This is a genomic window from Solibacillus sp. FSL W8-0474, from assembly GCF_038004065.1.
Taxonomy (GTDB): Bacteria; Bacillota; Bacilli; order Bacillales_A; family Planococcaceae; genus Solibacillus; species Solibacillus faecavium.
This window is the reverse complement of record NZ_JBBOQJ010000001.1, coordinates 3,626,754-3,684,424: the sequence shown is the minus strand read 5'-3', so window position 1 is coordinate 3,684,424 and position 57,671 is coordinate 3,626,754. Positions and strand designations below refer to the sequence as shown.

Sequence of the window (57,671 nt, the reverse complement as noted above, 5' to 3'; positions counted from 1 at the left end):
GATGTTTCGTCAATGGAGCTTATTTCACTTATAAAGCAGTTAAATAAAGGTAGCTCTTTTACTGGGAAATCGCTGCGAAAACAGGCGGATTTTTCGGTGGCCGCTGCATTTAATCCGAATGTCCGTGTATTGGACCGTGCTGTAGCTCGTTTAGAGAAGAAAATCGAGCATGGTGCAGATTACTTTATTTCACAACCGGTATATACGAAAGAAAAGATTATCGAAATCTATGAGGCAACGAAGCATTTGGAAACACCGATTTATATCGGGATTATGCCACTTACATCTTCACGCAGCGCGGAATTTTTACATCATGAAGTACCGGGCATTAAATTGTCCGATGAAGTACTTGCGCGCATGGCTGCTTGCGGGGATGACAAGGAAGCATCGACAGCAGAAGGAATCGCTATTGCCAAAGAGCTGCTCGATACGGCATGCAAATACTTTAACGGTATTTATTTAATTACACCGTTTTTACGCTATGATATGACGCTGGAATTAATGGAGCATGTAAAACAATATGATGTGGAAAGTAAAGGAGTTCAGTCGAATGTATAATCACCCAATTCATGAGCAATTACAAAAAAGAATTTTAATCATCGATGGTGCAATGGGGACGATGCTTCAGGCAGAAAACCTAACATATGAGGATTTTGGCGGAGAAGACTTAGACGGTTGTAATGAAAACCTGGTACTTACAAGACCTAATGTATTGGGCAAAATTCACCGTGAATATTTAGCTGCTGGCGCTGATATTATTTGTACAAATACGTTTGGCGGAACACCACTTGTTCTTGATGAATATGACTTAGGGGACAAGGCGGTTGAGATCAATAAGCGAGCGGTTGAAATTGCACTGGAAGCGGCAAAAGAGTTTTCGACACCAGAATGGCCGCGCTTTGTCGCAGGTGCAATCGGCCCTACGACAAAAACATTGTCGGTAACAGGTGGTATTACTTTTGAAGAGCTAGAAGAAAACTTTTATATCCAGGCAAAAGCGCTAATCGAAGCTGGGGCGGATCTGCTCTTAATGGAAACTTCCCAAGATATGCTCAATGTTAAAGCAGGAACGATTGCAATTCACCGTGCCTTTGAAGAACTTGGTAAAGAGTTGCCTGTCATGATTTCAGGGACGATTGAGCCAATGGGAACAACGCTTGCTGGGCAATCAATCGAAGCATTTTATATTTCAATTGAGCACATTAAACCGTTGTCTGTCGGATTGAACTGTGCGACAGGTCCGGAATTTATGACCGATCATCTCCGTTCATTGGCGGAGCTTTCGAATGGCTATATTAGCTGTTATCCGAATGCAGGTTTACCGGACGAAGAAGGCTGCTACCATGAAACGCCGGATTCATTATCGAAAAAATTACAAGGCTTCGCAGAAAAAGGCTGGCTGAACATTGTCGGCGGCTGCTGTGGTACAACGCCAGCACATATCGCGGCGATCCGTGAAGCTGTAGATGGCTATAAACCGCATGAGCCGAAAGATGTAACACACGGACATGTCGTATCGGGTATCGAGCCTTTGCAATATGATGAATCTATGCGTCCGTTATTTATCGGAGAGCGTACGAATGTAATCGGCTCTCGTAAATTCAAAAACCTGATTGTTGACGGCAAATTTGAAGAAGCAGCGGAAATTGCGCGTGCACAAGTGAAAAACGGGGCGCATGTCATCGATATTTGTTTAGCAAACCCTGACCGTGATGAAGTAGAAGATATGAAAAACTTCATGCAGGAAGTTGTGAAAAAAGTTAAAGTGCCGCTTGTAATTGACTCTACAGATGAAAATGTAATGGAAGTCGCACTGAAGTTTTCGCAAGGGAAGGCCATTATTAACTCGATTAACTTGGAAGATGGAGAAGAGCGTTTCGATGCTGTTATGCCACTCGTGAAAAAATATGGGGCTTCACTTGTTGTCGGTACGATTGATGAAACTGGAATGGCTATTACACGTGAGCAAAAGCTTGAAGTAGCGAAGCGTTCTTATAAGTTGTTAACAGAAAAATGGGGCATGTCAGCAGAAGACATAATCTTTGACCCGTTAATGTTCCCGGTAGGTACAGGTGACGAGCAATATATCGGTGCCGCTGAGGAAACAATCGAAGGGATTCGCCTCATTAAAGAACATTTACCTGGCTGCTTAACAGTGCTCGGTGTAAGTAATGTTTCGTTCGGTTTACCACCAGTTGGACGTGAAGTATTAAATGCAGTGTACTTATATCACTGTACACAAGCAGGCTTGGACTATGCGATTGTAAATACTGAAAAACTGGAGCGCTATGCGTCGATTCCTGAAGAGGAGATCAAGCTGGCGAATGATTTAATATTCAATACAAATGATAAAACACTCGCTGTATTTACTGACTTTTACCGCGATAAAAAGAAAGATGCAGTTGTGAAAGAATTACCGGCGACAGTGGAAGAACGTCTTGCGTATTACATATTAGAAGGTACGAAAGAAGGGTTAATTGAAGATTTAAATGCAGCACTGGAAAAATTTGATGCACCACTGGATATCATTAATGGGCCATTAATGGCGGGAATGGCGGAAGTTGGTCGCCTATTTAATGAAAACCAGTTAATTGTAGCCGAAGTACTGCAAAGCGCAGGTGTCATGAAAGCGGCGGTAGCTCATTTAGAGCAATTTATGGAAAAAGGCGATACGAGTTCTACTAAAGGAACGATGGTTTTAGCAACCGTTAAAGGTGATGTCCATGATATCGGAAAAAACTTAGTCGATATTATATTAAGTAATAACGGCTTCCGTGTTGTGGATTTAGGGATTAAAGTAACCCCAGCCCAACTTATTGAAGCTGTTCGTAAAGAAAAGCCCGATTTTATCGGTTTATCAGGATTACTCGTGAAATCAGCTCAGCAAATGGTCATTACAGCACAGGACTTTAAAGAAGCAGGAATTGATGTGCCAATTTTAGTAGGTGGTGCAGCATTATCGCGGCGCTTTACGGAAACAAAAATTGCCGCTCAATATGATGGACCGGTCATTTATTCAAAAGATGCGATGCAAGGGTTGGAACAGGCAAACCGATTAATGAATGTAAACGAGCGTGAAGCACTGTTGGAAGAGTTACGTGAATCTCGGGAAAAACGTATAGAATCAGATGCAAAACGCGCGGCACGACCTGTGGCTGTTGCCGTTAAGCCTGTTCGCACAGTGAAGGAAGCTGACGTATGGAAGCCGAAAGATTTAGTGCCGCATATTAAACCGGACTACTCGATCGCCCATTTACACCCATATGTAAATATGCGTACTTTAATCGGACATCATTTAGGGTTAAAGGGCAATTTAGAACAAATGCTAGCTGACCAGGATGATCGTGCTGTTTTATTAAATGATTTAGTAAATCAATATTTGAAAAGTGATGTATTAAGTGCATCAGGCATGTATCAATTTTTCCCTGCTCAATCAGATGGTGATGATGTAGTCGTATATAGTCCTGAAGATGCGAAAACAGAAATTCAACGTTTTACATTCCCGCGCCAGCAAGTAGAGCCATTCTTATGCTTGTCGGATTACCTGAAGTCGGTCGATAGCGGAGAGATGGATTACATCGCATTAATGGTTGTGACAGCAGGTAAAGGTGTCAGCCAAAAGGCAAATGAGTTAAAAGAAGCAGGAAAATTTTTGGAGAGCCATGCATTGCAGGCAACTGCACTCGAGCTAGCTGAAGGCTTTGCGGAGCGTATTCACCAGGAAATACGTGACCAATGGGGATTCCCGGATGCGACAGATTTTACAATGCGTGACCGGTTTGCTGCCAAATACCAAGGGCAACGTTTCAGCTTTGGTTACCCAGCATGTCCAAATTTAGAAGATCAGGAAAAGCTATTTGACCTATTAAAGCCAGAAAAAATTGGTGTACAATTAACAGAGGGCTTTATGATGGAACCTGAAGCAAGTGTATCGGCGATTGTATTTGCACATCCGGATGCACGCTACTTCAACGTATAATATGATTCAAGAGCCGTTTTACCGAAGTTAGGGTGAAGCGGCTTTTGCTACCTGGAGGATGAAATAGATGATTAGACAAGCGACAAAAGAAGATGTACCTGAGATTTTGGCAATTTTTAATGACAATATTTTAAATTCAACCGCCATTTATATGTATAAAGAGCAAACATTAGAAGACCGATTACGCTGGTTTGAACAAAAACAGATTTCCGGTGAGCCGTTACTTGTGTTTGATAGTAATGGGGAAGTTGCGGGTTATGCCACCTACGGAAGTTTCCGTGCCTATCCTGCCTATCAATATACGGTAGAGCATTCTGTATATGTGCATAAAAACCATTATAAAAAAGGAATTGCGAGCAAGCTCATGCATTCGCTAATAGAAGAGGCAAAGGCGAATGACGTAAAAACAATGGTTGGATGTATCGATAAAGAAAATACTGCAAGTATAAAAATTCATGAGAAGTTAGGATTTACGTACAGTGGCACAATTCGCAATGCTGGATATAAATTTGGACAATGGTTGGATTTAGTATTTTATCAGCTTGATTTAGAAGGGCCTAAAAACCCCCAGGAACGTTAACTATAATTTGGTTTGTCACCTGGTCATATGACAACTGTCATAAAAAAGTTGTGATATTTAAGCGTTTCGTCATGTGTGTCTTTTTTGTACGATGTAATTAATTATTTTTACAGGAAAGAGGGATTAACACATGGCAAACATACATGCAGAGAAAACAAAGCAACTACGAAAAGATGTAGCGCCGTTCGCAAAATCAGAAACAAGACTTAGTATTCAACAACTAATCAATACGCTAGGACCACTTTTATTGATTTGGGGAGCAGGCTATGTATTGTTGCAATATTCACCTTGGTTCACAGCGCTTTGTAGTATTCTTGCTTCAGGATTTGTAATTCGTGCATTTATTATTTTCCATGATTGTACACACGGTTCATTTTTCCAGAATAAAAAAGCGAATGCAATTATCGGGAATATCACTGGGCTTTTAACATCATTCCCATATGAAAAATGGAAACGTGAGCATACGATTCATCACGCAACAAGTTCGAACTTGGATAAGCGTGGCATTGGCGATATCGATATGCTTACAGTGGACGAATACCTCGAAAAATCAAAGTTAGGTCGTTTAGGCTACCGTTTATACCGTAATCCAATTGTTATGTTTGGTCTAGGGCCACTATTTATGGTACTCGTATTAAATCGTGTAAACCGCAAAGATGCAAAACGAAAAGAGCGTTTAAATACGTATTTTACAAACATTGTATTATTGGTAATTTGTACAACCCTTATTTTAATCTTTGGTTGGACGACGTTTTTATTAGTACACGGATTAACACTATTTATCGCAGGTGCTTTAGGGATTTGGTTATTCTATATCCAACATACTTACGAAGATTCGTACTTTGAAGTAGATTCTGAGTGGGATTATGTTAAAGCGGCTGTAGAAGGAAGTTCATATTATAAATTACCGAAAATCCTACAATGGGTTACTGGTAATATCGGGTTCCACCATGTGCACCATTTATCACCGCGTGTACCAAACTACAAGCTTGAAGATGCACATGAGTCGATTAAACCGCTTCAGCAGGCGACAACGATTACATTAAAGACAAGTCTAGAATCAATTCGCTACAAGTTATATGATCCGGACAACTACCGTTTTGTTACATTTAAAGAAGCAGCAGAACGCGAAACAAAGCGTGATAAAACACGTAATAAAACACTTACTAACTAACTTCATTAAAAAACAGGTATCTCAACCATGGATTGAGATACCTGTTTTATTATAGAATAAAGAAAAAGAGAATAGAGGTTATTATGCAAACTTGGTATAGTATCATCCCGAAAAGTCCGATGTTAAGTATTTATATATGGATAATCTTTTGTATTATGCCATTCTTCTTTATTATCCAATCCTTCACGTTGTGGCAAATTATATTAGGAATCAATTTAATATTGGCCTATTTTCTGTGCCATTACTTTTCTTTCACGGCTAAGCCTGGACTCAAGTATATGTGGATCAGTTTCCAAATGGTGCTCAATATCGTAATGACTCTTGTTTTTGGTTATGTGTATCTATCCTTATTTACTGCATTTTTTATTGGTAATATAAAGCAGGCAGTTGGATTTTATATTATGTACGGTTTACATATCGGTTTTACCGTTCTATCGATAGTTGGAGGATATTTTATTTTCCTTGAGTTATTTATATCGCAAACCCCGTTCATAATTATTAATGTACTTGGGGTTGTACTATTGCCATTTACATTATATTCGAGAACGCGACGTGAAAATTTAGAAGGTGAACTGGAAACAGCGCGAGAACGCATTTCAGAATTAACGGTATTTGAAGAGCGTCAGCGTATTGCGCGTGATTTACATGACACACTAGGTCAAAAGCTTTCAATGATTGGTCTGAAGAGTGACTTAGCTGCAAGGTTAGTGGAAAAAAATCCAGAGCAGGCGATTTTGGAAATAAAGGATATTCGTCAAGCGGCAAGACTAGCCTTAAAAGAAGTGCGAGAGCTAGTCGCGGATATGCGGGCTGTTCGTATTGAGGAAGAGTTATACAGAGTCGAACAAATATTAAAAGCCGCACAAATTAAACTTCGATTAAATGGTGATAAAAGCGAAATTCATATGCCTACTTTGGCGGAAAATGTTATTAGCATGTGTTTAAAAGAGGCTGTAACAAATATTGTAAAGCATAGTAAGGCGACAATTTGCCGAATTAGTTTTTACCAAAGTGATGATGAGTTTAAAATGACGATTCAAGATAATGGTATTGGTTTTAAACGTTCCCATGAATTAGAAGGCGGTAATGGTTTAAAGGGGATGCAGGAGCGTATAGAATTTATAAATGGCTCACTTGAAATAGAAAACGGTGATGGGACAACGGTTGTTTTAAAAATACCGTTAGCTATTACGCATCAAAAGGGGGAGAACAAGAGATGATTCGAATTGTTATTGCGGAAGATCAGGGAATGCTACTTGGAGCAATGAAATCACTGCTTAGTATGGAAGATGATATGGAAGTGGTTGGTCTTGCGAAAAACGGTGAAGAAGCAATTGAGATGGTAACGGAATTAAAGCCGGATATTTGTATTATGGATATTGAAATGCCGATCAAAACAGGGTTGGATGCTGCTGAAGCTTTACGAGGAAGCGATTGTAAAATAATCATTTTAACGACTTTTGCACGTCCCGGTTATTTTGAAAGGGCACGAAAGGCAGGCGTACGCGGGTATTTGCTGAAGGATAGTCCGATTGAGGACCTTGTCAATTCCATTCGAATTATTATGGACGGTCGCCGAATTTATGCACCGGAGCTTGTGGACTTTGTATATGAAGATGATAGTGAAAACCCATTAACTGAACGTGAAAGCCAAGTGCTTGAACTCGTTGCAGAAGGAAAGACGACGAAGGAAATTGCAGCTGAGCTTTACTTGTCTGCTGGTACAGTACGTAACTATATTTCTACAATCCTTGATAAGCTGGGAGTCGGGAATCGAATTGAAGCGATAGCCCGATTTAAAGAAAAGGGCTGGAATAAATAAAATGCTCCGCTTACTTTTAACAGGTAGGCGAAGCATTTTTTGCTCTTAGCATTAATCTTTTTTTGTTAAGCGCCCAAGGACGAATGCACCAGCTGCTACAGCTAATAAGGTATTCGTCTTTTTATTGAATACTTGCTTTGTAACGAGTGAAATATTTTGCGGGCGCTCAGCAAGGCGACGCATAAAATACCCGTACCAATCTTCACCATAGGGTACGTATACACAAACTTGATAGCCTTCGCGTGAAAGCTCCAGCTGTAAGTCCTTTCGGAAGCCGTAAAGCATCTGGAATTCGAATTTTTCTTTCGGAATATCATATTGCTCAACGAAATACTTCACGTGTTTTATAATATTGTGATCATGTGTTGCAATGGAAGTGAAATGACCATGAGCTAAATGGTATTCAATTAGCTCAATAAAGTTAATATCGATATCTAATTTGTCTTGGTAGGCAACTTCTTCTGGCTCTTTATAAGCTCCCTTCACGATACGCAGGCGGAAGTCTTTAAATTGCTCGACATCTTCCTTTGCTCGGTGGAAGTAAGCTTGGATAACAGTCCCCACGTTATCGAAAGACTTTGAAAGTTCCTCCAACATATCGAATGATGGTTGCAGACGATCATAATCTTCCATATCAAAATTGACGAAAATACCATACTCATGGGCGCGCTCAACAATCTCATATAAGTTGTCGTAGCAAAAATCGATGTCGATATCCAACCCTAACTTTGAAGGTTTCAATGAAATATGCGCATCCAGTTCTTCAACTTGAATGGCTTCAATCATAGCTAGAATATCTTCTTTTGCTTTTGTTGCTTCAGATTCATCGATAACGTACTCACCTAAATTATCAACGGTACATGAAATTCCTTGTTCGTTCAATTTACGAATACTGTCGATTACTTCTTCAATAGTTGTCCCAGCGACAACACTTTGTGCCCCTAACTTTAAACCATATTGTTGAGCGGCGTTTGAAAGTGTTTGGTTTTCGGATAATGAAATGAAAAAATCACGTAATGCTGCCATAATAACATCTCCCTAAAATTCGTTATTTTCTTAAAATTATACCATAGCGCTATTTGCGGAAAGTATGAAGCTTGAATTATTTTACATGCATTTTGATTCCGCAGAACGCTCATTATAACGGCTTCAACCGTGATGAATGTAAGTATTAATTTCCTAGTGATACCTTTTAATGTTTTCCCCTTTTTTAAGCGCATTTAACGTAGCTGCCAAAATAATTAACGAAATCACCAAAACTAATAAAAGATGCTAAGGGTTAATGCCATTAGTAAACAAAGCAAAATAACAAGGAGCTGTCTGAAAAACTTTTCAGAACAGCTCCTTGTTCAGTTTAAGTATCTATATGGTTCGAAAGTGTGTGGGGGAAGGGGGCACACCTTTTTGCTTTTAACTCTTTGGAGAGCTTAAAGAAGATTTCGGAAACCCTTTAGAGCCACTATCCTGTACATTGGTAGGAGTTGATACTTTACCTAAGTTTGTTAAACGTGCGGCAAAGCTATCATTTGATTTTGTAACACCTTTGAATGTATCTTGCATTTCATATGCATAGGCAGCGTGTTCTGCAATGTCTAAGCCCTGTACTTCCTCTTCGTGAGTTACACGTAATGGGACGAAAGCTTTAATGACAAGAGTGGCAACAGCGACTGTGCTAGCAGTCCAAGCAATAATTGCAACAACGCCTAATGCCTGCACGCCAAGTAGTGTTGCGCCACCACCATACAAAAGACCACCGCCAGTAATATCGAACAAACCAACAGCTAATGTTCCCCAAATACCGGCAACACCATGTACTGCTACTGCTCCTACTGGATCATCAACTTTCAATTTATGTTCAATGAAGCGGACAGCTTCCACTAAAATGAAACCGCCGATTGCACCAGCGATAATAGCGCCGACGATGCTTAAGTTTGCAGCACCTGCTGTAATACTAACTAAACCTGCTAAAGCTCCGTTTAATGTTAAAGAACCATCGATAAAGCCGTAACGCAAACGAGTGTAAAATGCTGTAGCAATAACACCAGCTGATGCAGCTAAAAATGTATTTGCAATAACACCTGGAACTAATGCTGGGTCGGCAGCTAAAGTTGAAGCACCATTGAAGCCGTACCAACCTAACCATAAAATGAATACACCTAATGCGCCAAGTGGAATAGAATGACCTGGAATAACATTCACGACGCCTTTTGCATATTTCCCTACACGTGGACCAACCATTGCTGCAACGACTAATGCACCAACTGCACCAGTTAAGTGAACGACTGTGGACCCTGCGAAATCAGTGAAGCCTAATGCTGTTAACCAACCATCACCTTGCCAAATCCAATGCCCAACAACAGGATAAATGATTGCTGTCATAACTACTACTAATGCCATATAGGCAACAATGTTGGTACGTTCAGCAACAGCACCGGAAATAATAGTGGCACATGTCGCAGCAAACATAGCTTGGAATACGAAGAAGGCAATGTCATCAACACCGCTTAATGCAAAACCTGTAGTACCGATAAGTCCGTTGGCTGAGTCACCGAACATTATGGCGTAGCCAACTGCGAAATAGACGATACCGCCGATTGAAATTGTTAAAATATTCTTCATTAATATATTGACCGCATTTTTAGAACGAGTAAAGCCTGCTTCAACCATTGCAAACCCAGCATGCATGAAGAAAACGAAAAATGCACCAAGCATTACCCATACTAAGTTAATCGATAATTCTAAAGCTTCGTTTGTCATAAAAATATCCTCCTTTAGTTAACGGTTAATTAATCAATTGCAATGGAACCGAGTTCTTTCGTGCGAATACGAATCGCCTGCTCTACCGGATAGATGAAAATTTTACCGTCACCAACTTCTCCTGTAGAAGCTTCGCGTAATAAAACATCGATAATCGCTTGAACTTTTGCGTTGTCTACAACCATTTCGAGCTTTAGCTTTTGAGAGAACTCCATTGAAAAGGAATTGCCGCGAAACAATCCGATTTTTCCTTCTTGTCGACCTGCACCGGCAATTTCGGAAATGCTCAGCCCATCAATACCTTCTAAAGCTAAACCTTCTCGCACTCTTGCGAAAACTTCAGGACGAATAATTGCTTCGATCTTTTTCATTTCTCCCCAACTCCTTGTGTTATGTTATCTAACATGATAAATCGATTTTCATAATAAATCAATACCTTATGTTAGGAAAAATGACATGTATATTCGATGGGTTTAATCGCATTGTGAGATGAAGTGAAGATGGAGGGGGTGAATAGTTCGAAATGGCTTTATAAAAGAATAGGAGGAGTGATTTAACAGAAGCTTTACATAACGAACGTTTTTTATTGATTCATTTGGGGAAAACTAAAAGGAATTGAAACTAAAATGTGTGTGAAAATGCAGATATCGAAAATAAAAAATCTTCATACTTCGAATTAATTCAAGATAGTGTATACTATGACTAATTATGTTTTGGAAGAAGGGAACTCACGATGAATGAAAAGTATGTAGATGATAGTTTCGCTTTGCATACCGATTTATATCAAATTAATATGGCGGAAAGCTATTGGGCAGACGGTATACATGAACGCAAAGCTGTATTTGAACTTTATTTCAGGCAGTTGCCATTCGGGAATGGCTACGCTATTTTTGCAGGACTGGAACGCATGTTAAATTATTTGAAAGACTTTAAATTCAGTGAAACAGATATCGACTATTTACGTGAAGAACTCCATTATAAAGACGATTTTATTGAGTATTTAAAAACTATCCGCTTTACAGGTTCGATGTATTCCATGGTGGAAGGAGAACTTGTATTTGCTAATGAGCCAATTGTGCGCATCGAAGCGCCATTGGTTGAAGCACAGTTAATCGAAACGGCTTTATTGAATATCGTCAACTATCAAACGCTTATCGCAACAAAAGCAAGTCGCATAAAGCAAGTAGTCCACAATGAAATTGCAATGGAATTTGGAACACGCCGTGCACAAGAGATGGATGCTGCAATTTGGGGAGCTCGTGCCGCAGTAATAGGCGGTTTTGAATCTACTTCAAATGTGCGTGCAGGTAAATTGTTCAATATTCCTGTATCGGGCACGCATGCGCATGCTTTAGTTCAAGCGTATAAAAACGACTATGATGCATTCCATTCGTATGCGAAGCGTCATAAAGACTGTGTGTTTTTAGTCGATACGTACAACACGCTTAAGTCAGGTGTACCGACGGCGATTCAAGTTGCGAAAGAACTTGGGGACAAAATCAATTTTGTTGGTATTAGATTGGATAGTGGAGATATTGCTTTCCTTTCAAAAGAAGCGCGCCGTATGCTTGATGAAGCTGGATTCCCTAATGCGAAAGTCATCGTTTCAAACGATCTGGATGAATACACAATACTAAACCTGAAAGCGCAGGGTGCACGAGTTGATATGTGGGGTATTGGTACAAAGCTCATTACTGCATACGACCAACCGGCTTTAGGTGCGGTTTATAAAATGGTTTCAATTGAAAATGAGCGTGGTGAAATGGAAGATACGATAAAGATTTCTGCTAATGCCGAAAAAGTTACAACACCTGGATTAAAGCGAGTTTACCGTATTATTAATAAGAAAAGCGGTAAATCGGAAGGTGATTACATCGCGATGGCGGATGAGAACCCGGCGGCAGAAGAACGTATTAAAATGTTCCATCCGGTTCATACATTCATTTCTAAATTCGTTACAAACTTTGAAGCGAAAGAGCTTCACCAACTCATTATTGATCATGGGGAAATTGTATATGATAACCCATCGTTAACAAATATACGTAAATACGCTCATGCCAATTTAGATTTATTATGGGATGAATATAAACGTTCCTTAAACCCGGAAGAATATCCAGTAGATTTGAGTCAAAAATGCTGGGACAATAAAATGCGCAACATTCAAGAAGTGCGAGATATGGTAACAGAACTCGAATAACGTTAAGGGGTGTGTACATTGTCATTATTACAACAACAAATTATTGAAGAATTAAAAGTAATGCCAACAATTAATGTTGAAGAGGAAATCCGTAAATCCATTGATTTTCTAAAGAATTATGCAAAAAAGCATCCGTTTTTAAAAGGGTTTGTCCTAGGCATTAGTGGCGGACAGGATTCTACGCTAACAGGGAAGCTTGCACAAATGGCGGTGGATGAGTTAAATGAAGAAGCCGGCGCACACACATATTCATTTTGGGCAGTGCGACTTCCTTATGGACTTCAGAAGGATGAACAAGATTGCCAAGATGCGCTCGACTTTATCCAGCCGACAAAAATTTATACGGTAAATATTAAAGAAGCTGTTGATGCGAGTGTCAACGCTTTGTTAGCAGCGGGGATAACGCTGAGTGATTTTGCGAAAGGGAATGAAAAAGCCCGTGAGCGTATGAAGGTGCAGTATTCAATTGCGGCTATGCATAATGGGGTCGTAATTGGTACCGACCATGCAGCTGAAGCGGTAACAGGATTCTATACAAAATATGGAGATGGTGGCGTTGATTTAGTGCCAATCTTCCGTTTGAATAAACGACAAGGCCGTCAACTATTGAAGTATTTAAATTGTCCAGTTCATCTGTATGAAAAAGTCCCAACCGCTGATTTGGAAGAAAATCGTCCAGCATTACCGGATGAAGTGGCATTGGGGATCACATACGATCAGGTTGATGATTATTTAGAAGGTAAAGAGATTCCTGAACAGGCGCGTATTACGCTGGAAGGACATTATTTGCGTTCGATGCATAAACGTCATATGCCAATTACAATTTTTGATGATTTTTGGAAATGATAATTAAAGCTGTGTCACGGGAAAAGTGACGCAGCTTTTTTTATTTGTAAATATAATAATTTTTGAACAAGTCGATATAAAAGGGAGGAAGGGGGGACTATACTATGAGGACTTCTAGAGTTGCCGCTACACCAAGTAGTATTTATCGCAACTCGACGCGTGCTATGTTATCCGATACGCATTTTGCGGATGCAATCAACAGTGGAATGCATGATCATTTTCGTGACCCTCGCGAGCAGCTAACCAAAAAGAAACAAAAAAAGAAACCGCAGTCACGTCCTAAAAAGCTTATACATAACAAGGGTCACTATATTATAAAAGGAATGCAGTACAATGCGAATTCTGCAGAAACCTTAAGGCGTTTATTGCGGTATTCTGAGCGGGTAACTACCCTTAATAATGCCAATTGCCGGATAGCAACCTATAAAACATCTATATAAATCACTTCACTTTGAAATATAAGTGAGGTGATTTTCCATTTATAAAGTAAACTAGTTGTACTAACATTTTGTTTTGGTTATGCTTAAACTATATGTAATATATGGTACATTCAGCTGGGAGGACTATTCATGAACGAACAAATCGAGAAAATAATCAGAAATATCGAAAAAGTGATGATAGGAAAAAGAGAGATTGCTGAGTTAAGTATTGTTTCATTACTCGCTGGAGGACATGTATTATTGGAGGACGTGCCAGGTGTAGGGAAAACGATGATGGTACGTGCCCTTTCGAAATCTTTAGGTACTAGTTTTAAACGAATTCAGTTTACACCGGATTTACTGCCATCTGATGTAATCGGTGTTTCAATATACAACCCGAAAACTTTACAATTTGAGTTTCGTCCAGGACCGATAGTAGGAAACATTGTTTTAGCGGATGAAATTAACCGTACCTCTCCGAAAACACAGGCAGCTTTATTGGAAAGTATGGAAGAAGCATCAATTACAGTGGATGGTGATACGATTCAACTGCCAAAGCCATTTTTCGTTATGGCTACACAAAATCCAATTGAATATGAAGGGACATACCCGCTTCCTGAAGCTCAATTAGACCGCTTTTTGCTCAAAATTAAAATGGGTTATCCGACAAAAGAAGAGGAAATTGAAGTATTGAGCCGTGCCGAGAGAACGGTACCAATTGACGATATTTCGGCTGTAATAACAATTGAGCAATTAATGGAATTGCAAAGGCAAGTAAAAGAAGTGCATGTAGAAAATAATATAAAAGAATATATAGTGTCACTCGCTCAAAATACTCGTCAGCATCACAATGTATATTTAGGAGTTAGTCCCCGCGCTTCTATTGCATTAATGCGTGCTGCACAAAGCTATGCATTTATGAAAGGGAGAGATTATGTTATCCCGGATGATGTCCAATATTTAGTAAAATTCGTATTCAGTCACCGTATCATTCTAAAACCAGAAACGCGCTATGAAGGGATTACAGAAGAGCAAGTAATTGAAAATGTGCTTCACTATGCCCATGTTCCCGTGAAAAGGTATGTTCCGGAATGAGGGGATTCAAACAGTTTTTCCGGCATAGCGGTCGCTTAGTTACCGTTATTTTATTGCTCGTTATAACGTATTGCTATGCGATGTTCCAAGGGGGCTTTGTCAGCTGGTTTGTCTTTTTTACAATCTTACCCTTTTTGCTCTATTCAGTATTACTTGCTGTTTTCCCCATTCATTTTAAAGAGATATCCCGAACACTATCGAAGGATCGGATTGAACGAGGGAACGATGTGCAGGTGACGGTAAGATTTCGGAATACGAGTTGGTTCCCAATCGTGTTTATGATGGTACAGGAGTTGCCGATGGACAATGGGCTTTATGAAAGACCAAACGGAAATGTGACAAAGTTATTTTTAGTTGGTTGGAAACGTGAATTCGAATGGACATATGAATTGAAAGCATTAAAACGCGGGGAATATCATTTTAAAGGCTTGGAGTTTACGTGTACGGACTTTTTTGGATGGACGATTCGTAAAGTAGCAGTAAATCATCCTCAACTCTTTTTAGTTTATCCGAAAGTTTCGGATGTGAACGTATTGCCAATAGGGATGCAATATGATCAAGGTTCCAGTCAGTCGCGCTATTCTTTAGTAAAGGACACAACGATGGCAACCGGAGTACGAGAATATATACCGGGGGATCGTTTTTCCTGGATACATTGGAAATCCTTTGCGAAAAATGGCGAGCTACGGACGAAAGAGTTCGAAGATCGTAAATCGCAAAATATGTTTATATTAATAGATCGTGCTGTTCAAAAAAATTTCGAGCAAGTAATCGATTATACAGCATCCTATATTAATAAAATAGTAAAAGGAAATGGTGATGTTTCTTTTTTAAGTGCAGGTGACGATCGATATTTTGCGCCGATCATAAAAACAGATAAACAGTTTGAGAAGGTGCTTCAACACTTGGTAACTGTACAGCCTGATGCGCAGTTTGGTATTGAGCGTCTGCTATATGAAGAACAAAAATTCATGAGCCGCTCAGTAGTAGTTATTGTAACGGGTGAGCTCGTGCCGGAACTGCGGGAAATTTTGAATTCAGGAACAAAATATGCCCGTAAAATTATTTGCTTTGTCGTAAATGATGAAAAAGATTCCGTGCAGCTCTTTAGTCAAAACAATGAGGTTCATTACGTAGGTTCGGATGAGCTGCAGTCAATATATTCGGAGGTGAAGCACGCATGAGACGCAGTACTTCCGAAAAGATTGAATTCACTATTTTCTATATTATTATCTTCCTGATTTTAAGAGAATGGCTTTTACCAATTATGGAATTGACAAGTACAGGCTATTTCATGCAGTTTTTAGTCTTTATGGGCATCTGTTTAATATTGGGTGTTTTTTCATTACCGTTTGTCGTATCTTGGATTATTAAGTTAGTTTATATTACATGGTTTATTGTAAGTGTTTATAATGATGGTCAATTAACGGCAATGCAATTTTTATCGAATGAACTAAAAAATAATGTGAATACAATTTTAGCGGGTGAATGGATTTATGTAAGTGATCCATTCCGTACAAGCTTGTTTTTCATTTTAATTTGGATGCTGATTTATTTAATTCAGCATTGGGTAAGTGTGCGCTTTAGTATATACTATTTCCTTTTGCTTACAGTGTTTTTCATCGGTACACTTGATACTTTTACCGAATATGATGGAACGATGGCCATTATAAAAGTAATGATTTTAGGGCTTATTCTTACAGCTCTCCTTTTCATAAAACGATTGATGCAAGCGGCTAATATGCAAAAGGATTGGACGAGCTATTTAGTTTATGCGACCCCGATTATTATTTTTGTAACAATAGCAGGGATTATAGCAATCTATTTACCAAAATCAGAGCCGCAATGGCCGGATCCAGTACCGTATATGAAGGGGGTTGCTGGGATTGGGGGATCTTCTTCACAATCATTTGCCACAGTAGGTTACGGGGATAATGATGAAAGTCTTGGAGGTCCGTTTGTTGGTGATAATACACTTGTCTATGAAATTCAAACACCGATTCGCCAATATTGGCGTGTGGAAACGAAAGATTTTTACACATCAAAAGGGTGGATTCATTCTGGTGACGATTCTATGCAGCAGACGCTGCAAATGACGGATAAGTTACCGCTTTCCATTAATCCAGGACCGGAAGACCCGCAATCTATACAGGTACTAGCGGTAAATCCAGCTTACCGATTTTTGGTACAGGCATATGGAACGACATCCTATGAACTCTATGATCCGCAAAGTTTGATTAGGTTTGATGCGAGCAACGAAAAAATGGTTCCGGTTATAAATAATAATGTGGTTTCCCCTTCGTCGTATGAAATGACATTCCAACAACCAGAATATAGCTATACCGCATTAAAAGATTCTTTATCTTCCACGGAAAATGATTCACGCTATTTGCAGCTTCCCGATAATTTACCGCAGCGAGTTACAGACTTAGCGTATGAAATTACGGATATGTACGAAAGTGTTTATGATAAAGCGCGTGCAGTGGAAAGTTACTTTGCGAGAAGTGGCTTTCAATATGAAACGACAAACGTACAAGTTCCTAAAGGGAATCAAGATTACGTAGACCAGTTTTTATTTGAAACAAAACTCGGCTACTGTGATAACTTCTCAACTTCAATGGTTGTATTGCTTCGCTCGGTAGGGATCCAGGCACGTTGGGTTAAGGGGTTCTCAAGTGGAGAACGAGTACAAGAAAACGATGGTATGTATACGTATGTAGTGACAAATAATGATGCCCATTCATGGGTGGAAGCATATATTGACGGCATTGGCTGGGTACCCTTTGAGCCGACAATTGGTTTTAGTAACCCAATGAATATTAATTATGATGTTGATTTAGAAATGCCGGAAGAAGAACAATTACCGGAAATGGAAGAACAACCAGAAGTCGTGCAACCAGAACTGGAAGAACAAGATTCGCAGCAGCCTGTTAATGGTGCTGCAAATACAATCAACTGGTCTAATTTTAAATGGGTATTTTATGGATTATTAGCCATACTAATTATAGGGTTTATCATTATGTGGAGAAAGCGCGGCACGTGGCAACCGAAACTTGCTGTGAAAATGAACCGCTCAAAACTAAATCACTCGGATACATTTGAGGAGGGTTATTTAGTATTGTTAAAACAATTGGAGCGTATTCATTTGAAACGTCGTCAAGATGAGACATTACAACAATTTGCGCTACGTGTTGATAATCAGTTAAATACAACTAAGATGAGAGAATTAACTGCCTTTTATGAGAAACTGATTTATGACAAACAAACCAAAAAATTAGACACGACAGAAATGAAAGAAATTTGGGAATATTTAATCAATCGCACGAGTGGTTGATTTTAGCTCATTGAAAGAGTAAAATTTAGAAAAATGAATAGTATTGTGCCTTCATATAAGTCTGGTAATATGGTCCAGATGTTTCTACTAAGTTACCCTAAATAACTTATCTATGACGGTGGGTTTCACTATATCCCTTAATAGGGATAGGTATACCCACTTGAAGAAGAGATGAAATATGAACGCGTAGAAATTACTTTCTTACGCGTTTTTTTTCTTAATTATAGGCCGCAAAAAATTAGAAGAGGTGGAAATTGTGTCAACTCCTATGTTAAAAGAACTTGAAAAGATTGTCGTTCTTGATTTCGGTAGTCAGTTCAACCAGTTAATTACGCGTCGTATCCGTGAATTCGGTGTATTCTCAGAATTACATCCACATACGGTTACAGCAGAAGAAATCAAAGAAATGAATGCTGTAGGTATCATATTCTCAGGGGGTCCAAACTCTGTGTATGATGAATCAGCGTTTCATGTTGATCAGGCAATTTTTGAATTAGGGCTACCGATTTTAGGTATCTGTTACGGAATGCAGTTAATGGCACACACTCAGGGTGGTAAAGTAGAAGGTGCTATTACTCGTGAATACGGAAAAGCAGAAATTAACGTACCTTCAGATAATAAACTTTTCGCGGAATTACCAAAAAATCAAGTTGTTTGGATGAGTCACGGTGACCATGTAACAGCTGTACCAGAAGGATTTGAAGTAATCGCGACTAGTCCAGCATGTCCGATAGCAGCAATGGCTGATACATCTCGTAACTTATATGCAGTACAATTCCATCCGGAAGTACGTCACTCTGTATACGGAAATGATTTACTGAAAAACTTCGTATTCAATGTCTGTGAAGCAAAAGGCGATTGGTCAATGGCTAACTTCATTGATATCGAAATTGCGAAAATTCGTGAGCAAGTTGGCGATAAGCAAGTTCTTTGTGCATTATCAGGCGGGGTAGATTCTTCTGTAGTAGCGGTATTAATCCACAAAGCTATTGGTGATCAGTTAACTTGTATGTTCGTTGACCACAACCTAAACCGTAAAGGTGAAGTTGAGCAAGTAATGAAAACTTTCACGGAAGACTTTGATATGAAACTAATCAAAATTGATGCTCGTGAACGTTTCATGAACAAGTTAAAAGGTGTTTCTGACCCAGAGCAAAAGCGTAAAATTATCGGCAATGAGTTCATTTACGTATTTGATGAAGAGTCATCAAAACTAAAAGATATGGATTTCTTAGCTCAAGGTACACTTTACACGGACATTATCGAGTCAGGTACAGCAACTGCTCAAACAATTAAATCACACCATAATGTTGGTGGATTACCAGAAGACATGAAGTTTGAATTAATCGAACCTTTAAATACATTATTCAAAGACGAAGTGCGTGCTTTAGGATTAGAGCTAGGTCTTCCAGAAGCGGTAGTATGGCGTCAACCATTCCCAGGTCCTGGTTTAGGTATCCGTGTACTTGGTGAAGTAACAGAAGAAAAACTGGATATCGTTCGTGAAGCTGACTATATCCTACGTGAAGAAATTAAAAAAGCAGGCCTTGACCGTGATATTTGGCAATACTTCTGCGTATTACCGGACATCCGTTCAGTAGGCGTAATGGGTGATGGTCGTACGTACGATTACGCAATCGGTATCCGCGGTGTAACATCAATCGACGGCATGACATCTGACTGGGCACGTATCCCTTACGATGTACTTGAGAAGATTTCTGTACGTATCGTAAATGAAGTTAAGCACGTTAACCGTGTGCTGTATGACATTACTTCTAAGCCACCAGCAACAATTGAGTGGGAATAGGTCTAAATGCCTATATTTCTAAAGTATTGATATAATTAGGTTTTTGGCATGTTTCGCGTAATCTATACTTTAACGTGCTACTATTCATATTAAAAATTAAACTCTCTTTTATTTCAGTTTTGTTGAAATGAAAGGGGGTTTTTTTGTGGTTAAAATTATGGAATTAATAGATGAATTTCGAGTTGACCAGCAGATTCAAGCAAGGAAACCAAGATATATAGATTTATGTATGTATCGTTTAAAACTATGGGCGACTTATTTGAATGATGAGTATGAGATTACAGAAATTGAAGAAGTCAAACAGCTACATATAAAAAATTATATTCGCTATCGTCAGCAGTTAGGCAAAGAAAAGGCGATTACTATTAATGGACACATTGCTACTTTACGTGTGTTATTCAATTTTTTAATTGACGAAGAATTTATAACGGAACTAAATAGTCCAATGAGACGGATAAAAAATCTTAAGGAAGAAAAGACCGTAATTAGAACTTTTACTGATGCAGAAGTTAAAAGGATTATAAAAGCAGTACCGGAAGAGACCTATTCAAATATTAGGGATAAGTTAATTTTGATTATGTTATTTGATACAGGTATACGTGTGAGTGAATTATGCCACATCAAAGAAGCTGATGTTTCAGCCCGCAATATTTTAATAAACGGCAAGGGTTCTAAACAAAGGCTGATTTATATCAGTAAAATTATGCGAAGGTACATGAGGAAATTTGAAGTTGCTAAGAAAATACGTTTTCAACATAAATATCCCGAAGAAATTCAAGATTATTATTTTCTAGACCAATGTGCAGAAGGGCTTTATCGTTCAACTATAAACAAGATATTAAAAAAATATTGTGAAGTTGCAAATGTAAGAAAAGAAGTTAGGTGTTCACCTCATGATTGTCGGCATTATTTTGCACAAAAGCAATTACGAAATGGATTGGATATATATAGCCTAAGTAGATTGTTAGGGCATTATGATACACAAATAACAGCGAATTACTTAAAGGGCTTAGATCAGGAGACAATTCTTGAATTAGGGAAAGTAAAATCACCATTAAATATGGTACAAGTTTGAACAAATAAAAAGGAGAGTGCTATCAACACCCTCCCACGTACTAAGTGTTTGGCGACACGTTAGCACAAATCGTTTTAATCTCTCAAATTAAATACGAACTATTATGCCTTCATTCTACTTGAAAAAAAGTTGAAATGCAAAGGCCTAGTTTCCTATTGTCTTTTTTAGGTGCTAGCAGTTCTTTCGAGGTTGCCCACTAACTCGAATCAAAGTGAAACTGGAAAGGTTATGACTTAACCGCTGCAATAAATAAGTCTAGGATACAATAAAGCACTTCCTTGTTGGTGCAAGTATCTGAAAGTGGTTGACGCACATATTCGGTCAGGAGTGGAAGATCTGGTGGCTACGGTCACGCAGAACACACCATACATTGTAATTGTTGCTGAGTTCCTCATAACAGTAGGATAAGCATTTACGGTACGTGTAAGGCACGTATAACGGGTTACAATAACTATCGGGGGCAGAAGTAGATAGTAGGTGTGTTGTTCGGGAGAACCCATTTAACAAGGGCATACATATACGGATACCTCAAATGACGGATTCATGTAAATACATATTGCAATGGCTGGCTACGTTTTAGATTCTATTAAGTTAGTTTCTGAAATGTAGGCAGTCATTTTTGCACCAAGCCGTTGTCCTCAATTCTGGCTTCATGGTATATAAATCCCAAAAAATATACTATATAATTTAAGTCAGAGGTGAGGTAATTTTGAAACCAGAAGAAAAACCAGAAGAAAAACCAGAAGAAAAACCAGAAGAAAAACCAGAAGAAAAACCAGAAGAAAAACCAGAAGGAGGAGATATTAATAGAATTTTAAAAGACAAAAGCAGTAAGATAAGTATTGAATTACTAATTGGTATGCTTATAGCAGTAATATTAATTGTAGTTTTTATAGGAAATGACAATCTAAGATATTTTGCCTCAGATAACATAGAAACTTTAATAAGTTTAATATTAGGCTTACTTTCTGCTATTTTAGCTATGACAACTTTACTAAGGTATTTAAATGGTAGTAGTAAGCATGGAGGGGATATTTCTCAAGAAGAGTTAGAATTAATAACAAGAAATCTAAAACAAAAATCGAGGCTATTAACTGCTAGAAATAATGTGGATGAAGTGTATTCTGATTTTAAGGGAAAATTAATGCGTGAGAACGCTATAGAACTTAAAGAGGAATGGAAAAAAGAGTTTATTGAACAACATAAAACGCAGATTGTTATAGAGTTAATAAATAATAGTTTTAATTCAACTGTATTGAGACTAAAGGATGAAATTAGACGTCTTAACAGAAGTAGTAATCTTAATTTAGTTATAGGGATTTTAATTACAACTGTGGGTATACTTCTTTTAAGTTTTTTTATATATAACTTAAATAATAACGATTTTGAAACTCCATTAGGATTTTTTTTAGATTTCATACCTAAATTATCTTTAGTAATATTCATAGAAGTATTTGCCTTTTTCTTTTTGAATTTATATAAAGCCTCGTTAAATGAAATTAAATACTATCAAAATGAATTAACACGTTTGGAATTAAAAGCGTTATCTTTAGTTGTAAGTATGAATATGGAGTCTGAAGAATTAAAAAATGAAATTATAAAAGATTTTTCTTTAAATAGTCCAGTTCAAGATTTAGTTTCAGAAGTAAATGAACCGTTGTCTGACAAGATAAATGGTGACAACATAGTAGAAATGTTCTCAAAAATACTTGAATCATATAAAAAAACAAATTAAGGATAGGTTCTGCGTGACCGTAGCCACCAGATCTTCCACTCCTGACAAAGGGAATATTCCGAAATTTGACGAATATGAACTTAATAAGGAACAGTGGAATGAGATTATAATACTAATTAAAAATGAAGAGTTATTAAATGGAGTTTCAATTTTATATGCTGATGATGAAGTATATTATATCTCTATAGATTCTGCAAAGTTGACATTTAAGGGCATTGATTTTTTAGAAGAAAATAATGCTTGGACCAAAATATATAATAGCATTAAAGAAGCAAGAGATTGGTTTAAAATTTAAAGGGTAGGAGTCTATAATGAACGACTTATTAAGCAATTATTTGGATGTAATAATCTCGTCAGCAGCATTTAGTACAATAGCATTTTTCATAATAAAGAAAATTATTGCTAGTAGATTTGAAAGATCTTTAGAGAATCATAAGGGTTATATTAACAAAGAGTTAGAAGGTATAAGGCATGATCAAAATAAGTTATATAAAGAGTTTGAATTATTCACTGTAAAAAAACATGAACATTATCCTGAATTATATAAAAAACTCGAATTATGTATAGGTGAAGTAATGCGTTTACGTGGCAATATTCGAACTTTGAATTATAGTAATGCAGGTAAACAAGATATACAACATTTCATGGAAGAAAGATTATTTACAATTAAAGACCGAGAGGAAATATTAGGACTTTGGGAGACAGATAAACCGGGAGGTATAAGAAAACTAAAAGAACGTTTGGAAAGGATTAAATATAATGAAGCAGAAGAAGAGTTTATAAATGCAAATAATTATTTTATATTAAACCAATTTTATTTCTCAGAGGACCTAGCTGAAATTACGAGAGAACTGTTAGGAAAAGTTCACAATCTATGGTTAAATTACGATCCGGATTATCGTTACTATAATGATCCAGATTTTATGAAAGTGTTAAGAAATGAAAATCCTGAGTTAATTAAAGTTATAGGCGAATTAAAAGAACAAATACAAAGTAAAATTAGGAACGAACTTACTAGATAATTTAAAATGTTAATTATGCACAAAAGTTAAAAGAAGAAATCCTGGTTTAATATGGTTTTCGTAATTGTGTAGAATTGTGCAAATTGATTTATTGCACAATATAGATACCAGATTTGAAAACTTTTTTTGCACAATAAAAGAGGGGGTATTATACCTCCTCTTTTTGTTGTCTATATTCCTTGATTCGGCGTTTAAAAGTTGCAATACTACACTTAGCGTAATCGGCTGCCTCTGGTTGTGACATTTCACCGCGTTCCACTTTTTCAATTGCATGTAATAGTGCACCTTCAATTTTATATTTCTTTGATTTTCTACCAAACTTCACCCCTTTTTCTATAGCATCTTTAATACCTTCTTGTGTACGTTCGATAATCATTGAACGTTCAAATTCTGCAAATGCCCCTAATACATTGAATAAAAGCTTTGTCATTGGATTATCCATATTCTCTGCTGTAAACATACCCATGTTCAAAATATTAACTGTAACACCATTCGCGGTTAAGTTAGTAACAACTTTTTCGAGTTGTGATAAAGAACGTGCAATTCGATCTGCTTTAGTAACAATTAATGTATCTCCGCGTTTAATCATGGCTAAGAGTTGAGTAAGTTCCTTCTTGTTAGTCGAAGTTCCGCTAATCTTTTCTTTGTATATTTTAGTAGCCCCAGCTTCTTTTAAAGCCTTCACTTGAATATCTAAATCTTGTTTATCTGTACTAACACGTGCATATCCAAAAATCATGTTTATTTCTCCTAAACTGATAATTTTATTTGATGCTACTTTTTGATACTTTGTAAAACCTAATATAACGCTACTCTGTTGTGGTGTCAAGAAGTGTTGATATTTTGATACTCATAATATTTATTGTCTTAAAAGTCAATTTTAATGCAAGTACTTATATACGGACTTTATCTAGCGATTAGAAATATTATTTTATTCATTTTATTGAGAATGTCTCAAATTAATCGTTTATTGCAAGTACGTTAGTAGAGGAAAGGAGAAAAGAGATGGAACTTGTTCATATAAGTAAATAAATAGGGTTCATGTAACTTAAGAGGGAATTTTTTATTCTGAATAAATTTAGGCTATTACAAATGATACGGAAGGAGAAATTAAATGATTAAATCATCAAAGTCGATCGCGACAGAAAATGTTAATGAAAGGTTTGAAAAGGTGTCAACAGACCTCTTCTACTATTTACAGTTGGGACTAATAAAGCCTTTAGACTGTGTTCTATATATTAAATATCTGGAATTGTATAACGCTAAATATGGTTACGCATACCCAACGATTTATCAGTTACAGGATTACTTAAATTGTAGTCGATCAAGTATCTTGGAATCTAACAAACGTTTAGTAAAAGCTGGACTAATTAAAGTAGATAAGTATAAAAAAAATAATAATATTTATTTACCATTGCAACCATTATCTAAAGCGGAATTAAGTAATCAAGTTCCAGTGGAAATCATGGAACTAGAAATAAGGAAGGCTAAAATCTACAAAGCTATCGATGGAGATCGGCTGCGTTTTGATGGTTTGTTAATGAACCAAAGTAACAAAATTAGTGATTAACAAATAAGTGAGTTTGAATAATGAACTTTTGAAAGGCTAAATAACAATACTTAGTAGTCTGAAATATAGACGTTATACATACTTACTTATACAGACTTAGATATACAGATTTAATAGCTAGCTAGATACTAGCTAGTCACATAAATAATTAAATAAAAAATAATATAGAATTACTATAAAGAAAAGGGAGTTTAGTAATGATTCAAAACAATATTAAAGTGATTTCTACCAGACAGCAAAATTTAAATATGATAGAGAAAGAGTTACGCTACAAGTACGGTATCGAAAAAACTTCAAAAGAATTGCTGGATTTAATTGTATATATTGCAGCAAAGAATATGCAGGAATTTATAAATCTATTGTGTGATAATAAGGAATAAACAAAGGCTAAGCCTACAATCAATTGTGTTGAAATAATAATAGTCCAATTCGGCTGCGGAAAAATAGGCTTCAATAACTATCAATAGTGACAATCAAAAGTTAATGGCCAAGACTAAGCTATAGATGAACAAACAGATAGAGACGCGAGAGATTAAGTCAATATTAAATGTGAGTAGCCAAAACCTGATCACTTAAGTTAACTAGATACTATAAACTATATATTTTTATTAAAATATTCGTAATAGTAACTATGGGTTTGGAATTGTTGATTTGCAACACCCCCACCTCAGGGGGGCGGGGGGGAGAGATGGTCTGTCTGATTCTTGCTGAAAATATGCATCATTTTTGAAACTTTTTCATGCACAAAGCCATTTAGAAATACTATAAAATACGAGGTTTGTAAATTTAATGATAGATATACGTGTCCTTACTATTTTCAGATATGAGTCTAAGTTATTTATGAATAGTTGCCTCATTTATTTACTTGAAAAATACTTAAATGTATAATTGTGTAAAGAGGTGTTTGAATGAATATTACTTTAAATCAGGGTAAAGATGAAGTTCAATTAAAGGAATGGTATGAAGAAATAAGACCATTATATGAAATGCTTGGAAAAAAGGTAAAAGATATAATTGAGGACATGTTAAGTGAAGGGGGAATCCAAGTACACTCTATTGATTTTAGGGCTAAAGAGGTAGATAGTTTTGTTAAAAAAGCTATAAAAGATAAATATACCTACCCACAAGAAGAAATTCATGATTTAGTTGGAATTAGAGTAATTACATTTGTTAAATCAGATGTAATAAAAGTTTGTGATGTTATTAAACCACTATTTAAAATAGATAACGATAATAGTTCTGATAAAGGAAAGGAATTAGGGGATAATAAAGTCGGTTATAGATCGGTTCATTATGTAGCAGAGTTAACTGAATCACGAACGGATTTACCTGAAAATAAAAAGTACAAAGGAATTAAGTTTGAAATACAAGTTAGAACTATATTGGAACACGCTTGGGCAGATATTTCCCATGATAAAGATTATAAGTTTAAAGGTGTTTTACCTGTAGAAAATGATATTAAACGACGTTTTTCTTTAGCGGCAGCCACATTGGAATTATTAGATAGAGAATTTGATAATATTTCTAAAGAAATAGATGAATATGAAAATGTTTTGAATAAAGAAACCGATGTCGGTAATCTTAAATATCCTATTGATAGTATATCCTTAAATATTTTATTAAAAAGAGTTTTTTCAAAAGAAATTGAAGATGGGGAAATCACACCAACTTTCAATTCAATAGAGGAGACATTGATTGAAGAATTAGAATTATTCGGTTTGAAAACTATTGAAGATATAGATGTATTGATAACTAAAACTCCCAAAGGAGACATAATTAATAATAATAATTTTGTTGGAATTTTAAGGTATATAATGATAATAGATAATCCAGAGAAATATTTTAATAAAGCATGGAGAAATGGTTGGGCAAGTATTGACGAACCTACATTTAAGATCTTAGATAAGATTAATCCAAATGTTAAGGATTATATTATTGAAAATGAAATAGATATTAACAAATATTAGAAATTAATCTTAGGGGATTTTTAAAATTAAACTTAAAGATCTCTGTGTAAACGAACTCGCAAAAACGTTAGATTAATCCAAATGTCTGCTTTGCGTAAAGTAACTTTTAGATGGTAAGCTAATAATCCTTAGATTTAGGACTTTTACAAAGTTAACAGCTTTAGAAAAAATTCTCTAACTAAAAATTGTCAAATAATAATTCCCTTGTTTTCTCTAATCATTTGAAAACGAGGGGATTTTTAATTGTAATTGAAACAAAAAGAAAATTTATATATCCGTTTCAAATGGATAGTTGCGAAATTGGTAAAATAATGCTACTATTGACTGAATAAAACTTGAACGAAAATGATTTTAATATTTAATATGAGACCTATTTTTTTAGAACGCAATCGGTATCCGCGGCGTAACGTCAATCGAGGGCATGACATCTGACTGGGCACGTATCCCTTACGATGTATTGGAGAAGATTTCTGTACGTATCGTCAACGAAGTAAAACACGTAAACCGCGTGCTGTATGACATTACTTCTAAGCCACCAGCGACGATTGAGTGGGAATAAACGCTCGCCAAATTTCGAGGAGCGACTGCACCGCAGAAGCACAATAAATTTATGAACAACGTAATAAGCTTGGTAGAGCCTTACTTGATAGGGTTTCTGCTGAGCTTTTTTACTTAGTTTTAAATTTTTTTACGAATATATGTAAGGTTAGCAGTGCACTATAAGGTTTACTTCAGTAAAATAAGGTATAGTATATTTGTTGGATGGATTCTCTTTAAGGATTAGAAAAGTAGGTGAACAAAGTGGGGAAATATCAATTGGATACAAAAGGCAAGGTAGCTGTGACAAAGTATCATGAAAAAAACAAACCTGCCAAATTTGATAAAAAACAACAACTTGAAAAAATACGTGCAGAGTATTTGAAGAAGAAACAAGAACAAACAGATAAATAGGATGAATGTAAACATAGGAGGATAGTTTTTCCCCTATGTTTTTCTTATTTTTAAACAAGTAGGGCTCTGAAAAAGATAGCGGTTAAATAAACATTTTTATTCTTTCAGTTTTATTGCGAATTGTTAAATTTATATTACTCGGGTTTAGTATTTCTGAGAAAAGGTATTGATTAGTATACCTATAATCAAGATAAACGAGCGGTATGAACTAAACTATTAAAAATGGAGGAATGAAACATGGAAACAAGTGAAAACAAAAAATTACATGGTATTTACAATACGGAAATGGAATTACAAGCAGAAATGGATCGCCTTCGTACACAAGGATATGGTGAAGAGGATATGTACATCGTGTCGAATCATAACCAACAGCTTTCAATGTATCGAGGATCATCTTCATATGATAATGATGCAAAAGAAGGTTCATGGTGGGATCGCTTCAAAGCATTCATCATGGGGGAAGATTTAGTGCGTGATAAGTATTTCACACAAATGGGTTTAACAGAAGATGAACGAAATCGTTATTATAAAGATTTACAGGAAGGTAAGTATCTATTGTATGTAGATAAAGACTATGGAACTTACTTCGATGAAGGTACAGATAGTTATGGGGTAAATAAAACTGAAGAAGAGCGTTTAGCCCTTCATGAGGAAGAGTTACTACAACGAGAAAGAAATGATATTCATAATACCTCAACAAATTTAGATGAGTCGTTAAATCGAACAAATCGTCAATATTAAGAGCTGTAATTAAATATAAGGAAGTCTATATTGTATAGGCTTCCTTTTTATGTTTAAAATTATTTACTCTTCAATAGTATCTTTTGGGCGGGATTTCCACTCGATTCCACTAGATACACAACCTAATGTCATGATTAATAAAAGTACAAATAATGTGTTATGCAACCAATACGGCAATTAAAGCCCTCCTTTAAACTATCTTTAACAAATATTATTTTAACATACTAAAAAGATAGAATGTACAATTTAGAGCTGGTGAAGTTAACAAAATAAGTAAAAGCCTAAGCAGCTTATAGGCATACTCAGGCTAATGTGATTAGTTTTCCTTTTTTTCGATGAAGAACGTTACGATAAAAAATAGGAAGAATGCGATTAATAAAATTGATCCGCCTACAATGAAGAATATCATATTTATTGTTTCGTTAGTGTTCAATGGATCTAAGTAGTGTAGCCACATTCCTATACATAACCCAACGGCACCAATCATACCTAAAATACTTTGAATCTTTACGTAAAGTAGTTTGCGGATTGGTACAGAATAATAGAAAATTCCCCACGCAAATACCGATAACCATCCGACTAATACAAAGTGAGCGTGAATTGGACGTAAAGCATAATTCATTTCTCCACTCATAATAGAGCCAATTAAAACACCTAAAAAGCCAAAAATTGCCGCGAAGCGAATTAAGCGCATCGCCCATATTCGTTGTTGTAACAAATAAATCCCTCCAAAAAAATTCATTTCAAGTTAACTATAAAAGAGTAATATGACATCTCTATAAACTTTCCTGAGAAAATATTCTATTATTCCAGTAAATCTAACACATCATATAGCTTGTAATCAGCTAATATCTCTTGAGGTAATAAAGTGAGCAACTCCTCTTTTGATGCCCAAAGATACTGCTCGTGTTCGCTTGATAAAGATATTTGACTTTCTTCACTCTCGCATAAATAGGAAAGTAAAACAATTTGCCGGTCATTACTTGTAAAGAAGGTGGTCGAAAATAAAAGGTTTTTCACGGTTATTTTCAATCCTACTTCTTCGAGATATTCTCTTTTAAGTGCTTCTTCCAATGATTCGCCGAAGTTTAAATTTCCTCCTACTACCTCCCATGTTCCTGCGCCGAAAGAATCGGTATGTGATCGTTGGATAATTAATATTCTATTATTTCTAATAAGAACGCCTTTTACAACAACCTTTATTTCATTCAAAAAATCCCCTCCAAAGTAAATGTGAGTAATAGAAAAAGTAGACTGGATTACAGTATATACCAAGTCGGTAAAAAGGCGTTTAGTAATTTTTGCGGAAAGACTTGGCTAAATTATGAATGTTTTTACGAACCTTTTTCGATAAAAATTAAAAAATGTTCGGATGTGGGCTTGTAATTTAAAAAATGAAATGTTATATTACTAGCGTAAATTAAATATGTCGTCGTATAATGTCGGGAATATGGCCCGTAAGTTTCTACCGAATCACCGTAAATGATTCGACTACGATTTAAAATAAGTTTCGATTCTATTTAACTAATAGAAACTATTCTTATTTCCATAAATCGTAGACATGCAGCTTAACAGCTTAGCGTGTCTTTTTGTTTTATAGGATCGAAACCCTCGATAGTTGTAAGACGACAACACGGAGGAAAATTTCATTATGAAAAAGTATTTCGAGTTTGATAAACTTGGTACAAATTATCGCAAAGAGATATTAGGTGGCTTCACTACATTCTTAGCGATGGCCTATATTTTAATTGTCAATCCATTAACATTAACATTAGCGGATGTACCTGATCTTCCGGATGCAATGCGTATGGATTATGGTGCAGTATTCGTAGCAACAGCCTTATCAGCAGCTGTTGGATCGTTTGTAATGGGATTCTTGGCAAAGTATCCGTTGGCATTGGCACCGGGACTTGGACTAAACGCATTCTTTGCTTATACAGTTGTTTTAACAAACGGAAGTCCATGGCAGCATGCTTTGGCGGCGGTATTCGTTTCAGGTGTGTTCTTCTTGATTTTAACTTTAACAGGTTTACGTGAAAAATTAATTAATGCAATTCCAATGGAATTAAAGTTAGCAGTTGGTGCAGGTATTGGTTTATTCATCGCATTTATCGGTTTAAAAAATGCCGGAATTGTTATAGCGAATCCAGCAACATTTGTGGGTATTGGTAACTTAACAGATCCAGAAGTATTGTTAGCTATATTTGGTATAGTTATTACAGTTATTTTCTTAGTTCGTGGTATGAAAGCCGGAGTATTCATCGGAATGGCTATTACTGCTATAGCTGGCATGATCTTTGGACTAGTGGAATTACCATCACAAATTGCAGCGATGCCACCATCTTTAGAACCAACATTCGGTGCGCTTTTCTCGGCTTTTGGAGACGCGGAGTTTTATACTTTAGCAATGCTTTCAGTTATCTTAACTTTCCTATTCGTTGACTTCTTTGACAATGCCGGAACATTAATGGCTGTAGCCAACCAAGCAGGATTTGTTAAGGACAATAAACTACCTCGTGCAGGTAAAGCTTTAATTTCTGACTCGATTGCAACGATTGCCGGATCTATTTTTGGTACATCAACAGTAACTTCTTTTGTTGAATCTTCTTCCGGAGTAGCTGCTGGTGCTCGTTCTGGTTTTGCAGCAATTGTGACAGGCGTATTCTTCCTATTAGCACTTTTCTTCTTACCGATTCTAAGTGTTGTAACTTCAGCAGTAACGGCTCCAGCGTTAATCGTTGTAGGGGTATTAATGGTTGCATCGCTTGGTAAAATTGAGTGGGAAAAATTCGAAATTGCAGTACCGGCATTCTTCACTATGTTAATGATGCCCTTAACATTCTCGATTGCAACAGGTGTTGCTGTAGGTTTCGTATTCTACCCATTAACAATGATTGTCGCAGGCCGTGCAAAAGAAGTTCATCCAATTATGTACGTTTTCGGATTTATATTCTTGCTTTACTTAGGCACTGCAGCACATTAATAAAATTTAATCTTAGCTACTTAGACAATTCGTTTAAGTAGCTTTTTTTATTCGGCGGTACCTCCCGATTACAAATTAAGTTACGGATGATTAGAAGGACAATCAATATCGAGGTAGAAGATAATGTATAAGGGGTGAATAGATTATGGAAGTAAAAATTATTGAAGCCAGTACATCTGACTATATAGAAGTAAACCGAATTGTAAGGGAAGGGCATGAGGAACACGTAGAAGGGGATCGGTCTATTTTCCGTAGTGTGGAAACGGTGATGCCTGAAGATTATTACAATGAACTATTAAAGAATGATAATAGTAAAATATTTATTGCAAAATTAGAAGAAGAGACGGTTGGCTTTGCAATAATAAGTTTGGAAGTATCACCGCCATTCCCTTCGTTAGTTTCTCGGAATTATGCCTACATACATGATTTTGGCGTTGATCAAAGAAAGAAACGTCGATCAATCGGTTCGAAGCTCTTTGAAAGGTGTATTCAATGGTCGGAAGAAAAAAATGTAACGTCAGTGGAGTTGAATGTGTGGGAATTTAATGAAGATGCATTAGCATTTTATGAGAAACAAGGCATGAAAGCTATTAGTAGAAGAATGCGAATCGATATTACATAACTTTTTTCTTCTAAATGGGAGGGGGAAAAAGATGAATTTGGGGGTGACAAGCAAAAGAACTTTACGTTATGTATAATAGGAAGAAACTCTATATGAATGCCGGTCTAAATATCAGAAAATTTTTTCTTTTAAAAAGGGGTTGCGTAAAGCTTACATACGGGTGTATAGTTAATCACGTTGCTGCGACACACTGAAGCAAGCAACACAAACGAAAAACAAATTTTAACAAAGTTGTTGACAAGTAAAAACAACTCAGTTATAATTTGAAACAGTCGCACAAACGACTGACAAATGAACCTTGAAAACTGAACAAGCAACGTTAATGAAATAAGCTTCTTAAATGAAGCAAACAATAGATTTTAACTTTTAATTAAGTTGAATCGCTAGCAAAGCAAATGAGCTTTCAAACTACTTTTATGGAGAGTTTGATCCTGGCTCAGGACGAACGCTGGCGGCGTGCCTAATACATGCAAGTCGAGCGGATGATGAGAGAAGCTTGCTTCTCTCTGATTTAGCGGCGGACGGGTGAGTAACACGTGGGTAACCTACCTTATAGATTGGGATAACTCCGGGAAACCGGGGCTAATACCGAATAATACTTTTAAACACATGTTTGGAAGTTGAAAGACGGTTTCGGCTGTCACTATAAGATGGACCCGCGGCGCATTAGCTAGTTGGTGAGGTAACGGCTCACCAAGGCAACGATGCGTAGCCGACCTGAGAGGGTGATCGGCCACACTGGGACTGAGACACGGCCCAGACTCCTACGGGAGGCAGCAGTAGGGAATCTTCCACAATGGACGAAAGTCTGATGGAGCAACGCCGCGTGAGTGAAGAAGGATTTCGGTTCGTAAAACTCTGTTGCAAGGGAAGAACAAGTAGCGTAGTAACTGGCGCTACCTTGACGGTACCTTGTTAGAAAGCCACGGCTAACTACGTGCCAGCAGCCGCGGTAATACGTAGGTGGCAAGCGTTGTCCGGAATTATTGGGCGTAAAGCGCGCGCAGGTGGTTCCTTAAGTCTGATGTGAAAGCCCCCGGCTCAACCGGGGAGGGTCATTGGAAACTGGGGAACTTGAGTGCAGAAGAGGATAGTGGAATTCCAAGTGTAGCGGTGAAATGCGTAGAGATTTGGAGGAACACCAGTGGCGAAGGCGACTGTCTGGTCTGTAACTGACACTGAGGCGCGAAAGCGTGGGGAGCAAACAGGATTAGATACCCTGGTAGTCCACGCCGTAAACGATGAGTGCTAAGTGTTGGGGGGTTTCCGCCCCTCAGTGCTGCAGCTAACGCATTAAGCACTCCGCCTGGGGAGTACGGTCGCAAGACTGAAACTCAAAGGAATTGACGGGGGCCCGCACAAGCGGTGGAGCATGTGGTTTAATTCGAAGCAACGCGAAGAACCTTACCAGGTCTTGACATCCCGGTGACCACTATGGAGACATAGTTTCCCCTTCGGGGGCAACGGTGACAGGTGGTGCATGGTTGTCGTCAGCTCGTGTCGTGAGATGTTGGGTTAAGTCCCGCAACGAGCGCAACCCTTATTCTTAGTTGCCATCATTCAGTTGGGCACTCTAAGGAGACTGCCGGTGATAAACCGGAGGAAGGTGGGGATGACGTCAAATCATCATGCCCCTTATGACCTGGGCTACACACGTGCTACAATGGACGATACAAACGGTTGCCAACCCGCGAGGGGGAGCTAATCCGATAAAATCGTTCTCAGTTCGGATTGTAGGCTGCAACTCGCCTACATGAAGCCGGAATCGCTAGTAATCGCGGATCAGCATGCCGCGGTGAATACGTTCCCGGGCCTTGTACACACCGCCCGTCACACCACGAGAGTTTGTAACACCCGAAGTCGGTGAGGTAACCTTTATGGAGCCAGCCGCCGAAGGTGGGATAGATGATTGGGGTGAAGTCGTAACAAGGTAGCCGTATCGGAAGGTGCGGCTGGATCACCTCCTTTCTAAGGATTATTTCGGAATCATTCCCTCGGGGAATGAAACATTAACGTTTGCTGTTCAGTTTTGAAGGTTCATTCTTAATTGAATGAGATACTTCAAAACTTCGTTCTTTGAAAACTGGATAAAACGACATTGAAAGCAATAAAACAAATTTCTATTTTATAGAAATGTAACAAGTCAAGCAATTGACGTGTAAACTTAAATCTTAGATTTTATCTAAGTGTTAACTTTTGGTTAAGTTAATAAGGGCGCACGGTGGATGCCTTGGCACTAGGAGTCGATGAAGGACGGCACTAACACCGATATGCCTCGGGGAGCTGTAAGTAAGCTTTGATCCGGGGATTTCCGAATGGGGGAACCCACTATCTTTAATCGGATAGTATCTACACGTGAATACATAGCGTGATGAGGACAGACGCAGGGAACTGAAACATCTAAGTACCTGCAGGAACAGAAAGAAAATTCGATTCCCTGAGTAGCGGCGAGCGAAACGGGAAGAGCCCAAACCAAAGAGCTTGCTCTTTGGGGTTGTAGGACACTCTATACGGAGTTACAAAAGAATGAGTTAGACGAAGCGACTTGGAAAGGTCCGCGAAACAAGGTAAAAGCCCTGTAGTCAAAAGTTCATTCCCTCCAGAGTGTATCCTGAGTACGGCGGAACACGTGAAATTCCGTCGGAATCCGGGAGGACCATCTCCCAAGGCTAAATACTACCTAGTGACCGATAGTGAACCAGTACCGTGAGGGAAAGGTGAAAAGCACCCCGGAAGGGGAGTGAAATAGATCCTGAAACCGTGTGCCTACAAGTAGTTAGAGCCCGTTAATGGGTGATAGCGTGCCTTTTGTAGAATGAACCGGCGAGTTACGATTACGTGCGAGGTTAAGTTGAGAAGACGGAGCCGCAGCGAAAGCGAGTCTGAATAGGGCGAATTAGTACGTGGTCGTAGACCCGAAACCAGGTGATCTACCCATGTCCAGGGTGAAGGTGAGGTAACACTCACTGGAGGCCCGAACCCACGCACGTTGAAAAGTGCGGGGATGAGGTGTGGGTAGCGGAGAAATTCCAATCGAACCTGGAGATAGCTGGTTCTCTCCGAAATAGCTTTAGGGCTAGCCTCGTGATTGAGAATACCGGAGGTAGAGCACTGTTTGGACTAGGGGGGCATCTCGCTTTACCGAATTCAGACAAACTCCGAATGCCGGATATTTATACACGGGAGTCAGACTGCGAGTGATAAGATCCGTAGTCAAGAGGGAAACAGCCCAGACCACCAGCTAAGGTCCCCAAGTAATCGTTAAGTGGAAAAGGATGTGGCGTTGCTTAGACAACCAGGATGTTGGCTTAGAAGCAGCCATCATTTAAAGAGTGCGTAATAGCTCACTGGTCGAGTGACGCTGCGCCGAAAATGTATCGGGGCTAAACGATTCACCGAAGCTGTGGATGCATACTTTGAGTATGCGTGGTAGGAGAGCGTTCTAATAGCGTTGAAGTCAGACCGGAAGGACTGGTGGAGCGATTAGAAGTGAGAATGCCGGTATGAGTAGCGAAACATGGGTGAGAATCCCATGCACCGTATGACTAAGGTTTCCTGAGGAAGGCTCGTCCGCTCAGGGTTAGTCGGGACCTAAGCCGAGGCCGATAGGCGTAGGCGATGGACAACAGGTTGATATTCCTGTACCACCTCCTCACCGTTTGAGAAATGGGGGGACGCAGTAGGATAGGGTAAGCACGCCGTTGGTTGCGCGTGTTCAAGCAGTAAGGCGTGTATGTAGGCAAATCCGCATACTATAACGTTGAGCTGTGATGACGAGCTCTTATGAGCGAAGTTCCTGATTTCACACTGCCAAGAAAAGCCTCTATCGAGGTGAGAGGTGCCCGTACCGCAAACCGACACAGGTAGTCGAGGAGAGAATCCTAAGGTGTGCGAGAGAACTCTCGTTAAGGAACTCGGCAAAATGACCCCGTAACTTCGGGAGAAGGGGTGCTTCTTTGGGTGCATAGCCTAGAGAAGCCGCAGTGAATAGGCCCAGGCGACTGTTTAGCAAAAACACAGGTCTCTGCAAAACCGTAAGGTGACGTATAGGGGCTGACGCCTGCCCGGTGCTGGAAGGTTAAGAGGAGCGGTTAGCGCAAGCGAAGCTGTGAATTGAAGCCCCAGTAAACGGCGGCCGTAACTATAACGGTCCTAAGGTAGCGAAATTCCTTGTCGGGTAAGTTCCGACCCGCACGAAAGGCGTAACGATCTGGGCACTGTCTCAACGAGAGACTCGGTGAAATTATAGTACCTGTGAAGATGCAGGTTACCCGCGACAGGACGGAAAGACCCCGTGGAGCTTTACTGTAGCCTGATATTGAATTTTGGTACAACTTGTACAGGATAGGTAGGAGCCAGAGATCCCGGAGCGCCAGCTTCGGAGGAGGCGTCGGTGGGATACTACCCTGGTTGTATTGAACTTCTAACCCATGCCCCTTAGCGGGGTAGGAGACAGTGTCAGGCGGACAGTTTGACTGGGGCGGTCGCCTCCTAAAGAGTAACGGAGGCGCCCAAAGGTTCCCTCAGAATGGTTGGAAATCATTCGAAGAGTGTAAAGGCATAAGGGAGCTTGACTGCGAGACCTACAAGTCGAGCAGGGTCGAAAGACGGGCTTAGTGATCCGGTGGTTCCGCATGGAAGGGCCATCGCTCAACGGATAAAAGCTACCCCGGGGATAACAGGCTTATCTCCCCCAAGAGTCCACATCGACGGGGAGGTTTGGCACCTCGATGTCGGCTCATCGCATCCTGGGGCTGTAGTCGGTCCCAAGGGTTGGGCTGTTCGCCCATTAAAGCGGTACGCGAGCTGGGTTCAGAACGTCGTGAGACAGTTCGGTCCCTATCCGTCGTGGGCGTAGGAAATTTGAGAGGAGCTGTCCTTAGTACGAGAGGACCGGGATGGACACACCGCTGGTGTACCAGTTGTCTTGCCAAAGGCATCGCTGGGTAGCTATGTGTGGACGGGATAAGTGCTGAAAGCATCTAAGCATGAAGCCCCCCTCAAGATGAGATTTCCCATTACGCAAGTAAGTAAGACCCCTGAAAGACGATCAGGTAGATAGGTTCGAGGTGGAAGTGCGGTGACGCATGCAGCTGACGAATACTAATCGGTCGAGGACTTAACCACATTTTATTGCACAAATTCAATGAACCGTTTATCCAGTTTTGAAAGAATGATTCTTTCAAAGGGTTCCAAGACATAAGCTGTATTGGAAGCCGAAAATAGTGAAGTGATGATGGCAAAGAGGTCACACCCGTTCCCATACCGAACACGGAAGTTAAGCTCTTTAGCGCCGATGGTAGTTGGGGGCTTCCCCCTGTGAGAGTAGGACGTCGCTTCGCACAAAAAAACCACTGATTTCTCAGTGGTTTTTTTGTGCACTTATTTCGTTTAATATTTCCTCCTGTAAAGCTTTGTTAATCATGATTACGAGTGGTTAGCGTATAAAATGAGGCATTTTAATAGTTGCGCTTAAAAGGCTGCGTAGCACCGTTACAATACGGTCGCTAAGCAGCCTTTTTATGTTTGTATGCCAACAACTACACGTGCTACACCTTTATTAACCGAAATCCCCGTCCTTTCCTACCTAGCTCAAACAATTCTTTATATAAACAGCCTGCACTTTCTTTTATATAATCCTCATTTTATAAACAAAGTCCAATTTATAAGATAAAATATAAAGGATTTATAAAGTTACATAAATTCAAAAAATTACTTGTTATAGTTTATATAGGAGGCGGAAGGATTGAAACAACAAATTCTTTTAGTAGAAGACGATCGTGAAATTGCGCGCATTATTAAAGATACGTTGATAAAAGAAGATTATGGGGTTACATGGGCAACGACAGGTATTGAAGGATTAGAGGATTTTTCTGCCGGCAACTATGATTTAATCCTTGTTGATTGGATGATGCCCGAAATGGACGGTTTATCAATGATTGAACATATACGTCTAAAAAGCGATGTTCCGATAATTATGATTAGCGCAAAAAATAATGATGCTGATAAAGTTGAAGGATTAAAGGGTGCAGACGATTATTTAGCGAAGCCGTTTTCTTTAGAGGAATTGAAAGCTCGAGTTCGGTCTCAATTACGACGATGGCAGCGATATAATAAAGTTCAGGCTGTCGATGAAGTAATTACCTATATTCATGGGTTAAAAATTGATTGGCTAAAAGAACGCGTTTATTTAAAAGATCATGAAATCAACTTAACCCAAAAAGAGTTTTCCTTATTAAAAGTACTTGCCCAAAATCCATTTGAGCTGTTTACAAAGGAAGCGTTATATACCCATGTTTGGCAGCAAGTAGAGTTAGATCAGACACATACTGTAACAGTCCACATAAAAGCATTGCGTGAAAAATTAAAGGATCCTGTGAAGTCTCCTTACTTTATACAAACTGTTTGGGGGAAGGGCTATCGTTTTATTGGTGAACAAGTATGAAGATTAAGTCATGGTTACTAATAACCTATTTGCTTATTATGATTATTCCACTTATTGCGGTATACGGATTATATGTATCAATTAATGCATATTACCAAGATAAAAATGTAGAAGAGTACTTTGAAAAATGGAACACGGTTACGGATTTAAAGGAGATTTTAAATGATACATCGCTATACAACAGGACAAATACTTTTGAAGAGATTGAAAAGTTAACATCCGATCAATTAATGATTACGCTTTACAGTGCAAACGGAGCTACACTTTATAGTTCCAATCCATTTACAAATTCTACGGGCTTTGAAATGAGAGATAGATTATATAAAAATCTATATGAGTTTCAGCAAAATTATGAAACGTTTGTTTATAAAGAGCCTGTCTATGAAGGTGGGGGAATAAAGGGTGTTTATAAAATAACACTTACTCGCACTGAGTGGGTGGAGCAAGTAAATCAAAAAGCAATCATTGTCGGAGCTGGCTTAGGGGTAGTACTCATTGTCTTGTATAGTGCCGTTATATATTTTTTGAATATCCGATTAAATCGACCAGTGAAGCAATTAATTGAAAAGATGAGAGCGTATGCGAAAGGTGAAAAAACTGAACAGTTGCCAATCGGAAAAGACGAACTTGGCGAACTGACAGCAAACTTTCATGCAATGCAGCAAGAGATCGAAGCAGCTCGTAAACATCTTGAGGAAGAACAACGTCAAAAAGGTTTTATGATTGCTAGTCTTTCTCATGATTTAAAAACACCGTTAACGTCCATTCAAGCTTATACAGAAAGTTTACTTGCAGGGAAACTTACGAAAGATGAGCAACAGGAATATTTACACGTTATTCATTCTAAATCGGATTATATGAAACAGTTGCTTGATGATTTAATGATGTTTACTTTACTACAATCCCCTACGTATGAACTTGAACTCGTATCAGTGGACGGTAATGAATTTTTTGAAATGCTCTTAGGGGACTATGAGCACATTAGTAAGGAAAAAGGTTTCCATTCTACAACGACGATTCAAGTTCAAGATAATTATCTTGTTCATCCAAAACAATTTATGCGTGTAATGGATAATATTCTATCGAATGCCTGGGTGTATACAAATAGTGGGGGATCCATTCATATCGCAGCTTTTGAAGCATCGAACAAACCTGAATGGTGCAATGAAAAATTGGCTGAAACATGCATCAATGAAGGTGTATACGTCGTTATTGAAAATAGCGGGGAGACGATTTCAAAACAGCAATGCGAAAAAATGTTTGAGCCGTTATATCAGGTAGATGAAGCACGCAGTAGTTTAGGTCAGCGAGGGGCAGGTCTTGGTTTAAGTATTGCTAAGCAAATAATTGAAAAGCATCACGGCACGATTCAAGCAATTACAGATCAAAATAAAACAGCTATTGTTATATGGCTACCTAAGGAGAGGTCAAATTGAAAAGAATAATACTTTCAAGTGCACTTATTTTATCGCTATCATTAGCGGCTTGTAATGATCAAGTTAGCTATTCACCACAGGAAATTTTAGAGACGGCAATGCAAGAGACATCTGAACTGTCTTCATATTATGCAGAGTATACAGTGGATATGGGAGATGAGGGAACGGGTGAAACGAAGCATTGGGAAAAGAACGGGAAAATACGTGTAGAAACTACTGATACAAATGGTGAGGAAAACTTTTCAATTAATGATGGAACGTCATTTATTTCTTATACAAAATCTAATAATACAGCAATTGTCTTCGAATTAGGTGATCTCGGGGAAGGCTTCGAAAAAATTTCAGTAAAAGAGCAGGCACTTCGTATATTAGAAATAATTAAAAATTCCCATGATATTACAGTAGGTCAGGATGAGAAGATTGCAGGTCATGATACTTACCATTTAATCGCAAAAGCGAAAAAGCCAAATACATTAATTGGCGACATGGAAATATGGGTGGATAAGAAAACATGGATGACATTGAAATCTGTTTCAAAAAGTGGCGGCTTAGAAACAACGATTGAATTCCAAAAGTTCGAGCCGAATGCTAAAATTGATGACGCATTATTTGTAGCAGATTTACCGGAAGATGCCATTATTCAAGAAGAAAAAGTTGAACTACCAAAACAGCTAACATTAGAAGAAGCAACAGAAAAGTTAGGTTCGTTTTTAATTGCGCCGAAATCAACAGGCTATACGTTAGAATCAATTGAAGATCTGAATGTATCACAAACTAATGAAATTGCGCTGCGCTATTTTAAAAATGAAGAGCCACAATTCACGGTTTCCGTGTTCAAGCCACAAGCTCCATTCGGTGAAGAGGAAGAGCGTATCGAAGTTCGCGGGCAAGAAGGAACGAAAATGGATATGGAAGTTTTCCGTCTTTTACAATGGGATGAAAATGGTTTACGCTACAACATCATTTTTGAAAATCCAGCGTTAACATATGAGGAAGTATTGGAACTAACAGAGCAAATGGAGCTAACAGAATAATAATTAGTAAAGGCTGTGTGAAAAGTCAAATGGACTTGTAACATAGCCTTTTACTTTCACTTGTCGTATGAGTGCTTTACAATGAATTTAATTGTGCCCATCTTCGTTTTATGGGTATGCCCTAAAATCACTTTTATTTTTAAATTATTTTTTAATTGTGACAAATCGTTCACAAATGCAATTGTTTCCATTAGGAAGGTTTGAAACTTACATGGTATAGTTAGAGCGATATTTAAGATGTGGAAGGTGTCTAATTTGACTAAAAAGCAAGTTTGGTATGAAGTAGAAGAAAATGAGACAATCGAGCAATGTCTAGAAAGAATGAAGAAAGATGGTTATATGGCGTTTGGGCGGAAAGAGGAGCCAGTATTTGAAGAAGTAAATGGAGAACCAATTTACTTACGTCAAAAAATCCGATTTAAAGGTATATTAATGGATGATTGACAAATATTTAGTTAAAAACACGAACAATTAGTTTTGCTTAAAAAACATTGTTCGCATTTTGGCGTTGATTTTATAACCAACCCTTGTTAAAATGTGAAAAGGAAAAACATTTAATCCCTCATATATGCTAGAGAATATGGCTCTAGTGTCTCTACCCGGCACCGTAAATACCGGACTATGTGGGAAAGCAACTTTTGGTATGATTATAAAAAGGGTGTGGATTGCAAATGCATATATCTACATATTTTATTAACAGTCCTCAAGTAAACTGCTTTCTCATGCGCGCAGAGAGTAGTTTATTTGAGGATTTTTTTCGTTAATAATTACGCAAGTGGAGAAGATGTTTAAAGGAGCGAAACTCATGGAACCAAAAGTTGGCGTTATAATGGGAAGTTCAAGTGACTGGGAAACGATGAAGCATGCTTGTGACGTTTTGGAAGAACTGCAAGTACCTTATGAAAAACAAGTGGTATCTGCTCATCGTACACCAGATCTAATGTTTGAATATGCAGAAGGTGCACGTAGTAGAGGTATTCAAGTAATTATTGCTGGGGCAGGTGGTGCAGCACATTTACCAGGCATGGTAGCTGCGAAAACGACATTACCTGTAATTGGTGTGCCTGTACAATCCCGTGCATTAAATGGTCTTGATTCATTATTATCTATCGTGCAAATGCCAGGTGGTGTACCAGTAGCAACAGTTGCAATTGGTAAAGCAGGTGCAACAAATGCAGGATTGCTTGCAGCACAAATATTAGGTGCCTTTGATCACGACCTTGCTACAAAGCTTGAAGCGCGACGTGAAGCGACAAAAGCGCAGGTTTTAGAAAGCACAGGTGACTTGACGTGACAAAAATGATTTACCCTGGACAAACAATTGGTATTATCGGCGGTGGCCAACTTGGTCGCATGATGGCAGTAGCGGCGAAAGAAGCCGGCTATAAAATCGCGGTACTTGAACCTACGATGGATTCACCTTGTGGACAAGTGGCAGATATTCGCATTGTGGCCGCCTATGATGATGAGGGAGCACTGGAAGAACTAGCAGAAGTAAGTGATGTAATTACTTATGAATTTGAAAATATAGATTACGATGGTTTAAAGCGTCTTACACAGATTGCTTACGTTCCACAAGGCGCGGAACTTGTACGTATTACACAAAACCGTATTACAGAAAAACAAATGATTGTTGATGCGGGTTGTCCGGTAGCACCGTATATTGTCGCTACTACATATGAACAACTTCAAGAAAGCATTGGAGAAATTGGCTTCCCATGTATCGTGAAAACAGCAAGAGGCGGTTATGATGGAAAAGGTCAGCAGTTGTTGAAGTCTCCGGATGATTTACCGCTAGCAAAAGATTTATTTGTACATTCACAATGTATTGCAGAAGGTTTTGTTCCATTTACAAAAGAAATTTCCGTTATTGTTCAGCGCAATGGACATGGTGAAACATACTGCCTGCCAGTAGGGGAAAACGTACATGTGAACCACATTTTACATGAGACAATTGTGCCTGCAAGGATTGATACTAAAACGGCTGAATTAGCAGAAAAGGCAGCAATGAATATTGCGGACCATTTACAATTAGTTGGTACATTGGCAGTAGAAATGTTTGTGCTTGAAGATGGCAGTATTGTTATTAACGAATGTGCACCGCGCCCTCATAATTCAGGTCATTACTCAATAGAGGCGTGCAATATATCCCAATTTACACAGCATATCCGTGCTGTATGTGGCTGGCCTTTACGGAAGCCAAAATTATGGGGACCATCGATTATGGTCAATGTGCTCGGTCAGCATGTCGTTTCATTAACAAATTCTATTTCGAAATATCCTGATTGGTCTATACACCTTTATGGAAAATCAGAAGCAAAAGTAAACCGCAAAATGGGTCACGTAACAATTATGACAGATGATATCAATACAACAATAAAACAAATTAAGGATTCCGGTATTTGGCCGGAATAGAAGGAGAAAATTTATGATAGAACGCTATACACGTCCCGAAATGGGTGCCATTTGGACTGAAGAGAACAAATTTAAGGCATGGTTGGAAGTAGAAATTTTAGCTTGTGAAGCATGGGCTGAAATCGGTGTAATTCCAAAAGAAGATGTTGTGAAACTACGTGAAAATGCATCATTTAATATGGATCGAATTTATGAAATTGAGCAGGAGACACGTCATGATGTTGTGGCGTTTACACGTGCAGTTTCAGAAACGCCAGCACTTGGTGATGAGAAGAAATGGGTTCACTACGGATTAACTTCTACGGACGTTGTAGATACAGCATTATCATATTTAATCAAACAGGCAAATGAAATTTTACGGAAAGATTTACATAATTTCATTGCCATCCTTACTGAAAAAGCAAAAGAGCACAAAAATACAGTTATGATGGGTCGTACACACGGGGTGCATGCAGAACCAACAACATTTGGTTTAAAGCTTGCATTGTGGTTAGAAGAAATGCGCCGTAATTTAGTGCGTTTTGAAGAAGCGGCAAACGTAATTGAAACAGGTAAAATGAGCGGGGCGGTAGGAACATATGCCAATATTGATCCGCGTGTTGAAGCTTATGTATGTAAGCATCTAGGTTTAGCTGCTGCACCAATATCTACACAAACATTGCAGCGTGACCGTCATGCACAATATTTTTCTGCTTTAGCACTGATTGCAACATCAATTGAAAAATTTGCAACAGAAATTCGAGGCTTACAAAAATCGGAGACTCGTGAAGTTGAAGAAGGCTTTGCAAAAGGACAAAAAGGTTCTTCAGCAATGCCGCATAAACGTAATCCTATTGGTTCTGAAAATATGACAGGTATGGCACGTCTAATGCGCGGCTATATGTTAACAGCTTTTGAAAACGTGTCATTATGGCATGAACGTGATATTTCGCACTCATCGGCGGAGCGTGTCATTATTCCTGATGCAACAATCACATTGAATTATATGTTAAATCGTTTCGGTAACATTCTTAAAAACTTAACAGTATTCCCTGAAAACATGAAACGCAATATGGAACGCACATTTGGTCTTATTTACTCACAACGTATATTACTAGCTTTAATTGACAAAGGCTTATCGCGTGAAGAAGCGTACGATACGGTACAACCATTAACGGCACGTGCTTGGGATGAGCAAACTCAATTCCGTCCGCTTGTAGAGGCAAGTGAAAAAATCACTTCTTATCTATCAGCATCTGAAATTGAAGATTGCTTTGACTACAACTACCATATTCAAAATGTTGATATGATTTTCGAACGTTTAGGTCTTAACTAACTAATCCATAAATCAGGGGGAATACGTCATGAACAAAGGTCAACTTTTGTACGAAGGAAAAGCAAAACGATTATATGAAACAGAAAACCCGGAAGTTCTTTTCGTTGAATATAAAGATAGTGCGACAGCATTTAATGGCGAGAAAAAAGCTGATATTGCTGGTAAGGGAAATTTAAATAACCAAATTACGACGCTAATTTTCGAGAAATTACAAGCTAACGGCATTGAGTCACACTTCGTTAAACGTCTTTCAGATAACGAACAGCTTGTACGTAAAGTAGAAATTATTCCAATTGAAGTTGTGACACGAAATATCGCTGCAGGAAGCCTGGCGAAACGCCTGGGGTTTGAAGAAGGTACGGCGCTTAAACGTCCTATCGTTGAATTCTATTATAAAGACGATACGTTAGGCGACCCCCTTATTACGACGGAGCATATCGATGTGTTAGGCATTGCAACACTGGCGGAAGTAGAAGAATTATATAACGCAGCTCTGCATGTCAATGAAGTGCTGAGTCCAATCTTCGCTACAGTTGGTGTAACATTAGTCGATTTCAAATTAGAATTCGGTCGTGATAACCACGGCAATGTATTATTAGCCGATGAAATTTCACCAGACACTTGTCGTTTATGGGACACTAAAACAAATCAAAAGCTTGATAAAGACGTATTCCGCCGTGATTTAGGCAGTATTACTGAAGTGTACGAAATTATTTTACAAAAACTTGGAGGCAATTAACTCATGAAGAAAGTCAAAATATATGTAACATTAAAAGAAAGTATTCTAGATCCACAAGGTTCTGCGGTTCAAGGCTCCTTACAAAAAATCGGTTACAACGAAGTATCAGACGTACGTATCGGTAAATATTTGGAAGTTACAATTAGCGATACTGACCGTGACGTTGATACAATCGTAAAAGAAATGTGTGAAAAAGTATTAACAAATACGGTTATCGAGAAGTACCGTTACGAAATCGAGGAGGCATAATACTATGAAATTTGCAGTACTCGTTTTCCCGGGGTCTAACTGTGATATCGACATGTATCATGCGATCAAGGACGAATTAGGTGAAGAAGTAGAATATGTTTGGCATACAGCTACTAGTTTAGAAGGGTTTGATGGAGTACTCGTTCCTGGTGGCTTCTCATATGGAGACTATTTACGTTGTGGTGCAATGGCAAACCAATCAAACATTATGACAGCATTAAAGGAGTTTGCAGGACAAGGCAAACCAGTGTTAGGTGTTTGTAACGGATTTCAGATTTTAACGGAGGCAGGTCTTTTACCAGGGGCATTAATTCGTAACAAGAACCTGAAGTTCATGTGCCGTACCGTACAATTAAAAGTTGAAAATAACAACTCATTATTTACGAACCAGTATGAAGCTGGCGAAGTAATTAATATTCCAATCGCACATGGTGAAGGAAACTATTATTGTGACGAGGAAACTTTGGTAGAACTTAAAGCAAATAACCAAATCGCATTCACATACGAAGGTGAAAATCCAAACGGTTCTTTAGCGGATATCGCAGGAATCATTAACAAAGAAGGCAACGTATTAGGGATGATGCCGCATCCAGAGCGTGCAGCAAACGAAATCGTTGGTGGCGCAGACGGTCTGAAATTATTTAAATCAATTGTGAAGCAGTGGAGGGAACAACATGTCAACAACTAAATTTGAGCCATCACCAGAGCAGATTAAAGAACAACGTCTATATGCGGACATGGGTATGACAGATGCAGAATTTGACTTAGCGATCGAAAAATTAGGACGCATTCCAAACTGGACAGAGACAGGTCTTTTCTCAGTTATGTGGTCTGAACATTGCTCTTATAAAAAATCAAAGCCTGTATTGCGTAAATTCCCTACAAAAGGTCCTCAAGTTTTACAAGGTCCTGGTGAAGGTGCAGGAATAGTTGATATCGGTGATGAACAAGCGGTTGTATTCAAAATGGAATCACATAACCATCCATCTGCAATTGAACCATACCAAGGCGCAGCAACTGGTGTAGGCGGAATTATCCGTGACGTTTTCTCAATGGGTGCACGTCCGATTGCGATGCTGAACTCTTTACGTTTTGGTGAATTAAAGTCAGCGCGCGGTAAATATTTATTTGAAGAAGTTGTTGCTGGTATCGCGGGTTATGGTAACTGTATCGGTATCCCGACTGTAGGCGGCGAAATTGGTTTTGATCCTTGTTATGAAGGAAATCCGCTAGTAAACGCAATGTGTGTAGGGTTAATTGACCATAAGGATATCCAAAAAGGCGTTGCTGCAGGTGTAGGAAATACTGTAATGTACGTTGGTGCGAAAACTGGTCGTGACGGTATTCACGGTGCAACATTCTCTTCTGAAGAATTGACAGAAGATACTGAAGAAAGTCGTTCAGCAGTACAAGTTGGGGACCCATTCATGGAAAAATTACTTCTTGAAGCTTGTTTGGAAGTTGTTAAATCCGATGCATTAGTAGGTATTCAGGATATGGGTGCAGCCGGTCTTACTTCATCCTCAGCAGAGATGGCTTCTAAAGCTGGTACTGGTGTAGAGATGAACCTGGACTTAGTTCCTCAACGCGAAACAAACATGACGGCTTACGAAATGATGTTATCTGAATCTCAAGAGCGTATGTTAATCGTTGTAAAGGCAGGTCGTGAAGAAGAAATTAAAGCAATCTTTGATAAATATGATTTAGATGCAGTAGCGGTAGGTCGTGTAACAGACGATAAAATGCTGCGCCTTATCCACAACGGTGAAGTAGTAGCAGAAGTACTTGCTGATGCACTTGCTGAAGATGCACCAGTGTACAATATGCCAGATGCTGAACCAGCTTACTTTGCTGAGTATCAAGCAATGGAAAATGCAGAACCTAAAGTAGTAGATTACAAGGAAACATTAACTGCTTTATTAAAAGCACCAACAATCGCTTCTAAAGAGTGGGTATATGATCAATATGACTATCAAGTTCGTACAAATACAGTAGTAGCACCTGGATCGGATGCAGCAGTATTACGTGTACGTGGTACAAACAAAGGATTAGCGATGACAACTGACTGTAACTCTCGCTACATTTATTTAGATCCAACAACGGGCGGTAAAATCGCAGTTGCTGAAGCAGCACGTAATATCGTATGTTCTGGTGGACAACCACTTGCAATTACTGACTGCCTGAACTTTGGTAACCCGGAGAGACCGGAAATTTTCTGGCAAATTCAAAAATCAGCAGATGGAATCGCAGAAGCTTGTTTAGCACTTGATGCACCGGTTATCGGCGGTAATGTATCGATGTATAACGAACGTTCAGGTGAAGCGGTTTATCCAACACCGACAATCGGTATGGTCGGATTAGTAAAGGATTTAGCACATGTAACGACACAGGAAGTGAAAGCTGCCGGTGATATTGTGTACTTAATTGGTGAAACGAAAACTGAGTTCGGTGGGTCGGAACTACAAAAGTTAGTTGAAGGTGGTATTTCAGGTAAAGCACCATCAATTGATTTAACTGTAGAAGCAGCTCGTCAAAAAGCAATTTTAGAGGCAATTCAAGCAGGACTTGTACAATCTGCACATGACGTTTCTGAAGGTGGCGTTGCCGTTGCCTTAGCTGAAAAAACGTTTGCTGCTAATGGTCTAGGTTTGGATGTTGCTTTGACTGGTTCTGCAACGACAGCTCTATTTGCAGAGTCACAATCTCGCTTTGTTTTAACGGTAAAAGAGGAAAATACAGCTGCATTTGAAGCATTTGTAAAAGATGCAACAAAAATTGGGTCGGTAACAGCTGACGCAACGATTAAAATTAACGGTGAAACTGGCTTACTTGTTGAAGGTACTGTGGAGGAATTCCGTTCTGCTTGGAAAGGAGCAATCCCATGCTTGCTGAAATCAGAGGCTTAAACGAAGAATGTGGCGTATTTGGCATTTGGGGCAACCAAGATGCAGCCCACTTAAGTTATTACGGTTTACACGCATTGCAACATCGTGGTCAGGAGGGAGCTGGTATCGTCACAACAGACGGTAATCAGCTTCAGGCTGTACGTGGTGAAGGTCTTGTAAATGACGTATTCAATGAAGATAAGTTACGTAAAGTTGTAGGGCATGCAGCAATTGCGCATGTACGTTACGCAACTGCAGGCGGGAAAGGGCTGGAAAATGTTCAGCCATTATTGTTCCGGTCTTCAACAGGCTCACTAGCGATTGCACATAATGGTAACTTGGTGAATGCCACACATTTAAAGCAGTTTTTAGAGCGCTCTGGTAGTATTTTTAATTCTACATCTGATACAGAAGTAGTAGTTCATTTAATAAAAAAATCAAAGCATTCACCTTTCCGAGCGAAAGTAAAGGAAGCTTTATCTTTATTAAAAGGAGCATTTTCAATAATTTTACTGACAAATGATCAGATGATTGTGGCAAGAGACCGTAATGGTTTACGTCCGCTTTCATTAGGCAAGCTGGGCGATGCATACGTTGTGGCTTCTGAAACTTGCGCATTTGACTTAATAGGTGCGGAATACATTCGTGAAGTAGAGCCGGGAGAACTGTTGATTATTTCGAATAATGGTCTTGAAGTAGATAGCTATGTCGAAAAAGATAAACGAACTATGTGTGCAATGGAATATGTGTATCTAGCACGTCCCGATTCTAATATTGATGATGTAAATGTTCATATGGCACGTAAACGTATGGGGAAAGAGCTGGCTAAAGAATGTGCCCATATTGAAGCAGATGTTATTACAGGGGTACCTGATTCATCTATTTCAGCGGCAATTGGCTTTTCTGAAGAAAGCGGAATTCCATATGAGCTTGGATTGATTAAGAACAGATATGTTGGACGTACATTTATCCAGCCTACTCAGGAATTACGTGAGCGCGGTGTAAAGATGAAACTTTCACCTGTCGTACAAGTTGTTAAAGGCAAGCGTGTCATAATGGTTGACGATTCTATCGTACGCGGTACAACATCTAAACGTATTGTTCGCATGTTAAAAGAAGCGGGTGCAGCTGAAGTACATGTCGTAATCTCTTCACCACCGATGACAGATCCATGCTATTACGGTATTGATACATCGACTCATGAAGAGCTCATTGCATCGAACCATAGTGTCGAGGGAATTCGTGAAGCAATTGAGGCAGATTCCCTCACGTTTTTATCCTTAGAGGGAATGGTACGTGCAACAAATCGTCCGTTTGAAGATGAAAATGGGGGTCTTTGCTTAGCATGCTTTACAGGGAAATATCCGACAGAAATTTTCCCTGATACAGTATTGCCGCATGAAAAAGACTGTTAGAAATCAAGGAGGAGCATGGCATTATGTCAAAAGCATATGAGCAAGCAGGCGTTAATATAGAAGCAGGATATGAAGCAGTTAAGCGTATGAAGTCACATGTAGAGCGTACGAATCGTTTAGGTGTGATGGGGACATTCGGTGGTTTTGGCGGTATGTTCGATTTATCTGCACTGAACTTAAAAGAACCGGTTCTTATTTCAGGGACAGACGGGGTTGGGACAAAGCTAAAGCTGGCATTCATGGTTGATAAGCACGATACAATCGGTGTTGACTGTGTGGCAATGTGTGTAAATGATATTGTGGCCCAAGGTGCAGAGCCGCTTTATTTCCTCGACTATGTCGCTGTAGGAAAAGCAGTACCAGAAAAAATTGAGCAAATTGTTAAAGGGGTAGCAGACGGTTGTGTTCAGTCTGGTGCAGCTTTAATCGGTGGAGAGACTGCTGAAATGCCAGGGCTATATGAAGAGGACGAATATGACTTGGCTGGGTTTGCTGTAGGTGCCTGTGAGAAAGCAGATATCATTACAGGCGAGAAAATTACAGAAGGTGACGTATTAATTGGTCTAGCATCTAGTGGTGTACATTCAAATGGTTATTCATTAGTACGTAAAATTGTATTTGCAGATAATAATTTTGCGGTAGACGCTGTTGTTGAAGGCTATGAAGATCTTGGTCCAATCGGAGAAGCACTTTTAGTTCCTACAAAGTTATATGCAAAGCCTGTATTAGCGGCACTTAAATCTGCAGATGTACATGGCTGTGCACATGTTACAGGTGGAGGCTTCTATGAAAACCTACCACGTATGATGCCTGCAGGTTTAGCAACGCAAATTGACCTAGGTACTTGGCCGGTATTACGTATCTTTGATTTCTTGAAAGAAAAAGGTGCATTAGCGGACAAAGATTTATATAACGTGTTTAATATGGGGATTGGTTTTGTCATTGCCGTACCAGCAAGTGAAGCAGAAAAAGTAATCGCTGCAGTAGAGGCAGAAGATGAAAAAGCTTACAAAATCGGTCATGTTATAAAAGGGGAAGGCGTTATTTTCAACGGTGAGCATGACGGGAGTTTAGTGTAATGACAACGAAAATTGCCGTTTTTGCATCAGGAAGTGGTAGTAATTTTCAAGCGCTTGCTGAAAGTATTGCTAACGGAAAACTTAATGCCGAAATCGAGCTTGTTGTAACAGACAAGCCTGGTGCCTACGTTGTCAAACGTGCACAAAGTTTAAATATTCCAGTAGTAGAGTTAGCCCCAAAAAGCTTTGAAGATAAAGCTGCCTATGAAGCAAAAATTGTTGAATTACTAAAAGAAAAAGAGATTGAATGGGTCATTTTAGCGGGCTATATGCGCCTGATTGGTGAAACGCTTTTATCGGCTTATGAAAATCGCATTATTAATATCCATCCATCCTTACTGCCATCATTTCCAGGAAAAGATGCTATAGGTCAAGCGATGGAGCACGGTGTGAAAATTACCGGCGTTACCGTACACTACGTAGATGCGGGAATGGATACAGGTAAAATTATTGCACAGGGTGCCGTTGATGTTGTAGAGGGTGACCGCGAAGCAACAGAAAATCGTATCCATAAATTAGAACATTTACTTTATACAAAAACATTACAACAGTTATTTGAATCGTAATTTCGCATGGGCCGCTCCCGTGAGGGCACTGCTCACCGAAAAAAAAGAAAAATTGGAGGACCTAATCGTGACGAAACGTGCACTTATTAGTGTTTCAGATAAAAATGGTATTTTAGAATTTGCAAAAGAATTAGTAGCACTTGGCTATGAAGTACTTTCAACTGGAGGTACAAAAAAATTACTACAAGAAAACAATGTACCAGTTACAGCAGTTGATGAAGTAACAAAGTTTCCAGAGATTTTGGATGGGCGTGTAAAAACGTTAAACCCTATGATTCACGGCGGTCTTCTTGGTAAATTTGATGAGCCAAGTCATGTTGCACAAATGGAAGAACACGGCATTGAGCCAATCGAAATTGTTTGTGTAAACCTTTATCCATTCGTAGAAACGATTTCAAAGCCGAATGTTACTTGGGATGATGCGATAGAAAATATCGATATCGGAGGTCCAACAATGCTGCGTTCAGCAGCGAAAAATCATGATTATGTAACAGTAATCGTAGATAGCAATGACTATATTGCAGTACTTGAAGAATTAAAGGCAGATGGTAAAACAACATTAGAAACACGTCGTCGTTTAGCAGCAAAAGTTTTCCGTCATACTGCTGCATATGATTCTTATATTTCAAATCATTTAACAACAGCAATCGGGGAAGAGTTCCCTGAAAACTTAACGTTAACTTATGAACTAAAGCAAACATTACGCTATGGTGAAAACCCTCACCAAAAGGCTGCTTTCTATGCAAAACGCCTTGGTTCGGATTTCTCGATTGCCTACGCGACACAATTGCACGGAAAAGAATTGTCATACAATAATATTCAGGACGCAAATGCTGCACTTCAAATTGTAAAAGAGTTTGAGATGCCGGCTGCTGTAGCTGTGAAGCATATGAACCCATGTGGTGTTGGTACAGGTGAAACAATCGAAGAAGCATTTAATAAAGCATATGAGGCAGATTCAACTTCAATTTTCGGTGGCATTATTGCATTAAATAAAGAAGTGGACGAAGCAACTGCTGAAAAATTATCAGGTATTTTCCTAGAAATCATTATTGCACCTTCATTCTCTAAAGAAGCACTCCATATTTTAACGCAAAAGAAAAATATTCGCTTAGTAACAATTGATTTTGCACAAGAGAAGCAGGACCAATTCAATGTTGTAGCGGTTGAAGGTGGTTTACTCGTTCAGGAACCAGACCGTTTCGGCTTTGGAGAAGCAGTTATTAAAGTCGTTACAGACCGTGAACCGACAGAGGAAGAATGGGAAGCATTAAAGCTTGGATGGTCAGTAGTAAAGCATGTAAAATCCAATGCGATTGTTGTTACGGACAAGCAAATGACGTTAGGTGTAGGCGCGGGGCAAATGAACCGTGTTGGAGCAGCTAAAATTGCATTTGAACAAGCTGGTGAAAAAGCACAAGGCGCGGCATTGGCATCGGACGCATTTTTCCCAATGGGAGATACAGTAGAAGCAGCAGCAAAAGCTGGCATCAAGGCAATCATTCAACCAGGCGGCTCGATTAAAGACCAAGAATCCATCGATGCGGCAAACAAGTATGGTATCGCAATGGTATTTACAGGTGTACGTCATTTCAAACACTAATTAGTATCTTTATGTTAAAAACATTATATTCCTTTTAATTTTAGTAGAGAAAACTGCGGATTTTCGTTATAATAGAATAAAGTTTCGCTAATGTTCTGGCCGGACGTTAGCAGAAGCGTTTGCAAATGCTTTATTTATTCTTCTTTCTGGCTGGGAGAGGGATGAATAAGACGATTGAGCGATTCTTGGCCGGGTCCTCATCGTAAAATAATTTATTAATAATGCATCGACTTTGGTCGGGAGATGCATTGTTAATAATAAAATGATCATTAATTGTAACAAGCACAGCACTACTTTTGGTCGGGTATCGCAGTGCGAATGACCATTAATGAAAAACGCTCGCCTAAAATTTGGCGGGCGTTTTTTTATATAATTTTTTAACTTCAAGCTCATTAATTTCCGTTTCAGTGGACGCTTTCTGCGGGCAAAGCCTCAGCCTGGAGTTTCAGGCGTTGGTGCTCCTACGGTTACTCGACGCAGAATTATTTTTGCTCCAGCGGTTACTCGTCGCAGAATTATTTTTGCTCCAGCGGTTACTCATCGCAAAATACTAGTTATACCTAATAAACTAAACTATTCATTTTAAAGGAGAGCTCATCATGAACATTCTTGTAATTGGTAGTGGCGGTCGTGAACATGCAATCGCTAAACAATTTAACAACGCACCATCTGTAGAAAAGGTTTTCGTAGCACCAGGAAATGATGGAATGAGGCAGGATGCAGAAGTCATTGCAATTGATGCATTAGATTTTGCGGCACTTGCAAAGTTCGCCAAAGAAAATGATATCGCTCTAACTTTTGTAGGACCGGAACAGCCATTGGCAGAAGGAATTGTCGATTACTTCAATGAGAGAGGCTTAGTTATTTTCGGTCCAACTAAGGCCGCAGCAAAAATTGAAGGCTCTAAGTCTTATGCAAAAGACATTATGAACAACTATCAAATTCCGACAGCTGCACACGAAACGTTTACAGAAGCAGATAAAGCAGTTGCCTACATTAAAAAGCAAGGCGTCCCAATTGTTATTAAAGCAGATGGTTTAGCAGCTGGAAAAGGTGTTATTGTAGCGATGGAAGAACAGGAAGCAATTGAAGCAGTTGAGGATATGATCGGCAACCAGCGCTTTGGTGATTCATCGTCGCGCGTAGTGATTGAAGAGTACTTGGATGGCGAAGAATTCAGCTTTATGAGCTTCGTACATAAAGGGCAAATTTATCCAATGGTCATTGCACAAGATCATAAACGCGCATATGATGGCGACCGAGGTCCGAATACCGGGGGAATGGGTGCTTATTCACCGGTCCCACAAATATCTGAGGATGTAGTAAAGGTTGCTTATGATACAATCGTTCAACCGACAGTACAAGCAATGGAGACAGAAGGCGTATCGTTTACAGGTATTTTGTATGCAGGGTTAATTTTAACAGCAAAAGGTCCAAAGGTTATCGAATTTAATGCACGCTTTGGTGACCCGGAAACACAAGTTGTTCTTCCCCGTATGGCATCTGACTTTGGTGAATTTATGATTAGCTTAATGAATGAAAAGCCGTTTGAGTTAAAGTGGAAAGATGAAGCAATGTTAGGGGTTGTAATAGCTGCTGAAGGCTATCCGGGTGATGTAGAAAAAGGAAATGCATTACCAGAGCTATCCGATATTGACTTGCCAGTGTTCCATGCAGGTACAAAATTTGAAGAAGGTCAATTTGTTGGCAATGGTGGGCGAGTGCTTTTAGTTGCTGCTGAAGCCGCAACATTAAAAGAAGCGCAGGAAAAAGTCTATACAGAGCTCGCGAAAAAGCAATGGTCAAACTTCTTCTTCCGTCAGGATATTGGTTGGAGAACATTTAAATAATAATAGAGCTGTGCTAATGGTCAAATAGACTTTTAACACAGCTTTTTTTTCGGGCTTATTTTAAGGGTTAATCATTAACTGGCATCATTTCATTCATTTGTTCGGAATTGGCCATTGCAACTACTGGACAGTATTGATAATAACCTTCTGCAACCTTCATCGAACCAGCAAGAATCATCATACGTCCTACTGTACATTGAGGCTTACGTGCAATTCTGCCGACACCGAATGCAGTCATTGCTACACCACACATCATACGTACAAAAGCATTTGTTTCAGAAATATTAGGGTTTAACATTAATAGCTCCTCCTTTTATTAGAAAATTTAAAAAATTATTCTGGAAACACTTTGCTTTATAAAAGTGCTATGATACGATTAATTCACAAAAGGAATATTGTAGCAAAAGCCTACATAAAGCAAAATATAATAGATTTAGTATGGTTTTTTTTAATAAAAAGATACTAAATTTTTGGAGGGAGTGTTTAAAATGCCAGAAATAAACTGGAAATTAAATAATATTCGAAAGCATGTAGGTATCATTGATGGGCATTACGCTCCAAACCTAGTTTTAAAGAACGCAAAATATTTGCATAGTATACTTAAAACCTGGGTGTCCGGTAATATTTGGATTAGTGATGACCGTATCGTTTATGTCGGAAATCAAATGCCTGCAAACCTTAATGGAACGGAAGTTATAGATTTATCAGGAAAGATTGTTGTACCGGGTTATATTGAGCCTCATGTACATCCATTTCAATTATATAATCCTCATAGTTTTGCAGAATTTAGCGCACAATCAGGAACGACAGCATTTATATCAGATAATATGACATTTGTCTCTTTATTTGAAAATAAGAAAGCGTTTTCTTTGATGGACGAGCTTGCAAAATTACCGTTCTCGTTTTATTGGTGGAGCCGCTTTGATTCACAAACAGAGCTTGAGAATGAAGGGGAGCTTTATTCGAATGCCTCGGTAATGGAATGGCTGGAACGTCATGACGTAGTGCTTGGTGGAGAACTTACGGGATGGCCTCGGGTAATGCACGGGGATAATCAAATGCTGTACTGGATTCAAAATGCCAAGCATAAAGGGAAAAAGATTGAAGGACATTTACCAGGTGCTTCAGAAAAAACATTAGCAAAAATGAGATTATTCGGTGTAGATGGTGATCACGAATCAATGACAATAGAAGACATTGAAGCGCGATTACTTCATGGCTATGCCGTTACACTCCGCTATTCGTCAATTCGTCCTGATTTACCTCAACTTTTAAAAGCAGTCGTGGATAAAGGCTATGAAATATTTGATCATTTAATGATGACGACAGACGGCTCTACACCAAGCTTCCATGAAGATGGTGTAATAGATAAATGTATTCGTGCGGCACTTGAAGCCGGGGTACGTCCGGTAGACGCATATAATATGGCAAGTTATAATGTAGCACGTTATTATAATATGACGAATTTACATGGACTCATTGCTACAGGACGCTATGCAAGTTTAAATGTACTAACAGATGAATATTCACCTACACCGGAATCGGTACTTTCAAAAGGTGTATGGTTAAAGCGTAATCATCAAGATATGAAGGCATTTCCATCCGTGGACTTGTCCGTTTTTGAGAGTTTGGAAATAGATTTTGACTTACATGAGTCTGATTTTCAGTTTTCGATGCCTATAGGAATTGAAATGGTCAATGATGTAATTACAAAGCCATATAGTATAAAAAATCATGGACATAATATTTCGTTAACTACAGAGCATGATGAAAGCTTTTTAATGCTCGTTGACCGTAAAGGAAAATGGCGCATTAATACAATGATTAAAGGCTTTGCAACACATGTAAAAGGTTTTGCCTCCTCTTATTCTAATACGGGGGATATTATCTTAATTGGAAAATCGATGCATGATATGCAGCACGCATTTAAAGAGTTAAAGAAAATGCATGGCGGCATAGTGCTT

At 38.7% G+C, this 57,671-nt stretch carries 48 protein-coding genes, 3 rRNA genes, 1 pseudogene and 3 riboswitches (2 of these 55 cut by a window edge); of the genes and pseudogenes, 45 read left to right on the top strand and 7 right to left on the bottom strand.

The features are described from left to right. The 6 genes from NYE67_RS18635 to NYE67_RS18610 form a co-directional block, all read left to right on the top strand. Positions 1-558 carry the final stretch of a bifunctional homocysteine S-methyltransferase/methylenetetrahydrofolate reductase gene (locus NYE67_RS18635; RefSeq protein WP_340730774.1) on the top strand. It extends 1,287 nt beyond the left edge of the window, so the window shows 558 of its 1,845 coding nt (coding positions 1,288-1,845); its start codon lies off the left edge, out of view; its stop codon occupies positions 556-558. Continuing rightward, complete coding sequence (gene metH / locus NYE67_RS18630) at positions 551-3,979, top strand: methionine synthase (RefSeq protein WP_340730773.1); 3,429 nt, start codon at positions 551-553, stop codon at positions 3,977-3,979. Before NYE67_RS18635 ends, metH begins: the two co-directional genes overlap by 8 nt. A gap of 67 nt (positions 3,980-4,046) precedes the next feature. After that, positions 4,047-4,559 (top strand): GNAT family N-acetyltransferase, encoded by a 513-nt coding sequence (locus NYE67_RS18625; protein ID WP_340726352.1) that lies wholly within the window; start codon positions 4,047-4,049, stop codon positions 4,557-4,559. 130 nt (positions 4,560-4,689) lie between these two features. Continuing rightward, complete coding sequence (locus NYE67_RS18620) at positions 4,690-5,733, top strand: fatty acid desaturase (RefSeq protein WP_191701817.1); 1,044 nt, start codon at positions 4,690-4,692, stop codon at positions 5,731-5,733. A gap of 83 nt (positions 5,734-5,816) precedes the next feature. Next, positions 5,817-6,953, top strand: a complete 1,137-nt coding sequence (locus NYE67_RS18615; RefSeq protein WP_340726351.1) for a sensor histidine kinase — start codon at positions 5,817-5,819, stop codon at positions 6,951-6,953. Continuing rightward, the gene (locus NYE67_RS18610) at positions 6,950-7,555 is read left to right on the top strand and encodes a response regulator transcription factor (RefSeq protein ID WP_340726350.1); all 606 of its coding nucleotides are present in this window, start codon (positions 6,950-6,952) and stop codon (positions 7,553-7,555) included. Before NYE67_RS18615 ends, NYE67_RS18610 begins: the two co-directional genes overlap by 4 nt. 51 nt (positions 7,556-7,606) lie before the next feature. On the opposite strand, the gene NYE67_RS18605 is transcribed toward NYE67_RS18610, so the two are convergent. From NYE67_RS18605 to NYE67_RS18595, 3 genes are all read right to left on the bottom strand, one after another. Then, the gene (locus tag NYE67_RS18605) at positions 7,607-8,581 is read right to left on the bottom strand and encodes a proline dehydrogenase family protein (protein ID WP_340726349.1); all 975 of its coding nucleotides are present in this window, start codon (positions 8,579-8,581) and stop codon (positions 7,607-7,609) included. Positions 8,582-8,965: 384 nt separating this feature from the next. Further along, on the bottom strand, positions 8,966-10,312 hold the full coding sequence (locus NYE67_RS18600; protein WP_340726348.1) for an ammonium transporter: 1,347 nt from the start codon (positions 10,310-10,312) through the stop codon (positions 8,966-8,968). Between the two features lie 29 nt (positions 10,313-10,341). Further along, positions 10,342-10,683, bottom strand: coding sequence for a P-II family nitrogen regulator (locus NYE67_RS18595; RefSeq protein ID WP_191701812.1), 342 nt, complete (start codon positions 10,681-10,683; stop codon positions 10,342-10,344). Positions 10,684-11,045: 362 nt separating this feature from the next. On the opposite strand from NYE67_RS18595, the gene NYE67_RS18590 reads away from it, so the two are divergent. The 11 genes from NYE67_RS18590 (at position 11,046) to NYE67_RS18540 (ending at position 23,842) form a co-directional block, all read left to right on the top strand. Continuing rightward, entirely contained in the window at positions 11,046-12,509 is a 1,464-nt protein-coding gene (locus NYE67_RS18590) for a nicotinate phosphoribosyltransferase (protein ID WP_340726347.1), read from the top strand. 18 nt (positions 12,510-12,527) lie between these two features. After that, complete coding sequence (gene nadE / locus NYE67_RS18585; protein ID WP_339214334.1) at positions 12,528-13,355, top strand: ammonia-dependent NAD(+) synthetase; 828 nt, start codon at positions 12,528-12,530, stop codon at positions 13,353-13,355. Positions 13,356-13,459: 104 nt separating this feature from the next. Further along, positions 13,460-13,795, top strand: a complete 336-nt coding sequence (locus tag NYE67_RS18580) for a hypothetical protein (protein WP_340730772.1) — start codon at positions 13,460-13,462, stop codon at positions 13,793-13,795. Positions 13,796-13,924: 129 nt separating this feature from the next. Further along, positions 13,925-14,869, top strand: coding sequence for an AAA family ATPase (locus NYE67_RS18575; RefSeq protein WP_340726345.1), 945 nt, complete (start codon positions 13,925-13,927; stop codon positions 14,867-14,869). Next, a complete protein-coding gene (locus NYE67_RS18570) occupies positions 14,866-16,053 on the top strand; it encodes a DUF58 domain-containing protein (RefSeq protein WP_340726343.1) in 1,188 nt (395 codons plus the stop codon). Before NYE67_RS18575 ends, NYE67_RS18570 begins: the two co-directional genes overlap by 4 nt. Then, positions 16,050-18,203 (top strand): transglutaminaseTgpA domain-containing protein, encoded by a 2,154-nt coding sequence (locus NYE67_RS18565; protein WP_340726342.1) that lies wholly within the window; start codon positions 16,050-16,052, stop codon positions 18,201-18,203. Before NYE67_RS18570 ends, NYE67_RS18565 begins: the two co-directional genes overlap by 4 nt. Positions 18,204-18,234: 31 nt before the next feature. Beyond that, positions 18,235-18,336: riboswitch (purine riboswitch) on the top strand. A gap of 135 nt (positions 18,337-18,471) precedes the next feature. Continuing rightward, on the top strand, positions 18,472-20,010 hold the full coding sequence (gene guaA / locus NYE67_RS18560; RefSeq protein ID WP_445682987.1) for a glutamine-hydrolyzing GMP synthase: 1,539 nt from the start codon (positions 18,472-18,474) through the stop codon (positions 20,008-20,010). Between the two features lie 145 nt (positions 20,011-20,155). After that, the gene (locus tag NYE67_RS18555) at positions 20,156-21,085 is read left to right on the top strand and encodes a tyrosine-type recombinase/integrase (RefSeq protein WP_340730771.1); all 930 of its coding nucleotides are present in this window, start codon (positions 20,156-20,158) and stop codon (positions 21,083-21,085) included. Between the two features lie 709 nt (positions 21,086-21,794). Beyond that, positions 21,795-22,820, top strand: coding sequence for a hypothetical protein (locus tag NYE67_RS18550; protein WP_340730770.1), 1,026 nt, complete (start codon positions 21,795-21,797; stop codon positions 22,818-22,820). Between the two features lie 13 nt (positions 22,821-22,833). Next, positions 22,834-23,115, top strand: coding sequence for a YjcQ family protein (locus tag NYE67_RS18545; protein WP_340730769.1), 282 nt, complete (start codon positions 22,834-22,836; stop codon positions 23,113-23,115). A gap of 16 nt (positions 23,116-23,131) precedes the next feature. After that, positions 23,132-23,842 carry a hypothetical protein gene (locus tag NYE67_RS18540; RefSeq protein ID WP_340730768.1) on the top strand — a complete coding sequence of 237 codons (711 nt, stop codon included), beginning with the start codon at positions 23,132-23,134 and terminating at the stop codon, positions 23,840-23,842. 148 nt (positions 23,843-23,990) lie between these two features. Here NYE67_RS18540 and NYE67_RS18535 read toward each other — a convergent pair whose 3' ends face one another. Continuing rightward, entirely contained in the window at positions 23,991-24,581 is a 591-nt protein-coding gene (locus tag NYE67_RS18535; protein WP_340730767.1) for a recombinase family protein, read from the bottom strand. Between the two features lie 375 nt (positions 24,582-24,956). Between NYE67_RS18535 and NYE67_RS18530 the strand changes: the two genes are divergently transcribed. The 6 genes and pseudogenes from NYE67_RS18530 to NYE67_RS18505 all read left to right on the top strand — a co-directional run bounded on the left by NYE67_RS18530 (position 24,957) and on the right by NYE67_RS18505 (position 29,071). After that, a complete protein-coding gene (locus NYE67_RS18530; protein ID WP_340730766.1) occupies positions 24,957-25,412 on the top strand; it encodes a transcriptional regulator in 456 nt (151 codons plus the stop codon). A gap of 197 nt (positions 25,413-25,609) precedes the next feature. Next, positions 25,610-25,792: a hypothetical protein gene (locus NYE67_RS18525; RefSeq protein WP_340730765.1), complete on the top strand. Its 183-nt coding sequence runs from the start codon at positions 25,610-25,612 to the stop codon at positions 25,790-25,792. 528 nt (positions 25,793-26,320) lie between these two features. After that, entirely contained in the window at positions 26,321-27,379 is a 1,059-nt protein-coding gene (locus tag NYE67_RS18520) for a GTP pyrophosphokinase (protein WP_340730764.1), read from the top strand. Positions 27,380-27,767: 388 nt separating this feature from the next. Beyond that, positions 27,768-27,938: pseudogene (locus NYE67_RS18515) on the top strand (GMP synthase (glutamine-hydrolyzing)); the annotation flags it as partial. Positions 27,939-28,180: 242 nt separating this feature from the next. Continuing rightward, on the top strand, positions 28,181-28,330 hold the full coding sequence (locus NYE67_RS18510) for a hypothetical protein (protein ID WP_191701804.1): 150 nt from the start codon (positions 28,181-28,183) through the stop codon (positions 28,328-28,330). Positions 28,331-28,567: 237 nt separating this feature from the next. Continuing rightward, positions 28,568-29,071, top strand: coding sequence for a general stress protein (locus NYE67_RS18505; protein WP_340726341.1), 504 nt, complete (start codon positions 28,568-28,570; stop codon positions 29,069-29,071). Positions 29,072-29,387: 316 nt separating this feature from the next. Here NYE67_RS18505 and NYE67_RS18500 read toward each other — a convergent pair whose 3' ends face one another. Together NYE67_RS18500 and NYE67_RS18495 are read right to left on the bottom strand one after the other, a co-directional pair. Further along, positions 29,388-29,789 (bottom strand): hypothetical protein, encoded by a 402-nt coding sequence (locus NYE67_RS18500; RefSeq protein WP_340726340.1) that lies wholly within the window; start codon positions 29,787-29,789, stop codon positions 29,388-29,390. A gap of 86 nt (positions 29,790-29,875) precedes the next feature. Next, on the bottom strand, positions 29,876-30,283 hold the full coding sequence (locus NYE67_RS18495) for an NUDIX hydrolase (protein ID WP_340726339.1): 408 nt from the start codon (positions 30,281-30,283) through the stop codon (positions 29,876-29,878). A gap of 200 nt (positions 30,284-30,483) precedes the next feature. After that, a riboswitch (purine riboswitch) is annotated at positions 30,484-30,585 on the top strand. Positions 30,586-30,722: 137 nt separating this feature from the next. Here NYE67_RS18495 and NYE67_RS18490 point away from each other — a divergent pair. The 21 genes from NYE67_RS18490 (at position 30,723) to purD (ending at position 55,707) form a co-directional block, all read left to right on the top strand. Further along, on the top strand, positions 30,723-32,054 hold the full coding sequence (locus NYE67_RS18490) for an NCS2 family permease (protein ID WP_340726338.1): 1,332 nt from the start codon (positions 30,723-30,725) through the stop codon (positions 32,052-32,054). 145 nt (positions 32,055-32,199) lie between these two features. Then, on the top strand, positions 32,200-32,676 hold the full coding sequence (locus tag NYE67_RS18485; protein WP_340726337.1) for a GNAT family N-acetyltransferase: 477 nt from the start codon (positions 32,200-32,202) through the stop codon (positions 32,674-32,676). Positions 32,677-33,089: 413 nt separating this feature from the next. Next, positions 33,090-34,644: ribosomal RNA gene (locus NYE67_RS18480) — 16S ribosomal RNA — on the top strand. A 230-nt stretch (positions 34,645-34,874) separates the two neighbouring features. Next, positions 34,875-37,803: ribosomal RNA gene (locus NYE67_RS18475) — 23S ribosomal RNA — on the top strand. Between the two features lie 99 nt (positions 37,804-37,902). Further along, positions 37,903-38,018, top strand: a 5S ribosomal RNA gene (rrf, locus tag NYE67_RS18470). The 16S, 23S and 5S rRNA genes sit together here, the layout of an rRNA operon. 404 nt (positions 38,019-38,422) lie before the next feature. After that, positions 38,423-39,121: a response regulator transcription factor gene (locus NYE67_RS18465; RefSeq protein WP_340730763.1), complete on the top strand. Its 699-nt coding sequence runs from the start codon at positions 38,423-38,425 to the stop codon at positions 39,119-39,121. Next, complete coding sequence (locus NYE67_RS18460; RefSeq protein ID WP_340730762.1) at positions 39,118-40,557, top strand: sensor histidine kinase; 1,440 nt, start codon at positions 39,118-39,120, stop codon at positions 40,555-40,557. The genes NYE67_RS18465 and NYE67_RS18460 overlap by 4 nt, the downstream gene beginning before the upstream one ends. Then, entirely contained in the window at positions 40,554-41,591 is a 1,038-nt protein-coding gene (locus NYE67_RS18455) for a LolA family protein (RefSeq protein WP_340730761.1), read from the top strand. Before NYE67_RS18460 ends, NYE67_RS18455 begins: the two co-directional genes overlap by 4 nt. Before the next feature lie 255 nt (positions 41,592-41,846). Next, the gene (locus tag NYE67_RS18450) at positions 41,847-42,035 is read left to right on the top strand and encodes an NETI motif-containing protein (RefSeq protein ID WP_340730760.1); all 189 of its coding nucleotides are present in this window, start codon (positions 41,847-41,849) and stop codon (positions 42,033-42,035) included. A gap of 98 nt (positions 42,036-42,133) precedes the next feature. Next, a riboswitch (purine riboswitch) is annotated at positions 42,134-42,233 on the top strand. Between the two features lie 163 nt (positions 42,234-42,396). Continuing rightward, positions 42,397-42,885: a 5-(carboxyamino)imidazole ribonucleotide mutase gene (gene purE / locus NYE67_RS18445; RefSeq protein ID WP_191700871.1), complete on the top strand. Its 489-nt coding sequence runs from the start codon at positions 42,397-42,399 to the stop codon at positions 42,883-42,885. Beyond that, on the top strand, positions 42,882-44,006 hold the full coding sequence (gene purK, locus NYE67_RS18440; protein WP_340730759.1) for a 5-(carboxyamino)imidazole ribonucleotide synthase: 1,125 nt from the start codon (positions 42,882-42,884) through the stop codon (positions 44,004-44,006). The genes purE and purK overlap by 4 nt, the downstream gene beginning before the upstream one ends. 13 nt (positions 44,007-44,019) lie before the next feature. Then, positions 44,020-45,321, top strand: a complete 1,302-nt coding sequence (gene purB, locus NYE67_RS18435) for an adenylosuccinate lyase (RefSeq protein WP_340730758.1) — start codon at positions 44,020-44,022, stop codon at positions 45,319-45,321. A gap of 28 nt (positions 45,322-45,349) precedes the next feature. Beyond that, complete coding sequence (gene purC, locus NYE67_RS18430; RefSeq protein WP_191700874.1) at positions 45,350-46,060, top strand: phosphoribosylaminoimidazolesuccinocarboxamide synthase; 711 nt, start codon at positions 45,350-45,352, stop codon at positions 46,058-46,060. A gap of 3 nt (positions 46,061-46,063) precedes the next feature. Beyond that, a complete protein-coding gene (purS, locus tag NYE67_RS18425) occupies positions 46,064-46,309 on the top strand; it encodes a phosphoribosylformylglycinamidine synthase subunit PurS (RefSeq protein WP_191700875.1) in 246 nt (81 codons plus the stop codon). Between the two features lie 4 nt (positions 46,310-46,313). Continuing rightward, entirely contained in the window at positions 46,314-46,997 is a 684-nt protein-coding gene (purQ, locus tag NYE67_RS18420) for a phosphoribosylformylglycinamidine synthase subunit PurQ (protein WP_340730757.1), read from the top strand. Then, positions 46,984-49,215 carry a phosphoribosylformylglycinamidine synthase subunit PurL gene (purL, locus tag NYE67_RS18415; RefSeq protein ID WP_340726329.1) on the top strand — a complete coding sequence of 744 codons (2,232 nt, stop codon included), beginning with the start codon at positions 46,984-46,986 and terminating at the stop codon, positions 49,213-49,215. The genes purQ and purL overlap by 14 nt, the downstream gene beginning before the upstream one ends. Continuing rightward, the gene (gene purF, locus NYE67_RS18410) at positions 49,191-50,609 is read left to right on the top strand and encodes an amidophosphoribosyltransferase (RefSeq protein ID WP_340730756.1); all 1,419 of its coding nucleotides are present in this window, start codon (positions 49,191-49,193) and stop codon (positions 50,607-50,609) included. Before purL ends, purF begins: the two co-directional genes overlap by 25 nt. A 23-nt stretch (positions 50,610-50,632) precedes the next feature. Beyond that, positions 50,633-51,688: a phosphoribosylformylglycinamidine cyclo-ligase gene (purM, locus tag NYE67_RS18405; RefSeq protein ID WP_340730755.1), complete on the top strand. Its 1,056-nt coding sequence runs from the start codon at positions 50,633-50,635 to the stop codon at positions 51,686-51,688. Continuing rightward, positions 51,688-52,254 (top strand): phosphoribosylglycinamide formyltransferase, encoded by a 567-nt coding sequence (gene purN, locus NYE67_RS18400; RefSeq protein ID WP_340730754.1) that lies wholly within the window; start codon positions 51,688-51,690, stop codon positions 52,252-52,254. Before purM ends, purN begins: the two co-directional genes overlap by 1 nt. A gap of 67 nt (positions 52,255-52,321) precedes the next feature. Then, the gene (gene purH / locus NYE67_RS18395; RefSeq protein WP_340730753.1) at positions 52,322-53,857 is read left to right on the top strand and encodes a bifunctional phosphoribosylaminoimidazolecarboxamide formyltransferase/IMP cyclohydrolase; all 1,536 of its coding nucleotides are present in this window, start codon (positions 52,322-52,324) and stop codon (positions 53,855-53,857) included. A gap of 599 nt (positions 53,858-54,456) precedes the next feature. Then, positions 54,457-55,707 carry a phosphoribosylamine--glycine ligase gene (gene purD, locus NYE67_RS18390; RefSeq protein WP_340730752.1) on the top strand — a complete coding sequence of 417 codons (1,251 nt, stop codon included), beginning with the start codon at positions 54,457-54,459 and terminating at the stop codon, positions 55,705-55,707. 67 nt (positions 55,708-55,774) lie between these two features. Here purD and NYE67_RS18385 read toward each other — a convergent pair whose 3' ends face one another. Continuing rightward, entirely contained in the window at positions 55,775-56,005 is a 231-nt protein-coding gene (locus NYE67_RS18385) for a YgaP-like transmembrane domain (RefSeq protein ID WP_191704898.1), read from the bottom strand. Positions 56,006-56,195: 190 nt separating this feature from the next. Here NYE67_RS18385 and NYE67_RS18380 point away from each other — a divergent pair, with 190 nt between their 5' ends. After that, positions 56,196-57,671, top strand: the 5' portion of a protein-coding gene (locus tag NYE67_RS18380; protein WP_340730751.1) for an adenine deaminase C-terminal domain-containing protein. Its footprint extends 255 nt past the window's final position; the window shows 1,476 of its 1,731 coding nt (coding positions 1-1,476); its start codon is at positions 56,196-56,198; its stop codon lies beyond the right edge, outside the window.

What these genes read in the sequence shown, in the direction of transcription:
- NYE67_RS18625 (WP_340726352.1), top strand. Translation starts at nt 4,047, where the DNA reads ATGATTAGACAAGCGACAAAAGAAGATGTACCTGAGATTTTGGCAATT.
- NYE67_RS18610 (WP_340726350.1), top strand. Translation starts at nt 6,950, where the DNA reads ATGATTCGAATTGTTATTGCGGAAGATCAGGGAATGCTACTTGGAGCA.
- NYE67_RS18485 (WP_340726337.1), top strand. Translation starts at nt 32,200, where the DNA reads ATGGAAGTAAAAATTATTGAAGCCAGTACATCTGACTATATAGAAGTA.
- NYE67_RS18615 (WP_340726351.1), top strand. Translation starts at nt 5,817, where the DNA reads ATGCAAACTTGGTATAGTATCATCCCGAAAAGTCCGATGTTAAGTATT.
- NYE67_RS18535 (WP_340730767.1), bottom strand. Translation starts at nt 24,581, where the DNA reads ATGATTTTTGGATATGCACGTGTTAGTACAGATAAACAAGATTTAGAT.
- NYE67_RS18580 (WP_340730772.1), top strand. Translation starts at nt 13,460, where the DNA reads ATGAGGACTTCTAGAGTTGCCGCTACACCAAGTAGTATTTATCGCAAC.
- purM (WP_340730755.1), top strand. Translation starts at nt 50,633, where the DNA reads ATGTCAAAAGCATATGAGCAAGCAGGCGTTAATATAGAAGCAGGATAT.
- NYE67_RS18460 (WP_340730762.1), top strand. Translation starts at nt 39,118, where the DNA reads ATGAAGATTAAGTCATGGTTACTAATAACCTATTTGCTTATTATGATT.
- NYE67_RS18505 (WP_340726341.1), top strand. Translation starts at nt 28,568, where the DNA reads ATGGAAACAAGTGAAAACAAAAAATTACATGGTATTTACAATACGGAA.
- NYE67_RS18565 (WP_340726342.1), top strand. Translation starts at nt 16,050, where the DNA reads ATGAGACGCAGTACTTCCGAAAAGATTGAATTCACTATTTTCTATATT.
- NYE67_RS18530 (WP_340730766.1), top strand. Translation starts at nt 24,957, where the DNA reads ATGATTAAATCATCAAAGTCGATCGCGACAGAAAATGTTAATGAAAGG.
- NYE67_RS18620 (WP_191701817.1), top strand. Translation starts at nt 4,690, where the DNA reads ATGGCAAACATACATGCAGAGAAAACAAAGCAACTACGAAAAGATGTA.
- NYE67_RS18575 (WP_340726345.1), top strand. Translation starts at nt 13,925, where the DNA reads ATGAACGAACAAATCGAGAAAATAATCAGAAATATCGAAAAAGTGATG.
- purE (WP_191700871.1), top strand. Translation starts at nt 42,397, where the DNA reads ATGGAACCAAAAGTTGGCGTTATAATGGGAAGTTCAAGTGACTGGGAA.
- NYE67_RS18605 (WP_340726349.1), bottom strand. Translation starts at nt 8,581, where the DNA reads ATGGCAGCATTACGTGATTTTTTCATTTCATTATCCGAAAACCAAACA.
- purS (WP_191700875.1), top strand. Translation starts at nt 46,064, where the DNA reads ATGAAGAAAGTCAAAATATATGTAACATTAAAAGAAAGTATTCTAGAT.
- guaA (WP_445682987.1), top strand. Translation starts at nt 18,472, where the DNA reads ATGTTAAAAGAACTTGAAAAGATTGTCGTTCTTGATTTCGGTAGTCAG.
- NYE67_RS18490 (WP_340726338.1), top strand. Translation starts at nt 30,723, where the DNA reads ATGAAAAAGTATTTCGAGTTTGATAAACTTGGTACAAATTATCGCAAA.
- metH (WP_340730773.1), top strand. Translation starts at nt 551, where the DNA reads ATGTATAATCACCCAATTCATGAGCAATTACAAAAAAGAATTTTAATC.
- NYE67_RS18590 (WP_340726347.1), top strand. Translation starts at nt 11,046, where the DNA reads ATGAATGAAAAGTATGTAGATGATAGTTTCGCTTTGCATACCGATTTA.
- NYE67_RS18520 (WP_340730764.1), top strand. Translation starts at nt 26,321, where the DNA reads ATGAATATTACTTTAAATCAGGGTAAAGATGAAGTTCAATTAAAGGAA.
- NYE67_RS18540 (WP_340730768.1), top strand. Translation starts at nt 23,132, where the DNA reads ATGAACGACTTATTAAGCAATTATTTGGATGTAATAATCTCGTCAGCA.
- purB (WP_340730758.1), top strand. Translation starts at nt 44,020, where the DNA reads ATGATAGAACGCTATACACGTCCCGAAATGGGTGCCATTTGGACTGAA.
- NYE67_RS18600 (WP_340726348.1), bottom strand. Translation starts at nt 10,312, where the DNA reads ATGACAAACGAAGCTTTAGAATTATCGATTAACTTAGTATGGGTAATG.
- NYE67_RS18570 (WP_340726343.1), top strand. Translation starts at nt 14,866, where the DNA reads ATGAGGGGATTCAAACAGTTTTTCCGGCATAGCGGTCGCTTAGTTACC.
- purN (WP_340730754.1), top strand. Translation starts at nt 51,688, where the DNA reads ATGACAACGAAAATTGCCGTTTTTGCATCAGGAAGTGGTAGTAATTTT.
- purD (WP_340730752.1), top strand. Translation starts at nt 54,457, where the DNA reads ATGAACATTCTTGTAATTGGTAGTGGCGGTCGTGAACATGCAATCGCT.
- NYE67_RS18595 (WP_191701812.1), bottom strand. Translation starts at nt 10,683, where the DNA reads ATGAAAAAGATCGAAGCAATTATTCGTCCTGAAGTTTTCGCAAGAGTG.
- purF (WP_340730756.1), top strand. Translation starts at nt 49,191, where the DNA reads ATGCTTGCTGAAATCAGAGGCTTAAACGAAGAATGTGGCGTATTTGGC.
- purQ (WP_340730757.1), top strand. Translation starts at nt 46,314, where the DNA reads ATGAAATTTGCAGTACTCGTTTTCCCGGGGTCTAACTGTGATATCGAC.
- purL (WP_340726329.1), top strand. Translation starts at nt 46,984, where the DNA reads ATGTCAACAACTAAATTTGAGCCATCACCAGAGCAGATTAAAGAACAA.
- NYE67_RS18525 (WP_340730765.1), top strand. Translation starts at nt 25,610, where the DNA reads ATGATTCAAAACAATATTAAAGTGATTTCTACCAGACAGCAAAATTTA.
- purC (WP_191700874.1), top strand. Translation starts at nt 45,350, where the DNA reads ATGAACAAAGGTCAACTTTTGTACGAAGGAAAAGCAAAACGATTATAT.
- NYE67_RS18385 (WP_191704898.1), bottom strand. Translation starts at nt 56,005, where the DNA reads ATGTTAAACCCTAATATTTCTGAAACAAATGCTTTTGTACGTATGATG.